39 protein-coding genes and 1 other RNA gene (1 of these 40 only partly in view) are annotated in these 46939 nt (G+C 63.0%); 26 read left to right on the top strand and 14 right to left on the bottom strand.

The features are described 5' to 3' along the window. Positions 1-191: 191 nt before the first annotated feature. From ACTJKM_RS05280 to ACTJKM_RS05270, 3 genes are all read left to right on the top strand, one after another. Positions 192-938 carry an AAA family ATPase gene (locus ACTJKM_RS05280; protein ID WP_440659999.1) on the top strand — a complete coding sequence of 249 codons (747 nt, stop codon included), beginning with the start codon at positions 192-194 and terminating at the stop codon, positions 936-938. A gap of 188 nt (positions 939-1126) precedes the next feature. Next, positions 1127-1846: an AAA family ATPase gene (locus ACTJKM_RS05275; protein ID WP_440659997.1), complete on the top strand. Its 720-nt coding sequence runs from the start codon at positions 1127-1129 to the stop codon at positions 1844-1846. Positions 1847-2312: 466 nt separating this feature from the next. Next, complete coding sequence (locus ACTJKM_RS05270) at positions 2313-3833, top strand: methyl-accepting chemotaxis protein (protein WP_440659996.1); 1521 nt, start codon at positions 2313-2315, stop codon at positions 3831-3833. Between the two features lie 75 nt (positions 3834-3908). On the opposite strand, the gene ACTJKM_RS05265 is transcribed toward ACTJKM_RS05270, so the two are convergent. The 3 genes from ACTJKM_RS05265 to ACTJKM_RS05255 form a co-directional block, all read right to left on the bottom strand. Further along, entirely contained in the window at positions 3909-4439 is a 531-nt protein-coding gene (locus ACTJKM_RS05265) for a dihydrofolate reductase family protein (RefSeq protein ID WP_440659995.1), read from the bottom strand. Between the two features lie 405 nt (positions 4440-4844). After that, positions 4845-6134, bottom strand: coding sequence for an NAD(P)/FAD-dependent oxidoreductase (locus tag ACTJKM_RS05260; protein WP_440659994.1), 1290 nt, complete (start codon positions 6132-6134; stop codon positions 4845-4847). 497 nt (positions 6135-6631) lie between these two features. After that, on the bottom strand, positions 6632-8059 hold the full coding sequence (locus ACTJKM_RS05255; protein WP_057253407.1) for a L,D-transpeptidase family protein: 1428 nt from the start codon (positions 8057-8059) through the stop codon (positions 6632-6634). 167 nt (positions 8060-8226) lie between these two features. Between ACTJKM_RS05255 and ACTJKM_RS05250 the strand changes: the two genes are divergently transcribed. From ACTJKM_RS05250 to ACTJKM_RS05240, 3 genes are all read left to right on the top strand, one after another. Then, positions 8227-9069 carry a DUF4432 family protein gene (locus tag ACTJKM_RS05250; RefSeq protein WP_440660030.1) on the top strand — a complete coding sequence of 281 codons (843 nt, stop codon included), beginning with the start codon at positions 8227-8229 and terminating at the stop codon, positions 9067-9069. Between the two features lie 90 nt (positions 9070-9159). Continuing rightward, the gene (locus tag ACTJKM_RS05245) at positions 9160-9498 is read left to right on the top strand and encodes a TIGR01244 family sulfur transferase (RefSeq protein WP_057253408.1); all 339 of its coding nucleotides are present in this window, start codon (positions 9160-9162) and stop codon (positions 9496-9498) included. Positions 9499-9563: 65 nt separating this feature from the next. Next, on the top strand, positions 9564-9914 hold the full coding sequence (locus ACTJKM_RS05240) for a cupin domain-containing protein (protein ID WP_058321860.1): 351 nt from the start codon (positions 9564-9566) through the stop codon (positions 9912-9914). A gap of 264 nt (positions 9915-10178) precedes the next feature. Here ACTJKM_RS05240 and ACTJKM_RS05235 read toward each other — a convergent pair whose 3' ends face one another. Genes ACTJKM_RS05235 through ACTJKM_RS05225 form a run of 3 tightly spaced genes read right to left on the bottom strand, consistent with a single transcriptional unit; the run spans position 10179 to position 13771 of the window. Then, positions 10179-11825 (bottom strand): thiamine pyrophosphate-binding protein, encoded by a 1647-nt coding sequence (locus tag ACTJKM_RS05235; RefSeq protein WP_440659993.1) that lies wholly within the window; start codon positions 11823-11825, stop codon positions 10179-10181. Positions 11826-11870: 45 nt separating this feature from the next. Beyond that, positions 11871-12824, bottom strand: coding sequence for a DMT family transporter (locus tag ACTJKM_RS05230; protein WP_113514468.1), 954 nt, complete (start codon positions 12822-12824; stop codon positions 11871-11873). Between the two features lie 11 nt (positions 12825-12835). Continuing rightward, positions 12836-13771, bottom strand: coding sequence for an alpha/beta fold hydrolase (locus ACTJKM_RS05225; RefSeq protein WP_058326764.1), 936 nt, complete (start codon positions 13769-13771; stop codon positions 12836-12838). A 185-nt stretch (positions 13772-13956) separates the two neighbouring features. Here ACTJKM_RS05225 and ACTJKM_RS05220 point away from each other — a divergent pair, with 185 nt between their 5' ends. The 4 genes from ACTJKM_RS05220 to metF all read left to right on the top strand — a co-directional run bounded on the left by ACTJKM_RS05220 (position 13957) and on the right by metF (position 18758). Beyond that, positions 13957-14739 carry a ribonuclease T2 gene (locus tag ACTJKM_RS05220; RefSeq protein WP_440659992.1) on the top strand — a complete coding sequence of 261 codons (783 nt, stop codon included), beginning with the start codon at positions 13957-13959 and terminating at the stop codon, positions 14737-14739. 167 nt (positions 14740-14906) lie between these two features. Then, the gene (ettA, locus tag ACTJKM_RS05215; RefSeq protein WP_057253423.1) at positions 14907-16556 is read left to right on the top strand and encodes an energy-dependent translational throttle protein EttA; all 1650 of its coding nucleotides are present in this window, start codon (positions 14907-14909) and stop codon (positions 16554-16556) included. Positions 16557-16785: 229 nt separating this feature from the next. Next, positions 16786-17805, top strand: a complete 1020-nt coding sequence (locus ACTJKM_RS05210; RefSeq protein ID WP_058321869.1) for an ArsR/SmtB family transcription factor — start codon at positions 16786-16788, stop codon at positions 17803-17805. 2 nt (positions 17806-17807) lie between these two features. After that, a complete protein-coding gene (gene metF / locus ACTJKM_RS05205; RefSeq protein ID WP_440659991.1) occupies positions 17808-18758 on the top strand; it encodes a methylenetetrahydrofolate reductase [NAD(P)H] in 951 nt (316 codons plus the stop codon). Positions 18759-19283: 525 nt separating this feature from the next. Here metF and ACTJKM_RS05200 read toward each other — a convergent pair. The 5 genes from ACTJKM_RS05200 to ACTJKM_RS05180 all read right to left on the bottom strand — a co-directional run bounded on the left by ACTJKM_RS05200 (position 19284) and on the right by ACTJKM_RS05180 (position 25183). Beyond that, entirely contained in the window at positions 19284-20222 is a 939-nt protein-coding gene (locus tag ACTJKM_RS05200; protein ID WP_058321864.1) for a DMT family transporter, read from the bottom strand. Between the two features lie 515 nt (positions 20223-20737). Further along, the gene (locus tag ACTJKM_RS05195) at positions 20738-21967 is read right to left on the bottom strand and encodes a lytic murein transglycosylase (protein ID WP_440659990.1); all 1230 of its coding nucleotides are present in this window, start codon (positions 21965-21967) and stop codon (positions 20738-20740) included. 254 nt (positions 21968-22221) lie between these two features. Continuing rightward, complete coding sequence (locus ACTJKM_RS05190) at positions 22222-23007, bottom strand: glycoside hydrolase family 25 protein (RefSeq protein WP_058321232.1); 786 nt, start codon at positions 23005-23007, stop codon at positions 22222-22224. Between the two features lie 252 nt (positions 23008-23259). Continuing rightward, positions 23260-23928, bottom strand: coding sequence for a class I SAM-dependent methyltransferase (locus ACTJKM_RS05185; protein WP_058321233.1), 669 nt, complete (start codon positions 23926-23928; stop codon positions 23260-23262). A 4-nt stretch (positions 23929-23932) separates the two neighbouring features. Then, a complete protein-coding gene (locus ACTJKM_RS05180; protein WP_057253435.1) occupies positions 23933-25183 on the bottom strand; it encodes a DUF3419 family protein in 1251 nt (416 codons plus the stop codon). Between the two features lie 176 nt (positions 25184-25359). On the opposite strand from ACTJKM_RS05180, the gene ACTJKM_RS05175 reads away from it, so the two are divergent. Both ACTJKM_RS05175 and ACTJKM_RS05170 read left to right on the top strand, forming a co-directional pair. Next, complete coding sequence (locus tag ACTJKM_RS05175) at positions 25360-26910, top strand: putative bifunctional diguanylate cyclase/phosphodiesterase (protein WP_440659989.1); 1551 nt, start codon at positions 25360-25362, stop codon at positions 26908-26910. A gap of 214 nt (positions 26911-27124) precedes the next feature. Beyond that, complete coding sequence (locus ACTJKM_RS05170; RefSeq protein ID WP_058321235.1) at positions 27125-28477, top strand: serine hydrolase domain-containing protein; 1353 nt, start codon at positions 27125-27127, stop codon at positions 28475-28477. Positions 28478-28519: 42 nt separating this feature from the next. Here ACTJKM_RS05170 and ACTJKM_RS05165 read toward each other — a convergent pair whose 3' ends face one another. From ACTJKM_RS05165 to ACTJKM_RS05155, 3 genes are all read right to left on the bottom strand, one after another. Continuing rightward, positions 28520-29566 carry a transglycosylase SLT domain-containing protein gene (locus ACTJKM_RS05165; RefSeq protein ID WP_440659988.1) on the bottom strand — a complete coding sequence of 349 codons (1047 nt, stop codon included), beginning with the start codon at positions 29564-29566 and terminating at the stop codon, positions 28520-28522. 116 nt (positions 29567-29682) lie between these two features. Beyond that, complete coding sequence (locus tag ACTJKM_RS05160; RefSeq protein WP_058326759.1) at positions 29683-30318, bottom strand: LysE family translocator; 636 nt, start codon at positions 30316-30318, stop codon at positions 29683-29685. 130 nt (positions 30319-30448) lie between these two features. After that, a complete protein-coding gene (locus tag ACTJKM_RS05155) occupies positions 30449-31666 on the bottom strand; it encodes a pyrophosphate--fructose-6-phosphate 1-phosphotransferase (protein WP_057253446.1) in 1218 nt (405 codons plus the stop codon). A gap of 429 nt (positions 31667-32095) precedes the next feature. Here ACTJKM_RS05155 and ACTJKM_RS05150 point away from each other — a divergent pair, with 429 nt between their 5' ends. From ACTJKM_RS05150 to ftsW, 14 genes are all read left to right on the top strand, one after another. After that, positions 32096-32803: a J domain-containing protein gene (locus tag ACTJKM_RS05150; protein WP_058321238.1), complete on the top strand. Its 708-nt coding sequence runs from the start codon at positions 32096-32098 to the stop codon at positions 32801-32803. Then, positions 32800-33564 (top strand): N-acetylmuramoyl-L-alanine amidase, encoded by a 765-nt coding sequence (locus ACTJKM_RS05145; RefSeq protein ID WP_113478170.1) that lies wholly within the window; start codon positions 32800-32802, stop codon positions 33562-33564. The genes ACTJKM_RS05150 and ACTJKM_RS05145 overlap by 4 nt, the downstream gene beginning before the upstream one ends. A 224-nt stretch (positions 33565-33788) precedes the next feature. Next, positions 33789-34316: a lytic transglycosylase domain-containing protein gene (locus tag ACTJKM_RS05140; RefSeq protein ID WP_057253452.1), complete on the top strand. Its 528-nt coding sequence runs from the start codon at positions 33789-33791 to the stop codon at positions 34314-34316. A 301-nt stretch (positions 34317-34617) separates the two neighbouring features. After that, positions 34618-35808, top strand: coding sequence for an NAD(P)/FAD-dependent oxidoreductase (locus tag ACTJKM_RS05135; RefSeq protein ID WP_440659987.1), 1191 nt, complete (start codon positions 34618-34620; stop codon positions 35806-35808). Between the two features lie 105 nt (positions 35809-35913). Further along, an RNA gene (rnpB, locus tag ACTJKM_RS05130) (RNase P RNA component class A) lies at positions 35914-36314 on the top strand. Positions 36315-36898: 584 nt separating this feature from the next. Next, on the top strand, positions 36899-37339 hold the full coding sequence (mraZ, locus tag ACTJKM_RS05125; RefSeq protein ID WP_057253455.1) for a division/cell wall cluster transcriptional repressor MraZ: 441 nt from the start codon (positions 36899-36901) through the stop codon (positions 37337-37339). Between the two features lie 14 nt (positions 37340-37353). Next, positions 37354-38379: a 16S rRNA (cytosine(1402)-N(4))-methyltransferase RsmH gene (rsmH, locus tag ACTJKM_RS05120; RefSeq protein WP_057253457.1), complete on the top strand. Its 1026-nt coding sequence runs from the start codon at positions 37354-37356 to the stop codon at positions 38377-38379. Positions 38380-38385: 6 nt separating this feature from the next. Beyond that, a complete protein-coding gene (gene ftsL, locus ACTJKM_RS05115; protein WP_057253459.1) occupies positions 38386-38769 on the top strand; it encodes a cell division protein FtsL in 384 nt (127 codons plus the stop codon). Next, a complete protein-coding gene (locus tag ACTJKM_RS05110) occupies positions 38769-40517 on the top strand; it encodes a peptidoglycan D,D-transpeptidase FtsI family protein (RefSeq protein ID WP_057253461.1) in 1749 nt (582 codons plus the stop codon). Before ftsL ends, ACTJKM_RS05110 begins: the two co-directional genes overlap by 1 nt. Positions 40518-40583: 66 nt before the next feature. Continuing rightward, positions 40584-42047, top strand: a complete 1464-nt coding sequence (locus ACTJKM_RS05105) for a UDP-N-acetylmuramoyl-L-alanyl-D-glutamate--2,6-diaminopimelate ligase (RefSeq protein WP_093233726.1) — start codon at positions 40584-40586, stop codon at positions 42045-42047. 1 nt (position 42048) lies between these two features. After that, entirely contained in the window at positions 42049-43488 is a 1440-nt protein-coding gene (locus tag ACTJKM_RS05100; protein ID WP_440659986.1) for a UDP-N-acetylmuramoylalanyl-D-glutamyl-2,6-diaminopimelate--D-alanyl-D-alanine ligase, read from the top strand. Between the two features lie 251 nt (positions 43489-43739). Beyond that, entirely contained in the window at positions 43740-44840 is a 1101-nt protein-coding gene (gene mraY / locus ACTJKM_RS05095) for a phospho-N-acetylmuramoyl-pentapeptide-transferase (RefSeq protein ID WP_057253465.1), read from the top strand. Between the two features lie 7 nt (positions 44841-44847). After that, entirely contained in the window at positions 44848-46239 is a 1392-nt protein-coding gene (murD, locus tag ACTJKM_RS05090; RefSeq protein ID WP_093233713.1) for a UDP-N-acetylmuramoyl-L-alanine--D-glutamate ligase, read from the top strand. A 103-nt stretch (positions 46240-46342) separates the two neighbouring features. Beyond that, positions 46343-46939, top strand: partial view of a putative lipid II flippase FtsW gene (gene ftsW / locus ACTJKM_RS05085; protein ID WP_057253468.1) — the 5' portion only. Its footprint extends 558 nt past the window's final position; 597 of the gene's 1155 nt are visible here — the first part of the coding sequence; it begins with the start codon at positions 46343-46345; its stop codon lies beyond the right edge, outside the window.

Here is a 46939-nt window from a genome sequence, read left to right as displayed (position 1 = left end):
TTTAGAGGAGTCGAAAATACCACTTGCCATTGCAGCTGATTTGTCACCTAATTGTCACGGAACTGTCACGATTTGGTTCCCTGGAAGCGCGTCCTTTACAGTTCGTTTACCGCGATCTGAAACGCTTCCATTAGAGTGTGCGTATGTTTCGGCCCGGAACCAGAGGGCCGTGGGTGAGTTAGGGTCGAGCAATGGCGATTGTGTCCCTCGCGAATGCGAAGGGGGGAGCTGGCAAGACGACGGCGGCGTTGCTGCTCGCCAGCGAGCTTGTCCGGCGCGGCGACCGGGTTGCGGTTCTCGATTGCGACCAGCTCGCCTGCATGGCCGACTGGTTTAGGCACGGTCGAAGCGACAGCAATCTCTCCGTCATCTCCGGTGTCACCACGACGACCCTTAGCGACCACCTCAGACGGCTGCGAGGTTGCGTCGAGCATGTGGTCATCGACCTCTCGGGAGCGGCCGACGTGCTGGTTGCGCTTGCGATCGGTCTTTCAGACCTGACGCTGATCCCGGTTCAGGGCTGCGTCATGGATGCGCGCGGTGCCACGCAGGTGCTCGAGCTGATCCGCTATATCGAGAACAATGCGCACGCCAATATCAACCATGCGGTGCTGTTGACGCGGGTCAATGCCATCGTGACGACGCGGGCGATGCGCAAGGTCAAGCTGATGCTGGCCGAATGCAAGATCCGCCTCGTCGATACGCCGCTGGTAGAACGCACGGCTTTCCGCGAACTGTTCGAGCAGGGCGATACGCTCTATTCGCTCGATGCTGCCAGGGTCAGCAATCTGGCAAAGGCCCAGGCCAATGCCCGCGCCTTTGCCGATGACGTGCTGAGGCTGCTCAACCCGGCCGGAGAAGCAATGCGGCACGGTCCGTTCTCGTCGATGTGCTACCGCTCGGAGCGGACGGCGGACCCGGTCGTACTGCCGGCCTGAGAGCCGGAACCTCTGCTGTTTTGATCTTCATTGCAGCGTGCCGCCGGTCTTCCGGCCGCGTGACTGTCAGGTTTCACGTTCGTGCGTTACCAATTCGTTAACCATGTTCTGAAAGGTTTCGTTAAGAAGCGAACCACCGGCCGTGGCCGTCGGGTTCAGCGCGGAACACGCACAGAATGAGGAATATCATGGCGGTCATCACTTTCGCCAATGCAAAGGGCGGCGCGGGCAAGACGACGGCGGCGCTGATCCTGTCGACGGAGCTGGCAAGGCAAGGACATCGTGTCGTAGTTCTCGATGCCGATCCGCAGCGCTGGATCACGAGCTGGGCCGAAGTTTCCGGCCACATCGCCAACCTCACGGTCATCTCGCATATCACGCCCGGCTCGCTCGAATGTCATATTCGCGAGATGAAGGATGAGGCGGATTACATCGTCATCGATCTCGCGGGCGCGAAAGACCAAATTGTCGCACTGGCGCTGGCCATTTCCGATCAGGTGCTGATCCCGGTGCAGGGCTGCGCCATGGACGCGCGCGGCGCTGCGCAGATCCTCGAACTCATCCGCCAGATCGAGGATCGGTCCAAGCAACGCATCAACCATTCGGTCGTGCTCACCCGCGTCAATTCGCTCGTCACCACGCGCGCGCTGCAGACGATCAAAGCCATGCTCGCCGAACGCGGCGTCTCGGTGCTCGACATGCCGATCGTCGAGCGCGCCGCCTATCGCGAGATTTTCGACTGCGGCGGCACGCTGCAGACGATGGATCCGGCCCGTGTCAGCAACCTCGACAAGGCGCGCGAAAACGCCTTCGCATTGGCAAAAGAAGTGCAGGCGCTGTTGCCGGTCAAGGCGCGCCGTTCCTGGGCCGCACGCATGCCGTCCTGGGCGTCGCGCAACGCCGCCTGATCTTTTCCTCGAATTGTTCCCTTTCAACCGGAATTGACGTTCGTCAGTTCCGGTTGAATCCTGTTTCAGCACTCGCGAAATAGCTGTCGCCCGTAAGGCTTCCTTTACCCTAGGCTTCTAACAGTGGCCAAGGACACAGCTTGCCCGTCGCGATCACCGCAAGCGGGCAATCGGCCGCCATGACTGCGGCGAAGATCTCAGACGCCTACTGCGCCGCGCGTCTTATCAGACGCGCAAAGGTCGCTGTAGCACTTTGAAGTGCTGCATGTTTTTGTCCTTTAATCGAATACGATTAAAGGAAACATGCAGTGCGCCGTCGATCCTGTTTCCATGATCCACAACAGCGCCGCGCGCTCAACCAAACGCGCAAAGGTCGTTGTATCACTTCGAACTGCTGCGTGTTTTCGTCCTTAAATCGAATGCGATTTACGGGGACGTGCAGTAGAGCATGCAAGGAAGCTCGCGCATGAAAACGGAACACACCGCTGCCGGTACGCAGGATGTTGCCGGTCGTCTGAATTTCATGGCGCTCGACGATGCCGCCAGAACGAGCCTCAAGGCGCTGAAGCCGATCCTTGAAAAGGAGCTGAAGCCGGCGCTCGACAAGTTCTATGGCAAGGTGAAGGCGACGCCCGAGACGAAACGGTTCTTTTGGTCCGACAGCCATATCGACCGCGCCAAGGGCGCGCAGGTCGGCCACTGGGCAAACATCGCCGACGCCAATTTCAATGAAGAGTACAGTGCCAAGGTCCGCACCATCGGCCAGGTCCACGCGCGCATCGGCCTTGAGCCGCGCTGGTACATCGGCGGCTATGCGCTGATCGCCGAACATCTGATTACCGAAATCGTTAGGGCGTACTGGCCGAAGGCCGGTCTGTTTTCGCGCCAGACCACCTCGGCCGAAGACATGGGCGCGATGCTGTCGAGCCTCGTCAAGGGCGTCTTCCTCGATATGGATCTGTCGATCTCCGTCTACATGGATGCGTCCGATGTCACCAAGCAGCGCGCCGTCCAGGAAGAAGTGCTGGCGGCCGAGCGCGCGCTGATCAGCAAGACATTCGGCGCCGCCTTGAAGAAGATCGCCGACGGCGATCTGACAGCGCGCATCGGCGCCGATCTGCCGGTCGCCTATCAGGAGCTTGGCGAAAACTTCAACCACGCGATCGGCGAACTCTCTCGTGCCATCGGCGGCATCGAGGCCGGCGCCAGCCAGATCCATACGAGTGCCAAGGAAATCGCCGCGGCCGCCGACGATCTGGCCAAGCGCACGGAGCGGCAGGCCGCCAATCTCGAGGAGACGGCGGCAGCCGTCGAGCAGGTGACGCGCACCGTCAAGCAGACGGCCGAAGGCGCCAACCAGGCGAACTCGACCGTCATTGCCGCGCGCGCCAATGCCGAACAGAGCGGCGAGATCGTCAGCCACGCGATCGAGGTGATGCAGGAGATCCAGACGTCGTCGGCCAGCATCGCCCGGATCGTCGACGTGATCGACGAGATCGCCTTCCAGACCAACCTCCTGGCGCTGAATGCCGGCATTGAGGCGGCGCGGGCCGGCGAGGCGGGCAGGGGCTTTGCCGTTGTCGCGTCCGAAGTCCGCGCGCTTGCTCAGCGTTGCGCTGACGCTGCGAAGGATATTCAGGGACTGATCGCCAAGTCGCGCGGCCAAGTGGATGACGGGGTGAACTCGGTCAACCAGGTGGCCCAGTCGCTGCAGCAGATCGTGGCGCAGGTGGTGGAAGTCAGCTCCGTCTTCGGCGCGATCCGCGCCAGCACCGCCGAACAGGCAACCGGCCTGCAGGAGGTCAACACTGCGATCACCCAGATGGACCAGATCACCCAGCAGAATGCCGCCATGGTCGAGCAGGCCAATGCCGCAAGCCAGGCGCTGACGGGCGAGGCCGAGCACATCGCCATGCGCCTGCGCGCCTTCCGGACCTCTGGGCAGGTACAGGTCAGTGCCGGTTCGGGCTACCGCGCGGCGGCGTGATCGTATTGAGAGACGACGCCTCGGGTCAGGGATGATCCGGGGCGTTTTGGTTTGTCGGACTGGCAGACTAGCAAATTAAGCAGGAACGTAGGTCAACCTCACCACGTCCTCGCCAATCCGATCATGAGACACCAGACGGAGCGGCGGTCGGGGGCCGGCGAAATAGGGGTTGCCGTGACCCAGCACGACCGGGTGCAGGTAGATCCGGTATTCGTCGATCAGGCCAAGTTGGGTGAGGCTGTGCGCCAAGACCGGGCCAGCCACTTCGATCTCGCCGTCGTGCTCAGCCTTCAACGTGCGGATTGCGCCTTCGAGATCACCCTCGACAAGCCGGGCATTGGAGCCGACAGCCTTCAGCGAACGCGAAACGACATATTTCGGCTGCTTCCGCCACGCCGCCGCGAAAGCACGCTCGTCCGCACCCCATTCCGAATGCTCGTCGTCCCAGTAACGCATGATCTCATAGATGCGGCGACCGTACAGGCTGCCCGCCTGCTGTTCGGCCTCCTCGATGAAGTGGCGGAAGAGCGTGGGGCTTGGCGCAAACGCCATGTGATCGACGTAGCCATCCAGGGACTGGTTCATTCCGAACACGAGTTTTGCCATAGCCGCTTCCTTCCCTACATGGAATACCGCACGGATCTGATTGTGAATTGCAATCGGTGTAGGATAGGTCGACTGCTTTTGTAACGCAATCGGTTTTTGGGGGATGCTTGAACACCCGCGTTCGGGCTGTCCGATCAATCTTTCTCTCGAATGGCCGGGCGTCGCTGGAGCTTGATCGTCATCTCGCGATCCGATGTGCCTCGTGGCTGCAACTTCCGCGAGTTGTTGACCCGGCCAGAGGTGCGGATAGCCGCACACATTCTGGTCGGCCGGCCGGTGGTCTGAAGAAGGCCGGTGTGCCGGGACCGACCCAGAATGGTCGTGGAGCTTTCCATCGGGATGACAGAAGTTGCCGTCGAGGTAGCGGACCGGCACGACCGGTCCAGTGCATCCTCTGGGAGCTGCTCAAAACCGCCGGTCGATGAAATGTTTGGCCTGGGCGCCGGCGTGGTAGAAGGCTGACTTCACGGTGCGCCAGGTGTCTGGGGTCACGGGCGTTTCGGCAAGCGGGATCGCCGAGGTCTCGCCGGTGACGTGGTTCGCCAGAGCCCGGCCGAAGACGGTGCCCGGCGCAATGCCGCGGCCGTTGTAGCCGCTGACGGAAACCACGTTGGGGGCGAGCGTGTGCATGGCCGGCAGGTTGTTGGTGGTCATGCCGATGCGGCCGTCCCACCAGTATTCAAAGCGGAAGTCGCCGATATAGGGGAAGAGCTTGCGCAGCGAGCGGGCGGCAAACGCACGATGCGTGCCTTCGGCGATCGCGTCGAGCCGGCCGATCGAGCCGAAGATCAGCCGGTTCTGCTGGTCCATGCGGAACGACGTCATGACGAGGCCGGTGTCCCAGGTGCCCTGGCGTTCCGGCAGGATGCGGCTTGCAACCGCATCGGGCAGCGGATTGGTGGCGAACTGGAAATAGGGCAGGATCGTCAGTTCCTGCGTATGCGCCTGCCACGGGCTTTCGGCGAAGAGGCCGCCATAGGCGTTGGTGGCAAGGATCACCTGCTTGGCGCGGATGACGCCATTGCCGGCCTTCAGCACCCAGGTCTCGCCCTGGCGTTCGGCGCCTGTCAGCGGCGTGTCGGTGTAGATCTCGGCACCGGCGGCAAGGGCTGCGCGTGCCAAGCCGCGGGCATAGGCGAGCGGCTGGATGGTGCCGGCGCGGCGATCGAGCAGGGCGCCGGAAAAGCCTTCGGCGCCGGTGAGCGCATGCGCCCGCTCGGCGGAGAGCGCCTCTACCGGGGCGCCGCGCTTCTGCCATTGCGCTTCGCGATCCCTGATTTCCGTGACACCTTCGCTACCGACGGCCATGTGCAGCGTGCCGTTGCGCACCGCCTCGCAGGCGATGCCGTGTTTTTCGACCAGGGCATAGACCATCGACGGGCCATCGCCGAGCTCGGTGAGCAGGCGGTTGCCGGCGGCCGGACCGAGGGTCGAGATGAGATCGTCGGGCTTCACCCACATGCCGGCATTGACCAGGCCAACATTGCGGCCGGAGCCGCCGAAGCCGATCATCTTCGCCTCGATCACCGTTGCCTTGATCCCTTTTTCGGCGAGGTGCAGGGCTGCCGATAGGCCGGTGAAGCCGCCGCCGACGATCGCGACATCGGTCGTCAGGTCGCGGCTGAGCGGCCTGGTTTCGGGCGCGGCCGGTGCCGTCGCATGCCAGAGGTTGGGCAGGGTGCGCTCCGTCGCCATCGCGGCAATCCTTCAAGTGCGGCCGGACGTCCGGCTATAGGTCAGGGTTCTCTCGGTGATAGCCGATTGCGGGGAAAATTCTCATGACAATGTTTCATGAAGTCATGATGCAAGGCCGGCCGGAGGCATCGGGGCGCTGCGCGGTGGGGCGATGGAGAAAAACCGCAGCTGGGTCGTCGGCAGCTGCGGTCTTGTAAATGTATACGTCTGAAAAATCTTTGCCGAAACGTCGTCAAGCTTCGGCGATACATCTTTAAAAACGTGCCTGTCGTGGATGGTCAATCAGGCAATGCCATCTTCTATGCCGTTTGGCCGAAGTCACTCACCCAATTGGGGGAAATGGTGCAAAAAAGCTTTCGGCAGCGTTGGTTGGCCTACAGCGCCGCGCGTCTTATCAAGACGCGCAAAGGTCGCTGTAGCGCTTTGAAGTGCTGCATGTTTTTGTCCTTCAATCGGCTACGATTAAAGGAAACATGCAGTAGCCGAACGCAATGGCGTCAATCGACGAATTCGACGGTAACGCCGGGGCTGACCATCTTGGCGAGCTCGGTCGCATCCCAGTTGGTCAGGCGCACGCAGCCGTGGCTCTGGGTCTTGCCGATTTTCGAAGGCTCTGGCGTGCCGTGAATGCCGTAGGTCGGCTTCGAGAGCGCGATCCAGACGGTGCCGACCGGGCCGTTCGGGCCGGGCTGCAACGTGAGGATCTTGTCGTTGTTGCCCTGCCTGAAGTTGATCTTCGGGTTGTAGGTGTAGCCCGGATTGAGCGCGATGCGCTCGACATTGACCGTGCCCGAAGGCGATGGCGTGTCGGACGAGCCGATCGTTGCCGGATAGGCGGCGATCAGCTTGCCGGTGTCGTCATAGGCGAGCACCTGCTTGCGCGCCTTGTCGGCGAGGATGCGGGCAACCTTGCCGGCCTTGTTCGCTCCCGGATTGATCACCTTGATGATGGTGCCCGGGATGGTGAAGTCGACGCCCGGGTTCAGCTCGCGCAGATAGGCTTCGTCCATGTGGAACTTTTCGCCGAGCATTTCTGTCGTCGAGGTGAAGGACATATGCGGCAGCATAGCCTTGTGCGCGTAGTCCTCCGGGATCGACGCGACATAGGGGCCGGCAGCGTCGGCCGCCGTGATCGTATAGCTGGTGATCGGCATGCCGCCGCTCATGCGCAGCCGCTCGAGGATGTCCTCGGTATTGTTGGGGTCGAGCGTCTCGCCGGTCGACTGCTGCCAGGCCTCGATCGCCTTGGTCACGTTCGAGCCCATCTTGCCGTCGATCACGCCGGGCGAAAAACCTTCTCGGTCGAGGAAGACCTGCAGGGCGGTGATCTCGGCGCGCGACTTGCTCTTGACCGTCATTGCCGGCGGCATCGACTGGCGCATGGGCTGGGTGTCGTTCGGATCGATCGCGGCCTCTTCAGTGCCGTCGATCAGGCCCGGAAGGCTGTTCGGCAGCTCGTTGCCATCGGTGGATGGCGGTACCACGTCACGATAGTCGGGGATGGAGCCGGTGACTTCGCCAGGCTCGGAATAGCCGTAGCCGCGCTCGGTGTCGCGGTTGCGGCGGTTCGAATAGATGTCGACGTCGCCCTCGCGGCGATAGCCGCCATAGCCATCCTGGCGGCCGCGATTGGGCACGACGGTCGCCACCACATTGCCCCAGCTATCGATCAGCAGCGTGCGCCCGCGGCTGTCGCGCATGGTCTGCACCTCATCGGCGCGCGGCACGTAGTCGAGAATTTCGCCATCGGGCGTGACCAGCATGACGTCGTCGCCATAGCGATTTCTGCCGCGATAATCCTGCGCGAAAGCGGCCGTCAAATCCACGGCGAGAAAGCCGGCTGCGGCGAGAAGCGAGAGGCCGATGCGGGTCGCTGACGTCACGTGAGAACCTGTTTTCATTGTAGCGAATGTGGCGCGGTACATTTGGATTTCGACGTTAATGTGAAAAAAATGAATTCATCATGAACAAGCGGTTAAATTCTATCTAGGCGGAGCAGACTTCGGCTTCAACCAATGAAATGTGGCTCTCCTCAGATATCATCGCTTTGTGATTGCAGTGATTCTACGGCCGATTAGAGGAAGAGGACATGCTGAGAACGCTCGAAGAACCTGCGGACGGCCCAGAGAATCATGTGCTGTTCGATCGTCTTTCCGCGCTCGACATCGCCGCCTTCGTCGTCGATGGCGTCGACCTGTCGCCGGGTGCCGCGATCCCCTCCGATGGCGATATCAGGATCGACCGGGCGCTTGCCGGCTTTCTCTTCACCTGCGGCCCCGACCATATCCGCCATCCTGAGCCGATCGAGGGCGGAGCGGGAGGGGCGCACTACCCGCTGCATGGGTCGCTTGCCGGGACTGCGGTCAGCCACACGCAGATGGCGAGCGATGGAGCCGAGTGCACGGCGACGATCGAGGTGGCGCTCGCCGATGGAGGGCAGGCCCGGATCGAGCGGCGGTGGCGGATCGATCCCGGGCGGCACGAAGTCGTGCTCGAGGATCGCGTCGTCAACGTGGGGACCTCGGCCTTTCCGCCGATGATGATGTATCACGTCAACATCGCCGGCAGGCTGCTCGGGCCGGACACCCGTATCCTCAGCGCGTCGCTTGCAGACGGGGAGAGCATCTGGCGCTTCGGCAATGGCGAGAGTGCGCATTTTTGCCTGCCAGCGGCCATCGGTCTCGACGGCTGGTCGGATGTCACCCTCGCAGGCCTTGCCGGGCTCGGTGGGCGCAATCTCCAGGTGCGGTTCCGCATCGACACGCTGCCCTTCCTGCAGATGTGGCGCTGTCAGCGCGGCGAGGCGGATGTGATCAGCATCGAGCCGGTGTCGCACCGCATCGCCAAGCGTCCGGAGCTGGCGGCGGCCGGAGAGTTGATCCCGCTCCTGCCGGGTGAGGCACGGAGCTACGCGATCGCCTTCTCAGTTGCCTGATCTGGCATCTGGAACACGCGGCTTTTGAATTGACGCGGGGAAGGGCTGCGCCTACATCAGAGGCCACCACATTTCCTGAGGAAGACGACCATGGACATCCGCCAGATCAACGACGAATACTCGGTCTCCGGCCAGATCACCGTCGAGGATCTCGACCAGATCAAAGCGCTCGGCTTCAAGTCCATCGTCTGCCACCGCCCGGATTTCGAGGCGCCGGATCAGCCGACCTTCGATTCGATCGCTGCCCGCGCCGAAGAGCTCGGCATCGAAACCAAACACATTCCCGTCGGCCCGATGGGTGTGACGGCAGACGCGGTAACGAGCATGGTCGATGCGCTCGACGAGTTCCAGCGCCCGATGCTCGGCTATTGCCGCTCCGGCGCGCGCTCGACGGCCGTTTACCAGCAGACCCAGCATATTCGCGGCTGAGCCAGACGCCAGTTTTGTAGATCGCGCTCGGTCGCGTTCGTTTGAACGAACGACGGAGGATCGGCATGGCCGAAGCGCATCTCATCACGCGCGAGCAATGGGCGGATGAGCCCGAGGTCTGGAAGGGCGAGTTTGAGGGCGGTCCCTATGGCGCGGGCCTCTCGGTGATTTTCTTTTGCACTGACCGCGTCGGCGATGGGCCGAAACTGCACCGCCATCCCTATCCCGAGACCTTCATCGTGCGCGTCGGCCGGGCGCGCTTTACCGTCGGCGACCGCACCATCGATGCTGAAGCCGGCGAGATCGTCGTGGCGCCGGCCAATGTGCCGCACAAGTTCGAGAATCTCGGGCCCGGCCGGCTGGAGACGACCGACCTGCATGCGGCCGGCGCGTTTTCGACGGAGTGGCTCGAGTAGGCGGCTCGGGTCGCAGGATAGGGTCGGTTGCAGGCGTGGCTATTTCCCGCGCCGCCGACGCGGCGCTGCTGGATTCCTGTGACAAGCACAGGAATGAGGGAATGCCAGGAGATGCTGCCGCATAGTTATGCCTGGTTTCCACGGAGGCTGACTACGTCGGATGACCGGGGTGCTAGGTCCCAACGCCCTCTTTCCTGTGCTTGTCACAGGAATCCAGCCACGGCGCGTCCGCGCCGTGATTGAACCTTCGCCAACAAGACCTGCTCAGCCGTTCCTGATCTCGCTCAGCGTACGCGTCGGCGTAATCGCCTCCGGATCGAGCTTGATCTCGATGACCGACGGTTTGCCGCTGGCGCGCGCCCTGAGGAACGCGTCGGCAAATTCTTCCGTCTTCTCGACCGTTTCGCCGTGTCCGCCATAGGCGCGGGCGAGCGCCGCGAAATCCGGATTGGTGAGGTCGGTGGCGCTGACACGGCCGGGATATTCGCGTTCCTGGTGCATGCGGATGGTGCCGTAGATGCCGTTGTTGACGACGACGGTGATGATCGGCAGGCGGTAGCGCACGGCGGTCGCGAATTCCTGTCCATGCATCAGGAAGCAGCCATCGCCGGCAAAGCAGATGACCTCGCGATCCGGATGAAGCTGCTTGGCGGCAACGGCGGCCGGCAGGCCGTAACCCATCGAGCCGGAGGCGGGTGCGGCCTGCGTCGCAAAGCGGCGGAAGCGGTGGAAGCGGTGCACCCAGGTGGCATAGTTGCCGGCGCCGTTGGTGAAGATGGTATCCTGAGGCGTGTTCGCCTCGATCCAGTTCATGATCGGGCCCATTTGCACCGCACCTGGACCGGTCTCCGGCGGCGTAGACCATTTGAGATAGGCTGCGTGCATGATTTCGGTGCGCTCGGACCAGACGGATTCGCCTGCGGGCGCAAGGCCCTCGAGGGCGGCGACGAAGTCGTTCGGGCTTGCGGCGATTGCCAGCTCCGGCCGGTAGACGCGGCCGAGCTCGGAACTATCGGGATACACATGCACCAGCGTCTGGCGCGGGTAGGGGCTATCCATCAGCGTGTAGCCGGAGGACGGCATTTCCGAGAAGCGGCCGCCGAGAAGCAGCACGAGATCCGCTTCCTTGATCTCCTTGGCGAGTGCCGGGTTGATGCCGATGCCGACATCGCCGGCATACATCGGATGCAGGTGATCGAAGAGCATCTGGCGGCGGAAGGAGCAGCCGACGGGCAGCTTCCAGCGCTCGGCGAAGCGCTGGAAATCCGCCACGCTTTCCGAGGTCCAGCGGGTGCCGCCGATAATGGCGATCGGCCGCTTGGCGGCGGCAAGCATTTCGCCGAGCCGCTTTACCTGCGCCGGGCCCGGATGGCCTTCGACCGGCTGGTAGGGCTTGGCGGCCGGCGCCTCGGCGCTGCGGGTCAGCATGTCTTCGGGCAGCGTCAGCACGACGGGGCCGGGGCGGCCGGACGTGGCGACGGCGAAGGCGCGGGTGATGAACTCCGGAATGCGGGCGGGATCGTCGATCTCGCCCACCCATTTGGCCACTTCGGTGAAGGCGCGGCGGTACTCGATCTCCTGGAAGGCTTCGCGCTCGCGCGCCTCGCTCTGCACCTGGCCGATGAAGAGGATCATCGGAATCGAGTCCTGCCGTGCGACATGGAGACCCGCCGAAGCGTTGGTCGCGCCGGGGCCGCGGGTCACCATGCAGATGCCGGGCTCACCGGTCAGCCGGCCCCAGGCATCCGCCATCATTGCGGCGCCGCCTTCCTGGCGGCAGACGAGCACGTCGATGTCGGTGTCATAGAGCGCATCCAGCACGGCCAGGTAGCTTTCCCCCGGCACGCAGGCGATGCGTTTCACGCCATTGGCGACGAGTGCGTCGACGACGAGCTGGCCTCCAGTTTTCATGATCTTCCTCCCGATGGTCTTTCTTTTGTAGTCTGATTGTTGTTGTCAGATGGCTGGCGACACCGGAGCGACGCTCGTGTCCTTGTGTATGCGGCGCTCGCGCCAGATGATGTAGAGGCCGGAGCCGATGATGATGGCGATGCCGAGCCACTTCAGTGCATCAGGCAGATCGCCGAAAACGAGCCAGCCGAAGATCGTCGCCGAGACGATTTCGAGATATTGCAGCGGCGCCAGCACTGAAGCCGGGGCGGCGCGATAGGCATAGACGCCGAGCACGCCGGAGATGGTGGCGGTGACGCCGACGCCGAGCAGATAGTACCAGGTGTAGTCCTGCGGCCAGACCGGATCGAAGATGCCGGAACCCGTGCCTTCGCCGAAATAGAGCAGCACGAGGCAGAAGAGCCCGCCCCAGATGCCGGCATGAAATTGCATCGACCAGGGGTCCTCGTTCTGCGCGACCATGCGGGTGACGAGCAGGAACACGGCAAGGCCGAAGGCGGCGACAACAGGCAGAAGCGCGATCCAGCCGACCTCCTGCATGCTCGGCTGGATGACGAGCAGCGCACCGAAGAAGCCGACGCCGCAGGCGGTGTAACGCCGCCAGCCGATGGTCTCTTTCAGGAAGATGCTGCCGAGGATCGTCAGGATGATCGGCTCGACGAAGAAGATCGCAATTGCGTCGGCAACCTCCATCACCTTCAGCGTGGTGATGAAGGAGAGCATCGTCACGACCAGGAGGCCGCCGCGCAACGCATGGAGCCCGGTCTTGCGCCAGGTGAGATCAAAGAGGCTGCCGCGGAAGAGCACGATCGGCAGGATGAAGACGACCTGAAGCAGGAACCGGACGGCGGTGATTTCGGCCGAGGGGACGGTCGCGATCGCCAGCTTGGCGAAGATGTCGATCAGCGGCGACAGGAGCACCGAGATCACCATCAGCGTCAGCCCGAAGGAGATGCGGTTGTGGTCCGTGGCGATCTTTTGAAGAGACATGTCGGCCATGATATTTCCGGTCAGCGCCTGCCTGCGATGGCGCCCAAGCACCAGGCGGCGAAGTCCGCCGTCGCCTGTTCCCGGCCGAGTTCGTTGAGGGTCTCGTGGCGCATGCCGTCATAAACGGTGACGGTAACGTTGGTCAGACCGGCCGCTTTCATCTTGGCGCCGAGCCAGCGAATGGCATTGCCCATCTCGGTTGACGGGTCGGCGCTGCCGCCGACGAGATGAATGGGCAGGTCCTTGCGGAGCCGCGTCAGCCGGTCGGGCCGGGCGCCGCCGAAGGATAGCCGGAAAAGGTCGAGCCAGAGCGAGACGGTCGCATCGAAACCGCAGAGCGGGTCGGCCGCGTATTTCGCGACCTCGGCATCGTCGCGCGAGAGCCAGTCGAGATCGGTCTTGCGATCCTTGATCGCGCCGCCCCACATGCCGAAGGTAAGCTTGGTCAGGAGCGGGCTCGGCACATCCGAACCCTTCAGCGCCTTCTCGATTTTCAGGATCATCTGGCCGCCGCGGCCGGCGAGGCCGGGACGGAAATTGGAGTTCCAGACGGCGAGCGCATCATAGAGGCCGGGATCAGCCTCGGCTGCGTTCAGCGCAATCAGCCCGCCCATGGAATGGCCGAAGAGGATGACGGGAAGACCCGGATGGGCGGCGGTCGCGATTTCGCGCACAGCCCGGATATCGGCGAAGATCTTGTCGAGGCCGTCGCGGCTCGAGAACATGCCGAGCGGGGCGTCGGGCGCGCGCGTCTCGCCATGGCCGCGATGGTCGTGGGCATAGACCTGGAAGCCATGCGCGGCCATCGCTTCGGCAAAGCGGGCGTAGCGGCCGGAATGTTCGGCAAGGCCGTGGCTGATGAGGAGGATGCCGCGCGCATGAGCGGTCGCGGGGAAATGGCGCCAGCTCAAGGTGGCTCCGGTCGGGCTCTGATGTGTCTTCACCTGCCCGAACACGATTTCCCCCGGCAACAACGACAGACCAATTCGATATCAAATCGATTTGCAAGGCAAAGGCAATCGCCGCTTGTTGCTCGTTGCGCATGAGGTCACACGCGAATGTGCGCTCATCTTAATTAAGAGTTGCAATTTTCCCGTTTTGAGCGATATTCGTTCCTGTTTTGTTTCCGCAGGAGGATATCATGGTTAGTTTCTGTAAGGCGATATCGGGTCCGATGGCAGGACTGCTGGCGGCGTTGGCGCTGTTCCTTGCGCCGGCCGCCTTTGCTGCCGGCGAGGAAATGTCGGAACAAGGGGGTTCCGAAGGCGCGACCAGCCGCACGGAATATGTGCTGGCGGTGAGCTGGCAGCCGGGCTTCTGCGAAACGCGGCCGCAACGCAAGGAATGCGAAAGCCAGACCGCAGAGCGTTTCGACGCCATCAATCTCTCGCTGCATGGCCTCTGGCCCCTGCGCAAAAGCTATTGCGGGGTAACGGCCGAGGTGCGTGCGCAGGATCGCAAGGGCAGCTGGCTTGAACTGCCGAAACTCGCAATGGCAGACGACACGGCGGCGCGGCTGCTGATCGCCATGCCCGGCGTGCAATCCGGCCTCGACCGGCACCAGTGGCTGCGCAGCGGCACCTGCCAGAGCGGCTCGGTCGACGACTATTTCTCGGCGCAGCTGCGCATGCTGGAGGAGCTCAACCGCTCGGCGGTCGGCGCGCTCTTTCGCCAGCGCATCGGCTCCGAACTCGACGAGGCGACGATCAAGCAGGCCTTCGACCAGAGTTTTGGCACTGGCGCCGGCGACCGGGTGCGCATGCGCTGCCAGACGGTTCAGGGGCGCAGCATCATCACCGGGTTGACGATCGGGCTGACCGGCGACGTCATGAAGGCGTCCAGCCTTGCACCGCTGATCCAGGCGGCGGGACCGACCGAATTCAAATGCGCCAAGGGTATTGCCGATACGGCCGGGCGAAGCTGACCGGCTTCGCGGGCACTGTTCTTCGGCAGCGAAAGCGCTGGAGGCGCAGGGTTGCCGCATGGGATAGGTGGGGGGACAAGCCGGGGCGAATGCCTTTGCTCATTGCCCCCTTCCTATAATTCGCCTACATAGCGGGCAAATTTCCTTTCCCTGCGGAGCATTCCCTTATGGCACGTCAGTTCATCTATCATATGGCCGGACTTAATAAGTCCTACGGCGCGAAGAAGGTTCTCGAGAACGTTCATCTGTCGTTCTACCCGGACGCCAAGATCGGTATCCTCGGCCCGAACGGCGCCGGTAAGTCGACGGTTCTGCGCATCATGGCCGGCCTCGACAAGGAATTCACCGGCGAAGCCTGGGTAGCCGAGGGTGCCACCGTCGGCTATCTGCCGCAGGAGCCGCAGCTCGATCCGACGAAGACGGTGCTTGAGAACGCGATGGAAGGCGTTGCCAAGAAGACCGCGATCGTCGAGCGCTACAACGAACTGATGATGAACTATTCCGACGAGACGGCGGAAGAGGGCGCGAAGCTCCAGGACATCATCGACAGCCAGAACCTCTGGGATCTCGAAAGCCAGGTCGAGATGGCCATGGAAGCGCTGCGCTGCCCGCCGGGTGATGCCGACGTCACCAGCCTTTCCGGCGGTGAAAAGCGCCGTGTCGCGCTCTGCAAGCTGCTGCTCTCGCAGCCGGACCTCCTGCTGCTCGACGAACCGACCAACCACCTTGACGCCGAGACCATCGCCTGGCTCGAAAAGCACCTGCGCGAATATCCGGGCGCCGTTCTGATGATCACCCACGACCGCTACTTCCTCGACAACGTCACCGGCTGGATCCTCGAGCTCGACCGTGGCCGCAGCATTCCCTACGAAGGCAACTACTCGGCCTATCTCGTCGCCAAGGCCAAGCGCATGCAGCAGGAGGGCCGTGAAGAGGCCTCCCGCCAGAAGGCGATTGCCCGCGAACAGGAGTGGATCGCATCGAGCCCCAAGGCCCGCCAAGCCAAGTCCAAGGCACGTATCCGCTCCTATGACGAACTGGTCAACGCGGCGGAAAACCAGCGTCCGGGCGACGCGCAGATCATCATCCCGGTCGGCGAACGTCTCGGCCAGGTGGTCATCGAGATGGAGGGCGTTACCAAGGGCTACGGCGATCGCCTGCTGATCGACGGCCTGTCGCTCAAGCTGCCGCCGGGCGGCATCGTCGGCATCATCGGCGCGAACGGCGCCGGTAAGACGACGCTTTTCCGCATGATCACAGGCCAGGAGCAGGTCGATAGCGGCTCGATCCGCATCGGCGACACTGTGCATCTCGGTTATGTCGACCAGAGCCGCGATGCGCTCGACGGCAACAAGACCGTGTGGGAAGAAATCTCCGGCGGTGCCGAAGTCATCAAGCTCGGCAAGTACGAGATGAACTCGCGCGCCTATTGCTCGACCTTCAACTTCAAGGGCGGCGACCAGCAGCAGAAGGTCGGCAACCTCTCAGGTGGTCAGCGCAACCGCGTTCACCTCGCCAAGATGCTGAAGGCCGGCGGCAACGTGCTGCTGCTCGACGAACCGACCAACGACCTCGACACCGAGACGCTCGCAGCACTCGAAGTCGCGCTGGAAAACTTCGCCGGCTGCGCCGTTATCATCAGCCACGACCGCATGTTCCTCGACCGCCTGGCAACGCACATCCTCGCCTTTGAAGGCGACAGCCAGGTCGAATGGTTCGAAGGCAACTTCGAAGACTACGAGAAGGACAAGATCCGCCGCCTCGGCCCGGACTCGGTCAACCCGAAGCGCGTCACCTACAAGCGCCTGACGCGCTGATCAGAGCCAAGGCGCCGCATTTCCTTGCGGCGCCCAGCGCACCGCGGCAGCGCCGCGAACGCTGGAACTGAAAGTCTATTGTACGGGAACGGGCGAAGCGCAGGCTCCGCCCGTTTTCCTTTGCATGCCCTGTTCCGCAAGCGTCATTGTTCGGCCTTTCCGCGCAAATCCGCTTGCACCGACCTCGCAAATCACATAAACATATCTTTATGTGTTGATGGGGATCGCGATGGCTGTTCAGAAAGAACTGGGTCTGGATGCGCTGGTGGACGTGCTGAAGGCGGCAGGAGAGCCGACCCGCATGCGTCTCGTCGCCTTGCTTGCCGCCGGCGACCTCACCGTTACCGATCTTACCGAAATTCTCGGGCAATCGCAGCCGCGTATTTCGCGGCACCTGAAGCTGCTTGCCGAAGTCGAACTCATTGATCGTTATCAGGAAGGCGCCTGGGCCTATTTCCGTCTCAGGCAGGATGGCGCCCGCGTCGGGCTCGTGCGGGCCATGCTGGCGTCGGCGTCTGCTGACGACGCGGTGCTTTCGCGCGATGCGGCGCGGCTGACCACGCTGAAGAAGGCGAGGGCCGAGAAGGCGCAGGCCTATTTCAGCCGCAACGCTGCTGGCTGGGACGAGCTTCGCCGCCTGCATGTCAGCGAGCGCGACGTCGAGGCGAAGCTGCGCGAGATGGTCGGCGACGAACCGGTCGAGAGCCTGCTCGATCTCGGAACCGGCACCGGGCGCATCCTGCAGCTCTTCGAAGGGCTCTACCGTCGCGGCGTCGGCGTCGATGCCAGCCGCGACATGCTGGCCGTTGCGCGCTCCAATCTCGAACGCGCCGGCATCACCAAGGCGTCGATCCGGCATGGCGATATCTTCAACCTGCCGCTCGACGGGCACGCCTTCGATCTCGTCACCATTCACCAGGTGCTGCATTTCCTCGACGAGCCGGAGGCGGCGATTGCGGAAGCTGCACGCATGCTGATGCCGGGCGGTCGTCTTGTCATCATCGACTTTGCGCCGCACGGGCTCGAGCATCTGCGCGACGAACACGCCCATGCGCGCCTTGGCTTCTCGCATCAGGTAATCTCCGATTGGCTCGCCAAGGCCGGCCTGGTGCTCGAAAAGACCACGGACCTTTCGCCGGAAGGGGCCGAGGAAGAAAAGCTGACGGTGACGATCTGGCTGGCGCGCGACCGGCGCGCCGTGAATGAGAATGAAACGCCGCGGCCGCGCGTCCATGCAGGGGGAGTTTGAGAATGACGGCACAGACGCTTTATCCGGCCGAGCGTGGCAATCTGAGGCTCTCCTTCGAGTACTTCCCCCCCAAGACCGACGAAATGGAAGTGCAACTCTTCCAGACGGCGGGAGATCTTTCCATCTTCGGTCCTGCCTTCGTGACGGTTACCTACGGCGCAGGCGGCTCGACCAAGGCGCGCTCGCTGACGACCGTGCGGCGGATGGTCGAGGAGAAGGGCTTTGCCAATACGGCCGCGCACCTGACCTGCGTCGGCGCACCGAAGGCGGAAGTCGATGCGGTCATCGATGAGTACATCGATTATGGCGTCCGCCATTTCGTGGCGCTGCGCGGCGACCCGCAGGGCGGCATCGGCACCGCCTATCAGCCGCATCCGGACGGCTATGCGAGCAGCACCGACCTGGTGCGGGCGATCCGCGCGCGGGGCGACGATATCGAGATTTCCGTCTCCTCCTATCCGGAGAAGCATCCGGAGAGCCCTGACGTGGCCGCCGATATCGACATGCTGAAGCGCAAGGTCGATGCCGGAGCCAACCGGGCACTGACCCAGTTCTTTTTCGACAACAACGATTTCGAGCGCTATCTCGAACGGGTGCGCCGCGCCGGTATCAACATTCCGATCGTGCCGGGCATCCTGCCGATCAACAATCTGGCGCAGGTGCAGAAGTTTGCCGGCCTCTGTGGCGCGAGCGTGCCGGAGGCGATCGTCACCCGGCTCGTGCATCTGGAAGACCAGCCGGTCGAGCGTTTCAAGGAGGCGACCCATATCGCTGCCGAGCAGATCGTCGATCTCGCCCGACGCGGTGTTCGCGACTTCCACCTCTACACAATGAACCGTTCGCCGCTGGTGACCGCGGTCCTGGATCTCGTCGGTTTCGAGCAGGTGGCGCTCGAGGCGAACGATGCTCTCGACGAAGCGCCACGGACGAGGGCGGCGGGCGCCGCCGCCTGAACCCAGGATCCGAACCCGATTTCCCGGGCGGAAATACCATCAAAAAGAAAGCGCCTGAAGATCGATCTTCAGGCGCTTTCTTGTTTGTCGCAGCGATTAGACCCTTTGCTCTCTTGGCGGTCTAGTTTGCTTGGTGCTGCAAAATGGATTTCCGGAAATTTAAGTCCCTATTCGGTTTGGACTCTCAGCAGCCGCTCATCAGATGAAGAGCATCGTGGCCACGAATACGAACGCTGCACTGATCATGAGGACATTCAGCGAATGTGTAAGGCCCATGGATGACCCTCCCTGCGTTAACGCGTTAAAACATAGGGCGAAATCACGATGTGTTAAAGCGAAACTTGTGCTGCAGTGCGAAATCCGTGAGGGGGAGCGGCCTTATTCACAGGGCTATAATATTGAGATATTTATCTTTTTCAGGCTGCCACATTTTTTTCACAATCGCTTCCGCAAGGTTAATATAAACGTTTGTAACCGTGCGTGAGCGCTTCAGAAGGGCACGAATTCGGCGGTTCGATTCCCCGTTCAGACGGCACGTTTGAGCCGCAGAATGCGGCCGTCGAGCACGGCGAGCCCAAGGGCGATCAGCGCCATTCCGCCGACATCGGCCGGCTGCAGGGTTTCGCCGAGGAAGAGATAGCCGAGCAGGATCGCGCTTGGCGGTACCAGCAGGGTGACGAGCGAAGCGTTGGTGGCGCCGGCCTCCGCCATGATCCGGAAAAAGAGAATGTATCCATAGGCGGTCGAGACGAGCGCGAGGCCGAGGATGGCAAGCGTTGCTTCCATTGGCGGCATCGGCAAGGTCCAGGGCGCATCCGTGAAGGCCGCAACGGGCAGCATCATCAGCGTCGAAGCGGTGAGCTGGCCGGCGGCCGTCACCGGCGGTGCAAGATTTCGGAAGCGCTTGCCGTAGGTTGCCGCAAGGCCATAGCTGACGGCGGCCAGCACCGGAAGGACGAGCGCCCAGAGCGGAACGCCGCTCGTCGTACCGAACAGGCCGGCAACCGCACTCGGCCCGATCAGCACCACGGTACCGGCAAGGCCGAGCAGGCAGCCGGCGATCTTGGCAGAACTCAGCTTCTCGTCCTCGGTCGCCATGTTGGCGATAATGACGGTCCAGACCGGCGTCGTGGCGTTGAGGATCGCCGCCAGGCCGGCGCCGATCTGGGTCTGGCCGAGGAAAATGAAGGCGTGCGGAATGGCGTTGTTGATCAGTCCCATCAGCGCAAATTCACGCCAGCGTCCGGAAAGTGCCTGATACATGCCGAAGCGGCCGCGGATATAGAGATGCAGCGCAAGTGCCGCCAGGCCCAGACGCAGCACCACCAGCGTGAATGGCGGCACATGGGCAACGGCCACGCGGGCGAAGAAGAAGGACCCGCCCCAGATGAGACCGAGCAGGGCGAGCAGCGCCCAGGTTCTGACGCTCATCTGATGGCCGTCGACTGTGGCTCGCGCATTCATGGGTGTGCCTGTCCGTGCTGATTGCATCGTCCGTCAGCCTCGCCCAGGCGGAGAATCGTGATCGTGGCGCAAAAGCTGCGCCCGACATTCCCGGACCGGTTGCGATCTGACGATTATTTCATAGCCCGGCGCCTTCGCCGGGACCACCCGGTTCTTGTCGTATTCGTGAGCAAGGGGGCGTTCGGGCATGGGCGGTCCCATCTGCGGTCGTGGCGCCTGGACCGCAGATACAAGAAACCCCGGAGATCGGTTCCGATCCCCGGGGTGATGCATCCTGCGCACGAGCCACATCGGTGGCCCGAGGTTCACCTAAAGCGCGTCGCGATTTTTCAGATTTGCTCCGTGCGCTTTAAGTTCTTGATATTTCGCATGTCGTTGTCGCAAAACCGCTGCGCACTTTTGCGCGACAGGCTTTAGAGCATTTCACTGTTTCATTGAAACGGCGAATTGCTCCAACTGTTTGAAATTGCGCAATTCCGGACGGAAAACCGTTTCACCCTTTTCCTGGAATTGCTCTAGAGCGCGTTCAAAAGTTCCAACGTGGCCCAGCCGTCGGCGGGACGTCCGAGGCGGAGCTGCTCCTTCTGGAGTGCGGCGCGGGTGCCGGAGCCGAGGATGCCGTCGACCTTGCCGACGTCGTGGCCGAGCGTCTGGAGCTTGGTTTGCAGCGCCTTCATGGCGACATCGTCGAGGCCCGGTTCCGGGTTGCCGCCTTCATAGGTCGGCGCGCCGGCGAGGCGGGTTGCGAAGTAGGCGGCCGAGGTCGTGTAGATGAACGACTGGTTCCACTCGAGATAGACGTTGAAGTTCGGGTAGGTCAGGAAGGCCACACCCTTGCGGCCCTGCGGCAGCACCAGCGAGGCTTCGAGATTGCCGTTGGCGGTGTTGCCGTCGCGTGGGCTGACGCCGAGCGCGAACCAGTCCGAAGCCTTCATGCCCGTCTGCAGGCCGGTCTTTTCCCAGGGGAGTTCTTCGGGAACGCTGACTTCCTGGATCCAGGGCTGGCCAGCCTTGAAGCCGAGGCTCTGGATGAACTTGGCCGCGGTCAGGATCGCGTCAGGCGAGCTCTTTTTCAGGTTGACGTGGCCATCGCCGTCGCCATCGACGCCATAGGCGATAATGTCTTCCGGCAGCATCTGCACCTGGCCGATCTCGCCGGCCCAGGCGCCGGTGGTCGTTGCCGGGTCAAGATCGCCGTGCTGGACCATCTCGATGGCCGCGATCAGCTGCGGTCGGAACATTTCCGGGCGGCGGCAGTCGTGCGAGAGCGTCACCAAAGCATTGCGGGTGTTGAAGTCGCCCTGCACGGCACCAAAGTCGGTTTCCATCGCCCAGAAGGCGGTGATGACGGGGGCCGGCACGCCGAATTCCTTCTCGGCGCGGGCGAAGATGTCGGCATATTCCTTCATCTTCTGCTGGCCGATATCGAGGCGCGACTTGCTGACCGTGCGCTTGGAGAACTCGGTGAAGGTCTGCTTGAAGACGCCCTGGGTGCGGTCGCGGCTCAGCACCTTCTGGTCGATCACGGCGCCTGCGAGCGCACGATCGGCGACATCGGCCGGAACACCCTTGGCGACAGCTTCGGCCTTCACGCCCTGAAGAAACGCGCCGAGGTCGCCGCCGCAGGCAGCAGCCGGAGCGGCGCTCTGCGTGCCCGTCTGGGGCGCGGTCTGGGCGAAGGCGGTGGAGGCGGTAAGCGCCAGGAGGGCGACGGAGGCCAGGGCGTGCCGGGTAGTCCGGATCATCATAATTCCTTTCTTTGGCCGCGGGGTGCGGGAGACACCACCACGGGCAGCAAATTGCTGGATGACCTGCATAACGCCTTAAATCGTCACCGATTTAGGGACAAATCATGCAGCGGTTCAAAAATGTTACAGCGACCTTTGCGCGTCCTTGGAGATGTGCGGGCGCTGTAAATCTGCCTTTGCTCTTCCAGAGCATTATGACCGAAAGAAGAAAATGGGGTGCCTTGCCGCGGTTGCCGGCAAGAATGCCGGTCTTACTTCGGCTGTGAGACTGCTGCGACCCAGTTCTTCCAGTTTTTCGCCGAGCCGGCGAAGGCATTGATATCGGTACTGCCGTCGATGCCCGGGATAACGCCGGTGCTGGTGTACTGCCAGAAGGCCCAGCGGCGCTCGACATAGACGTCTTTCGGGTGCTTGGCGGTCGAGCGCACCCAGAAGTGATAGTCCTTGAACTGGTCGACGAGATTGTCCCGGTGGAAGTCGACCGAGGTGTAGATGATCGGGCGTTTGCCGTAATGGGCTTCGAGGCGATCCATGAAGTGCTTCATCTCGGCGCGGACTTCGCCTGGCGTCGGGCGGTGGCGGCAGGTCTTCGATTCGCCGTTCCATTCGACGTCGAGCACCGGAGGCAGATAGACCGCGCTTTTCGGCACATTGGCGATGAACCAGTCGGCCTGATCGTCGGCGGTCGAGCAGAAATAGTAGAAGTGATAGGGCGCGTAGGGGATGCCGGCGGCACGCGCCCGCTGCCAATATTCGTTGAAGCGCGTGTCGACCCTGTCCTTGCCTTCCGTCGCCTTGATGAAGGCGAAGGAGACGCCCGAATTCTTCACCTTCATCCAGTCGATATCACCATTCCATTTGGAGACGTCGATGCCGTGGATGTTGTGGTGCTGCGGGGTGCGGTCGCCGAAGTTCTGCGGGTCCGTATCCTGGAAGCGCGGCGGGATCGATGCCGTCTGCATCAGGTCGTAATCGGTCGACGAACAGGCGGAAAGGAGGGTGGCAATGGGCAGTAGAGCCAGAAGAAGCCGGCGCATGAGGTACCTGTCTAGAGACGAGCGACGATCCTGCCTCACACGATGGCTTTCATATCGGTGATTTCCCCCGCGAGGCGTGAACCTCATCTTCACCATATCATCGTAAAAATTGGGTTAGCTCAAGCGGGAATTGCAGGTGGGCGGGAGTTCGCCGATTTCTACTCCAACGCGAAATCCCCTTGGTGATTTCGGTGCTCTCGGGCGACGTGAGATAGGGGCGATCCCTGCCGACCGCGCGACGGGTTCCCGGTTTCAGGCGGCGATTGCGACGGCCGGGCGGTGATAGACCGCAAGCCAGGCGTAGCCGCGACCGATCGCGCGGCGTTCGAGATCGGCGCCGTTTACTCTCGCCTTCTCGCGCAGAACCTCGAAGAGGTTTGCGCGTGGCGTGACATGGAAGCGATCGAGCCAGCCGTGCAGCGCGCGGCGGAAGCTCGCCGGCAGGCGCTCCTGCTGGCCGAAATCGGCGATGTGCAGCGAGCCGCCTGGATTGAGCGCGGCGATGGCCGCTTCGATCGCCTTCTGCCAATCGGGGATCATCGACAGCGAATAGGAGATGACGATGCGATCGAAGCCGCGCTCGCCGAAGATGGCGGGGTCGAAATCCGTGGCGTCGGCGACCTGAAGTTCGGCACGGCGCTTGCCGCTACGGTTGAGCTTTGCATCGGCGGAGGTCAGCATTTCCGAGGAAATGTCCAGGCCGAAGAGACGGGCCGAAGGGAAGCAGCGGCCGATCAGCGCCAGATTGCGCCCGGTGCCGCAGCCGACTTCGAGCACAGAGGCACCGGGGGCCGGGTTCATCTCCCGGATCAGCGTGTCGCGGCCGAAGAGATAGTACTTCCGCGTCAGATCGTAGAAATGCCGCTGGTAGCGGTACATGTGGTCCATGCGCCGCGCGTGCGAAATCCCGGCCTCACGCATCGGCTCAAGCCTTCTTCCGATAGATGTGGAAACCACCATAGATGGCGGAGCGGTCTTCGGCGCCGAGCTTGACCGATGCTTCGGCATCGTAGTGCCACTGGTCGAGCAGGGCCGAGGAGACACGGCCGGGCAGGATGCTGTCTTCTGCCGCCGTGCGGAAGATGACGATCGCGCCGGTATCGGCCGTGCGGGTGATCTCGGTCCAGAGATCGTTGAGCTGCTGGTCGGTCATCCAGTCCTGGGCATCGAGCAGGATGTAGCGGTCGACGGAAGCCGCCGGCTTGCTCGCCAGGAGCTCGGTGTAGCTTGCGTGGTGGACCTCGACACGCTCGGCATTGTTGCGGATCGCCTCGTAGGCGCGGGCATTGAGGTAGGGCGGTAGCTCGCCTTCGTGCGGCAGCGGATAGCGGCGCCCAAAGGCCTGCCAGGCGAAGTAGTTTTCCCGCAGCGGAAAGTGACAGGTGAGCTTTTCAAGCCGATGGCGCAGCACGGCGGCGAGCGACTTCTCGCTGCTGAGGCTTGCCAGCTCGTCGAACTGCTGCGGCGGGATGCCAAGCCCGAATAGCGAGCTCTTGCGGCCGGTAATCCAGCGGATGACGGGGCGATCGAAAAGCGGTGCCAGGCGCTCGTCGAAGAATTGCCGCTGCTCGCGCATCGAGCCGGCCTGGACGAATTCTTCCGGGTTGACGCCGTGTAGACGGGCGAGCAGGTGGCTTGCGGCAATGAAGCGGCCGAGCAGGCCGGTGCGATAGATGTTGCGGCCGAAGACGCCGATGCGGCGGCGGCCGGTCAGGTCGCGGCCGTTCCAGTAGCTGCGCGTCGCGGTGTCGAGCTTCGGCGCAATGAAGAGGTCGAAGGCCTGGACGTTGGTGGCCGTGCCCTGGGTCGCCAGGAAACGCGTGACATCCTTGTGGCTCGGCAGATGGCGGAAGGCCGCGAGCTTGAGGCGGTTCAGCGCGATGTGGTGCGGGTTGAGGTCGACGACGTCGATCTTGCGCGGGCCGGCCGACAGATAGGTCAGCATATTGCAGCCGCCGGAGCCGATAGTGACGATCCGGTGCTCCGGGCCGAGCTGCATCGCTTCCATGTCGACGATCGGATCTTCCCAGATCTGCGGGTAGACAAGACCGGAAAAAAGCAGGCCGAAGAGACGCTCCGAGAGGCCGGCAAGGGAAAAGGTCTTGTGCTGGAGCAGGGCGTTTTTCAGCTTCGGATTTTTTCTGCCAAAGCCGACGTCGGGGGCTAGTTCGGTCATCTCTGCCGGTCATCCAGTTGAAACTTAGCCGCTTCTAAAGTGACTCCGCTACACTTTGATGACGAGGTTTCCACAGCCCCCAGAGCGCGCTCGAACGGCCGCCATACTATTTTTCACCCATAAGAAATCATTAAACCCTGGCGTGCTAGCACCGGCTCATATTCGGGGGCGTCGACATGATGTTAAGAACGTTTCTGCCGAAGCCCGAGCAGCGATTTGCGGTTGCCGGCGCGGCATTGGGGGCTCTGGTTTCCGCGGCGTGGCTGGCGACGGAAACCGTGCTCGCAAAACAATCGAATTGGGATGTTCCGACAATGCTTGCGGCTGGCGCCATGCCGTTCCTCCTCGGCGGGTCCTTCTATCGCTGGCGTTACTCGCGCCGCCTCGAACACGAGTTGCATGCAGCGCGCCGCGCCGAGCGGCGCTTGCGCCACGAGGTCCACCGCGACAAGCTCACAGGTCTCGCAAATCGCGCGGCGCTGGAAGCGGACATTCGTCAGGCGCTTTGTGCCGAAGGGCCGGCCTTCGAGCGCAATGCCCTGCTCCTACTTGATCTCGACCGGTTCAAGGCGATCAACGATACGATGGGTCACGATGCCGGCGACCGGCTGCTTGCACTCTTCGGTGCCCGGCTGAGGCGCGCCTTTTCCGGGGAGGCAACCGTCTACCGGCTCGGCGGAGATGAGTTCGTGCTTGCAGCGGCCGATGCCGCGTCACAGGTCGAAGCGGAAATACTCGCAATGCGGGTAAAGGCATTGTTCGAAGCGCCGTTCGATCTTGGCGATGCACGGGTCGCATCCGGCTGCAGCATAGGCATCGCCTTCGTCGAGCGAAGCGATACGGCAACGGGCGACGTGCTGAAGCGTGCGGACCTGGCGCTCTACGAGGCGAAGGCGATGAGCGGCAATAGCCACGCCTTCCACTCGGAAACGCTGACCCACGCCGCCCGGCAGCGGGCGGAGGCCGAGCGCGATGTGGCACGCGGGCTCGAGAACGACGAATTCTTCCTCGAATTCCTGCCGATTGCCGGGACGGCAAGCGGAGCCATCCGCGCTTTCGAGGCGCTGCTGCGCTGGCGGCACCCGCTTCGCGGCGTCATCGGCGCGGAAGCCTTCATAGAGCCGTCTGAGCAGAGCACGAGTGCGCTTTCGCTTGGCTATTGGACACTTCAGACGGCCTGCACGGAGGCTGCCCGCTGGGCTTCGCCGACCGGACTGACGGTCGCCCCCTTCGCCCCGCAACTCAAGGATCGAGACTTTGTTGCGCAGGTCAGGCAATGCCTCGCCGAGGCGAGCTTGCCGCCGGGACGCCTGACGATCGAGATCACCGGGGACTTTTCGACCGAAGATCTCGCCCTGATTTCCGAAAATCTCCAGGGGTTGCGCGCGCTTGGTGCGCGGATTGTGCTTGGCGGCGGCGCCGGTTCATCCTTGCCCTTGAACCTGATTGCCGAACTGCAGCCCGACCAGGTGACCATCGATCTTACCGCCATCCGGGCGACCCACGGCAGCGAGCGCAGCGTTGCGCTGCTCGCCTGCCTCATCAAGACCGGCCAGGTACTGCGCCTGCCGATCGCCGTGCGCGGCATCGAAAAGCAAAGCGAGATGGATTGCGCGCAGGCAAGCGGCGCCGCGGAAGTCCGCGGTCCGTGGATATCGCCGGCGCTCACGGATGTGGCGGCATTGCCTGAGACAGGCGAAGCGGCGGATTTGCGACGCTCGGCCTAACGCCGCGGGACCAGCACTCCAGGGTCCCCATTCCCCAGAAATTGGAAACTTGCAGTCTGCGGGCTTTTCCTGTCGGCGAAATGCTGGTTCTCTCTGCAACTCGACAGCGACCGCGCGTCCCATCGGACCAGTACCACCGCTGTTTGAATTGCTGCATCTTTCTGTCCTTGGTCGGCAAGACTCCAAGGATATTTGAGACGGCCGGAGGGAACGCATGAGACGCATGTTGAGGATATCAGGTGCGGCGCTGGTGTTGGGTGTCGTCGCGCTGTTCGGTTGGCTCGCGCTCGCGCCGCCGGAATTGCTCAAGGTCGGCGATGGGTACGCCGCGAAGATCGTCTGCTCCAATGTCTTCATTGCGCGACGCGATGCCCAGTCGGTGCTGGCCGATGATGTCCAGGCGCCGGGACACCCCTTGCTGAAGCTGGTGAAGGTTGCCGTCGAACCGGAAAAACAGATGGTGACCGCACGGATCCTCGGCTTTGCAGCGGCGGGCTACGCCGCCTACCGGCCGGGCGCAGGATGCACGAGCCTGCCGGATGGCGGCGGAACGAGCCTGCCGCCGATCACGACCGCGGCGGCTGTGGCGGCGCCGGCTTCCGAAGCGCCTTGGCCGGAAGGCGAGGGAGCCGCGATCGATCCCGCCCTGCAGAGACTTATCGAAGATGCCGATCTCGCCGGTCCGGGCGCGCGGGCGATTGCCGTCATTCGCGATGGCCGCCTGGTCGCCGAGAGCTATGGTCGGGGCTTTGACCGCTCGACGCCGTTGCTCGGCTGGTCGATGACGAAATCGGTCACGGCGGCGCTGATCGGACTGCGTGTGGCCGAGGGCCGAATGGAAGTGGCGCGTGCCGGGCTCCTGCCGGAGTGGGCGAGCGACGAACGGGCCAGCATCACGCTTGCCGATCTGATGGGCATGCAGAGCGGTCTCGAATTCAACGAGAACTATGGCGACGTCACCGACGTGACGCGCATGCTCTATCTTGAGAAGGACATGGCGGGTTATGCGGCCACCAAGCCGCTGACGTCCGATCCCGGCGCGACGTTCAGCTATTCCAGCGGCACGAGCACGTTGCTGTCGCGCATCTGGATGCGGACCTTCGAGGATCCGGCGGCGGCACTTGCCTTCCCGCATGACGCCCTGTTTGCGCCCTTGGGCATGAGCAGCGCCGTGCTCGAAACCGATGCGAGCGGCACCTTCGTCGGCTCGTCCTATATGTATGCCACCGCGCAGGACTGGGCGCGCTTCGCGCAGTTCCTGCTGCAGGATGGCGTCTGGAAGGGGAGGGCGATGCTGCCGAAGGACTACGTCGCCTTCATGCGCGCACCGGCCAAGGCTTCAGGCGGCAAATACGGCCAGGGCCAGGTGTGGCTGGAAGAAAACGGCGTGCGCGCCGGTTCCGGCAGTTTCCCGGCGGACGCCTTCTGGATGCTCGGCCATGACGGCCAGGCGATCATGCTGGTGCCTTCGCTGAAGCTCGCGGTGGTCCGGCTGGGGCTCACGCCTTCGAGGCTCGGCTACGACGTACAGAAGCTCAATGCCAAAATAATAGAGGCGCTCGATTGAGCGCCTCATAAAACGGTTCGAATATCAGTAAGCGGGCTTCGCTCACTTCATGCCGAGTTCTTCGAGCAGGCCCTTGCGCTTGGCGTGGTAGTAGTAGCCGCTGGCATAGAGCTTGACCGCGCCGTCGTGCTTGTTGTCGGCCACCATCCAGGCGCCGTGCAGATACTTCGTCGCGTATTTGAGGTTGGTTTCGGCGTCGAACAGGCCTTCCGCCGGACCGTCATAGCCGAGGCCCTTGGCGGTGTTGTAGCGGATCTGCATCAGGCCGTAATTGCCCTTGCTGTAGGCGCGCGGATTGTAGTTGCTCTCGCGCTTGACGACGCGGTGAACCAGCTCGACCGGAATGTCGTTCAGATCGGCATAATACTTGATCAGCTTGTCGAGGTCGGGACGTGAGCTGGTCGGCGCCTTGGTGAGCTTCATCGAATCCGGAATGACGCTGGCAACGGCTGCGACCGTCGAGCCGATGACACCGGTCTTCGGACGCTCGGTCGGCACGATCATGCGGTTGGCGACCAGCGTTTCGAGACCGACGGGCTCGCCGGTGTCGAAGTCCGATTCCATCGCGGCGGCAACTGCGAGCGTCGAAACCGGAAGATCCTGGACGCGGGCCGTCTTGGTCGCGGCGGGCGAAGCGGCTGCTTCCGCCAGCTGCGTCGCGTCGCCCGACAGCGGGGTTCCGGCGGCGGCTATGGCAGCGGTCGCATTCGTTTGCGTTGTCGGAGCGACCATGGCAAGCGCCATGGAGTCGCCCGGCTTGGCGGCGGGGACCGCGACCATCGAGGGGGCGGCTTCGGCGCCTTGTGCCAGGTCAGCCGCGACCGGATAGGTGACCGCGATGCCCGATGCCTGGGCTGCCGTCTGTGCCATAAGCACAGCGCTCGTTGCGGTGGCCACACCATCAGGCGTGGGCAGCGCGTAGGCCGTCATTTCAGTTCCGGGCTTTGCGAGCGGGGTGACCGTCTGCACGGCCGTCAGTTCTTCGAGCGACGTGTGCTCTACCGTTGAGCATCCCGAGACGATGGTCGCCGACAGTATAGCTGCCACGCCAAACGTCTGTTTGGTAAGGGAAATACGGTACTTCGCCATTCTGTCACTTTCGTGCTTCTGGGCCCCGTAGCCCCTGCAAATCAGCGGTTGCCAGCCGCCAAGAGTGAATCTCCATTAACCTATGAGGCTGGCGGCGGCAAGCGCGGGCGACATTTTCACGCCGAGGCGCGCTTCATCGTCGCCGTCAGAAGCCCTGCGCCGATGAGCATGGAGCCGCCGGCGCGGTTGACGATGCGGCGAATATTAGGCCGCGAGATCGTGCTGCGCGCCGCGGTCGCAAGGGCCGCGTAGAGGCTGGCATTGACGATCGCGAGCGTCAGGAAAGTGAGCTCGAAAATCGCCATCTGCGTGAAGAGCGGCTGGCTGAGATCGAGGAACTGCGGCAGGAAGGCGACGAAGAAGACGATGCTCTTCGGATTGAGCGCGGTGACCGCATAGGTGTGAAAGAAGATGCGCAGCGGGCGCTCGGTGGGGGTGGTTTCGACGTCGGCATCGCCGCCGGTTGCGACCGGCGTGCGCCAGAGTTTGATGCCGAGCCAGATGAGATAGGCCGCTCCCACCCATTTCAGCACGGTGAAGATCGCCGCCGAGGTCGCCAGCAGCGCACCGAGGCCGAGCATGGAGGCGGTCATCGCGGTGAAGTCGCCGAGCGCGACGCCGGCGACGGTGGCGCCTGCCGTCTTGCGGCCGTGGCCGAGCGCATAGGAAATGACGAGAAGAATGGTGGGGCCGGGAATGGCGAGCAGCACGGCAGAGGCTGCGGCAAAGGCAAACCAATGTTCAAAGGACATGAAAAAGCTCCGCGTTTAACTAGATCTCGGCAATGAATTGGCCGAGCCAGCCATGGAAACGCGGAGCCGTCAATCTTTTAAATCAGGCGTTGTCGGCGGGCGGCATACGCACCCGCCGGGGTTCGCATGGTCAGTGCTTCTGCGCCTGCCACTTCTGGCCGATGACGTCCATCACGTCGCCGAACCACTTGACCGAGGTGTCGAACTGCTTGCCGCCCTTGATGCGCGGGAACTCGATCGTGCGCAGCTTGCCGCCCTGGTCCTCGTCGTGACCGGTGACGCCGGAGACCTTGTTGAGCGCGCTTTCGACGGCGAGGTCGACCATGCTCTGGATCAGGCGCAGGTCGTCGCCGTTGGCAGGGGCCGAGCGGGCGTAGTAGCCGGACTTCTGCACCATTGCGCGCTCGGCGCCGAGCAGTGCTGCGAACTGCTTCGAGAACCAGTTGCCGACATTGATCGTGTCGATCTTCACGTGGCCGAAGGCATCGCGCTTGATCGTTTCGCCGGCCGCTTCCCGCTCAGTGACGATCGCATCGAGGCAGGCGCCTTCGCTGACGAACAGCGTCACGAAGCCGGTGCGGTCCATGATCTTACGCAGACGATCGGCCTCGCCCTGCAGATCGAACTTCATCTCCGGCAGGTAGAGACCGTCGATGTTTTTCATCTGCCGGTTCATCATGAAGCCGTCGACGAACTCCTTGTCGTCGATCGTCTGGATATAGGAGCGGGCGGTGGCCGCGGTCAGCCAGCCGCAGTGGCGGCCCATGACCTCATGGACGACCAGCGTGCGCGGTGCGGCGCTCTGCTCGTTGCTGACATTGTCGAAGAAGCGGGCACCGTATTCGGCGGCCGTCCAGGCGCCGAGCGTCTGGCGGATCGGCACGACGTCGTTGTCGACGGTCTTCGGCAGGCCAACCACGGTCAGGTTGTAGCCGTTGGCGCCGAGATAGGCGGCAAGGTCGGCCGCGGTCGTGTTGGTGTCGTCGCCACCGATCGTGTGGAGAATCGAGATGCCGTCATTGGCAAGCCGCTCTGCGGCGATGCGCAGCGGGTTCTCGCCATCCTTGACGAGGCCGCGCTTGACGCAGTCGGCCGCGTTGGTGAGCTTGACGCGGCTGTTGCCGATCGGCGAGCCGCCATGGCGGTGCAGGAGATGCGCCTTCTCGCGCATGTCGCGGGTGATCTCGATGCGGTCGCCTAAGAGCACGCCCTGGTAGCCGGAGCGATAGGCGACCAGCTCATATTCGGGCGCGACGTCGGTGTAGCGCTCGATCAGCCCCCCAACGGCAGATGACAGACAGGGCGCGAGCCCGCCGGCCGTCAGCATTGCGACTTTTTTCTTGGCCATGTTTCCTCCTCGGGACTTTGGCATGCGATGGGTGGGGCCTCCATAACGCAAATCGGATGGAAATTAAATGACGGGTCTGTGGATGTTGTATCGAGCTGCTGCCGCAAGGAGCCATTGAGCGCCGGAATGACGGGCAGGGCAGGTGCGCGCGGATTGTCGCAGGGGGCGCTGCCCGCGGGCGCGCAGGCTGGCTGTTGCGAACGGTGGAATTGCTGCCTTTTCGGGCCGCGATGACATCTCTTTTTTATTTAATGGCTGTTCCCGCGGGAACAGCTTTCCATCGGCTGACTGTCGCAAGTTCCAATCGATGGATTGACAATAGTGAGGGGCCATCACAAATTCGTCATCCTCGTGGTCCGGGCCGTCCACCGCTTGCAATTTGCCACCACATCGGTCCATGCTATAGAGTGGAGAGACAGGGAACCTCGCATGTCATTTTGGGACAGCCTCCTCAAGATCGTTATCGCCACCGGCAATGCGCTTGCCGGCGTGGTCGAGGCCGTGCGCACCCTGTTCGAGGGCGATCCGGAAACACGGCGCAAGGTGGCCTTCTCCGTCGCCATGATCGCGCTTTCGGCCAAGATGGCCAAGGCCGACGGCATCGTGACCGAGGCCGAGGTCGACGCCTTCCGCGACATCTTCCAGTTTCCGCCGGATCAGGCGCAGAACGTCGCGCGTCTCTATAACCTGGCGCGCCAGGACGTCGCCGGTTACGAGGCCTATGCGGAGAAGATGGCGTCGCTGTGTTCGTCCTGCGAAAAGAATTGCCCGATCCTCGAGGATATCGTCGACGGCCTGTTCCACATCGCCAAGTCGGATGGCGCCGTGCATGAGCGCGAGCTCGCCTTCCTGTTGCGCGTGGCAGACATCTTCGGCATGGACGAGGGACATTTCGAGCGCATCATGGCCCGTCATGTCCATGGTGACGGCCGCGACCCCTATCAGGTGCTCGGTGTTTCGCGTAAGGATGACTTCGCCGATATCCGCAGGCGCTACCGGGTACTCGTTTCGGAGAACCATCCGGACATGCTGGTTGCGCGCGGCGTACCGCACGAATTCCACGCGATCGCCAATGATCGCATGGCGGCACTGAATGCCGCCTATGAGGCGATCGAGAAAGAACGCCGAGCCGCATGACCTCCAAATACTGCGACTATCCGGGTGCACGCTTCATGCCGTCGCCCAATTTCGGCGACCGCGTCGACCAGCGCGCCCCGGATATGATCGTTCTGCATTATACCGGCATGCCGACGGGCGCTTCGGCGCTCGAATGGCTTTGCCGCGAGGAAAGCCAGGTCTCCAGCCATTACTTCGTCCACGAGGATGGGCGCGTCGATCAACTCGTGCCGGAGGCGCGCCGCGCCTGGCATGCCGGCAAGAGCTATTGGAAGGGCGAGACCGATATCAATTCCTGTTCGATCGGAATAGAGATCGCCAACCCGGGTCACCCGGGCGGTCTGCCGGACTTTCCGGAAAAACAGATCGCGGCAGTTGTGGAATTGTGTCGGGACTGCGGCGACCGCTGGTCGATCGCGCCCGAGAGAGTGCTCGCACACAGCGATATCGCCCCCATTCGCAAGGTCGATCCGGGAGAAAAATTTCCCTGGCACATTCTTCATCGCGAAGGGGTCGGGCACTGGGTGGAACCGGCCCCGATCGGCGGCGGACGCTTTTTCCAGCGCGGTGACCAGGGCCAGCCGGTGGAGGCCATCCAGTCGATGCTGTCGCTCTACGGTTATGGCATTGATGTAACTGGCGAATTCTGTGAAAAGACCGAGGGCTCGGTCGCGGCGTTCCAGCGGCACTTCCGACAACAAAGGGTCGATGGCATCGCCGACATCTCAACCCTCGATACGCTCCACCGGCTGCTTTCCGGCCTGCCGCAATTCATCGCCTGACGCGGAAGATTTTTTCGTCAAAACGGCACTTCTGCAGATATTCCTGGCATGTTTTTTTAGCTTTGCCACATGTTTACCATGATGCGGCATTCATTTCCGGCCCCATTGGAACTGCAGGGGTATCAGGGCGCAACGCTCACTTCCTGTGAATGAAACGATCGGGAAGTGAGGTTCGAAGCGGGGTGCGCTTCGGTCCATTCCCCAGGCCGGAGAATTCAAACTAAATGAGAATATCGTCTGTTGCTGCGGTGGCGGCATGCCTTGGCATGTTCTTCGCCGGGATGGGTACGTCGTATGCGGGGAATGTCGATAAGACCATCAAGACCTCATCCATCCAGTCCGTCACCCGGACCACAGGCTATCCCAAGCCGGATCTCGTCTCGAACGTCCAGTACACGGGTCTGATCAAGTCCTACGCCAAGCAATACGGCGTTCCGGTCGATCTGGCGCATGCGATCGTCAAGGTCGAAAGCAATTTCAATCCCAAGGCACGCGGCAGCGCCGGCGAAATCGGCCTGATGCAGATCAAGCCTGCTACCGCTCGCATGATGGGCTATTCCGGTTCCTCCAAGGGTCTCTACGATCCGGAAACCAACATCAAATTCGGCATGAAGTACCTCGCCATGGCGCATGAGCTGTCCGGCGGTACGACGTGCGGCACGGTTCTCAAGTACAATGCCGGCCACGGCGCCAAGCGCATGAACCCGGTTTCCAAGCGCTACTGCGGCAAGGTGCAGAACATCATCGACTGATCGATTGCATGACGAGCGCCGGCGCGTTCTTTCGCTTGGCGAAAGCGCCGCGCGTCTTATCAGACGCGCAAAGGTCGCTGTAGCACTTTGATTTTCTGCATGCCTTTGTCCGTTAACCGGCTACGATCAATGGAAACATGCAGTCAACGAAGAGCTTCATCCGCCAGCCATATCCGGCGATGGCGGATGCTCTAGCCGGACAGGTCTCGCGTTCCGGCGCACAGGGAAAAACCCTACAACCATCGTGCCATACAGGCGCCGGCATGCTATCTCCCCTTGAGCAAAAGGGACGAGGACCGGCATGTCGGAAAGCTTTGATTTCATTGTCGTCGGCAAGGGCATGATGGGTGCTGCGGCCGCCCGCCACCTGGCGCTTTCGGGAGCCAAGGTCGCGCTGATCGGACCTGATGAGCCGACGGACTGGGCCAATCATACCGGCGTCTTTTCGAGCCACTACGACAATGCCCGCATCACTCGCACGATCGATGACGATCCAGTGTGGGCGTGGCTCGCCAGACGCTCGATCGAGCGTTACGGCGAAATCGAAGGCGAAAGCGGCATCGGCTTCTACCACGAAGTTGGCTGCCTGATCGCCGGCCCGGCGCCCGGATCTTCCTACGACTATATCGAGCAAGTCGAGAAGGCGCGCGACGCGCTTGGCGTCGGGGCGCCGCTCTACGATGGCGAGGCGCTGTCGCAGCGTTTTCCCTGGTTCCGTTTCGCCGATGGCACCGCCGGCGTTCACGAGAGGCGCGGAGCCGGCTACATCAACCCGCGGGCGCTGGTCGCGGCGCAAACGGTATGCGCCGAGAAGACGGGAGCCCGGATCGTGCGCAGCGAGGTCGCGACCGTATCGGAGGAGCGCGATCGTGTGGTCGTCGAGACCGTCGACGGAAAGCACTTCGCGGCGGGCCGGGTGATCGTTGCTGCCGGCGGGTTCTCGATTTCCGCAACGCTCCTGCCGCGGCCGATCGATCTCACCGTCAAGGCGCGAACCGTATTCTTTGCCGAAGTGGCAAACGGCGATCTGTCTGGTTTCGAGAGCATGCCGTCGCTGATCGGCGCGGCGCCGGAGCAGGAGAAAAGCTACTACCTGCTGCCGCCGGTCGGCTATGCGGACGGCAAGCATTACATCAAGATCGGCGGCGATCCGACCGACAGGATCCTCGAAGGCGAAGCGGCGTTGCGGCAATGGTTCCGCGGGCCGGGCAGCGCGACAACGGCGGAGCATTTGCGCGGGCTGCTGGCCGAGGTGATACCCGGCTTCCAGCCGGTCTCCACCCACTTTTCGCCCTGCGTCACCTCGTTCACCCGGCACGGACTGCCCTATATCGGCTTTGCCGAGGGGAGCCGTCTCGCCGTCGTCACCGGCGGCAATGGCCAGGCGGCGAAGAGCTCCGACGAGATCGGCCGGCTCGGCGCGGTCCTCGTGCTCAACGGCCGGATCGACGAGCCCGAATACGATGCGGATTTCTCGGTCGCGTTTCGCTAGATCGGGTGCGCCAAGACCGCACCGATCCAATCTGCCCTGTTGGCGGTTCAAAAACTCTGCCGTTTTTTCTGGCGCGCTGCGGCGGGCTGGTTTAAGGAGCGCGTGCCAGTTGGCCGGGCAGCCGCTCTCCGCAAGTGCCGAAAGGCCGCGGGGGGAGGAAAGTCCGGGCTCCACGGAAGTACGGTGCCGGATAACGTCCGGCGAGGGCGACCTCAGGGAAAGTGCCACAGAAAGCAAACCGCTCCGCTTGGCGGAGTAAGGGTGAAAGGGTGGGGTAAGAGCCCACCGCGGACATGGCGACATGGACGGCACGGCAAACCCCACCGGGAGCAAGACCGAATAGGGATGACGCGGGCGCGCAAGCGTCCAGCCTGTTTCCGGGCCAGTCATCCGGGTGGGTTGCAAGAGGCTGCGTGCAAGCGCAGTCCCAGATGAATGGCTGCCACGTTCCGTTGCCTTCGGGCTGCGGGGCCATACAGAACCCGGCTTACAGGCCAACTGGCGATTTCTCTCCGGCCGCAACTGCGTGCGGCACACGTTGATGGCGCGTTTCTTCCTGACGATTTCGCTGCGGGTGCTCTCCTTGATCTCACCGACCGGCCCTTGCAAATCGGCCCGAACCGCGCGTCGTTTTTCGCGCCAGCGACCGCTTCGGTGCAGGCGGGTTTTTCGTTGCCACTGCGCTTTCCCGTTCTGCTATGACGCGCAAACACCTCTGCACAGCCACATTGCTGCGCTCTTTCTCACATTCTGATTTTCCAACGATTTGAAGCCGTTCCGCTGTCGCATTCCCGGACGGTGGGGGTCTCTTCGTAACCCTTCGTTAAACTTAACAACCTATCAATATTTGATCAGCCCGACGGCTGTTTACGAGCTCATTCCCATTGACGCCCATATGGTCCCATGATATCCCATAATGGCACTGCGCAGGGGCTGCTTCGCGGCCCAACATCGCAAGAATCCAGTGCCTTCCGGCTTCGGAGGGTAGGCGGACATTCCGGTGTCCGGCAGGGGTGTCTTGTGTGTGCGGTTACGTGTTCTCGCGGGTCGATGATTGTGGCCCGTCAGTCTTGGGCGGCCGTTTCGCGTTATGAACCGCTTCTTGTCACATGCTGCCAATCGGATCGATGCGAAGGGGCGGGTTTCCGTTCCCTCGGCGTTTCGTTCCGTGCTGTCGGATGGGGGCGTCCGGGAGCTATACTGTTTTCAGGATTTCGTCTTCCCGGCGATCAGCGTCGGCGGGCCGGAGCTCCTGGATCGGTTCGAGAAGCAGATGGCGGCCGAGGATCCGTTTTCCTCGGAGGCCAACGAGATGTCGCTGCTCGTTCATGGGGGTGGCGTCTTCGTGAAGCTCGATCCGGAAGGCCGGTTGATGGTGACGGATTTCATCCGCGACTTCACCGGAATCTCGACCGACGTGATGTTCGTCGGGCGGGGCGATTATTTTCAGCTCTGGGAGCCGCAGGCCTTTGTCAAGGCGCAGGCGGTGGCCCGGGAAGGGCGCAAATCACGGGGGTTGCGTCCAGACTAGAATGGAGAGGCGGAATGGTGACGGAACAAGGCGGAGGTATTCCTGAAGCCGAAGGCGGACCGGTTCGTCACATTCCCGTCCTCCTGTCGGAGGTTCTCGCGGCGCTCGAGCCTGCGCCCGGCAAGGTCATCCTCGATGGCACCTTCGGTGCGGGCGGCTACAGCTCCGCAATCCTCAAGGCCGGCGCCGACGTCATCGCGCTCGACCGCGACCCGACGGCGATTGCCGCCGGCGAGAAGCAGGTCGCCGAGTGGGGCGGACGGCTGAAGCTTATTCATTCGCAGTTCTCCGAACTTGCCGCCTATGCGCCGGCCGAGGGGCTGGACGGCGTCGTGCTCGATATCGGCGTTTCCTCGATGCAGATCGATGAGGCAGAGCGCGGCTTCTCCTTCCAGAAGAAGGGGCCGCTCGACATGCGCATGTCGGCTTCGGGCGTTTCGGCCGCCGATGTCGTCAACCGTGCCAAGGTCTCCGATCTCATCCGCATCTTCGGTTTTCTCGGCGAAGAGAAGCAGGCGGGCCGCATTGCCCGCGCAATCGAGAAGCGCCGGGCCGAGCAGCCCTTCGAGACGACCCGCGACCTTGCGGGCCTGATCGAGGTGGTGACGCCGCGCAAGGCAAAAGACAAGATCCATCCGGCGACCCGCGTCTTCCAGGCGCTGCGCGTTTTCGTCAACGACGAACTCGGCGAGCTCGCTCAAGCGCTGTTTGCCGCCGAAAAGGCGCTGAAGCCAGGCGGCCGTCTTGTCGTTGTCACCTTCCATTCGCTCGAAGACCGCATCGTCAAGGCCTTCTTCCAGGATCGCTCCGGCAAGGCGAGCGGTTCGCGCCATCTGCCGATGGTTTCGGCGCGCGCGGCAACCTTCACGCCGGTTGGCAAGCCCATGGTGGCAGCCAGCGAGGAAGAAGCGTCCCTCAATCCGCGTGCCCGCTCTGCGAAGCTGCGCGCCGGCATCCGCACGCAAGCCGCGTCGCCGGGAAACGATCTATCCATTTTCAATCTGCCGGAACTGGCAAGCCTTGCACGGTTGGGGGGCTGACAAGACATGCTTCGAACGCTCGATATCGTTCTGATCGTCGTCATGACGGCCGCCGCGACGGTGACCTATACGATCAAGCATCGCGCCGAAAACAAGCTTGAGGAAGTCCGCAAGCTCGACGTGGCGATCAAGCTTGAAGAGGACACGATCGATCTGCTTCGCGCCGACTGGGCGCTCTTGACGCAGCCGAACCGGCTGGAGCGTCTGGTCGGTACCTTCGGTGCCGACCTGCAGCTTGCGCCGACGCCTTCCACACAGCTCGCCCAGCCGCAGGAACTGCCGATGCTGAAGGCGGATCTGCCGGTGCCGGAAGACAAGTCGGCGAAGGACGGTATCGCCTCGATCATCAACAAGACCGATAACATGGCAACTGGCTCGGTGGCGCGCTGATGTCGTTTCTCTCCCGCATCATGGTATTGAAGAGCAAGGCGCATTTCTCGGCAGGCGGCAACAACCGGCCGGCCGAAAGCGGCCTCAACGTCACCTTTCAAGGGACGCGCAAGAAGACCACCAATCAGGCGAAGAACCGCGTCGCCATCGTGATCGCGAGCTTCGGCATCGTCTATGCCGTCATCGGCGGGCGCCTGGTGCAATACGGCATGGCGCAGCCGGAAACGGTTTCCAGCATCGGCCGGGCCGACAACCTGATGGCCTCGCGTCCAGACATTCTCGACCGCAACGGCGAGATCCTCGCGACCGACATCCGCACCGTTTCGCTCTATGCCGAGCCGCACAAGATCGTCGATGCCGACGAGGCAGTCGAGCGCCTGTCGACGGTTCTGCCTGATATCAATGCGCGCGAAATCTACAACAAGCTGAAGTCGAAATCGCGCTTCCAGTGGCTGCGCCGCCAGTTGACCCCGAAGCAGCAGAGCGAGATCCTGGCGCTCGGCATTCCCGGCGTCGGCTTCCGTCCGGAAAAACGCCGCTTCTATCCCGGCGGCCACACCGCCGCGCATATTCTCGGCCACGTCAACATCGACAACCGCGGCGTTGCCGGCATGGAGCGCTACATCGACAGCCAGGGGCTCGCCGACCTTGCCGCGATCGGCATGACCAGCGACGCCAAGCTCGAGCCGGTGAAGCTCTCGATCGACGTGCGCGTGCAGAACATCGTGCGCGACGTTATCGACGCCGGTATGAAGAACTATCAGGCGCTGGCCGCCGGCGCCGTCGTGCTCGACGTCAACACCGGCGAAGTTCTGGCGATGGCGTCCGTTCCCGATTACGACCCGAACAAGCCGGCCGAAGGTGCGGAAGAGGGCTGGATGAACCGCATGTCGAACGGCACGTTCGAAATGGGCTCCACCTTCAAGACCTTCACCATCGCCATGGGGCTGGATTCCGGCAAGGTGACGCTCAACGACAGCTTCGACGCTTCGGCGCCGATCCGCATCGGCGGCTTCACCATCAAGGACTTCCACGGCAAGCGCCGCGTGCTGACCGTGCCTGAAATCTTCCAGTATTCGTCGAACATCGGCACGGCCAAGATCGCTGACCTCATCGGCATTCCCGGCCACAAGGAATTCCTGACGCGCATCGGTCTGCTTTCGAAGCTGCCGACCGAGCTGCCGGAGGTGAAAACCCCGACGCAGCCGCGCGAATGGAAGAAGATCAACTCGGTCACGATCTCCTTCGGCCACGGCGTCTCGACGACGCCGCTGCAGACGGCGGTTGCGGGTGCTGCACTCGTCAACGGCGGCAAGCTGATCGAGCCGACCTTCCTGCCGCGCACCGAGGAGCAGGCCAACGCAGTCGCCACGCCGGTGGTCAAGAAGAGCACTAGCGACGACATGCGCTTCCTCTTGCGCTGGAACGGCATTGCCGGCTCGGGCAAGCGTGCGCTGGTGCCGGGCTTCAACGTCGGTGGCAAGACCGGTACGGCCGACAAGGTGGTCAATGGCCGCTATGCCAGCGACCAGAACTTCAACGCCTTCCTCGCGGCCTTCCCGATCGACAACCCGAAATACATCGTGCTGACCTTCATCGACGCGCCGAAGACCGGCGAGGGTGGCGGGCGCACGGCAGGCTCGAACGCTGCTCCCATGGTTCGCGACATCATCAGCCGCTCCGCGCCGCTGCTCGGTGTCGAACCAAAGTTTGGAGAAGACGGTTCTGCCTTGCTTGTGTCTTATTAGACATGAAATGAGAAAGCGGACGATTCGCGATTCTTGCGGATCGAAATCGATGCGAGACGTGCGTTCATGAAGATCAAAGACCTGGCGGGATCGAACTTCCCGGAACTTTCGGCGCAACTGGGCGGCGCTGCCGCCGATATCGACGTTGCCGGACTGACGGCCGACAGTCGGCAGGTTCAGCCAGGGGATCTCTTCGTCGCAGTTACCGGCAGCAAGGCCAATGGCAGCACCTATATCGCCGACGCGCTGAAGCGCGGCGCGGTCGCCGTCGTCACCGAAGCGGGCTCGGATGTCGATGCCTCGTCGGCGCCGGTCCTGAAGCTCTCTGAACCCCGCGCTTTCCTGGCGCGCGCCGCTGCCGCCTTCTATGGCCGCCAGCCGGAAACCATGGTCGCCGTGACCGGCACCGCCGGCAAGACCTCGGTCGCCTCCTTCACCCGCCAGATCTGGGCGCATTCGGGCTTTGCGGCCGCGATGATCGGCACGACCGGTGTCGTGGCTCCCGGCCGCAACGATTACGGCTCGCTGACGACGCCCGATCCGGTGTCGCTGCACAAGCTCCTGGCCGAGCTTGCCGATACCGGCGTCACCCATGCGGCAATGGAAGCCTCCAGCCACGGCCTCGACCAGAGCCGTCTCGACGGCGTGCGCCTTTCGGCCGCCGCTTTCACCAATCTCGGCCGCGACCACATGGACTATCATCCGACGGTCGAGCACTACATGGCCTCCAAGATGCGGCTGTTCAATTCCCTGCTGCCGAAGGGTGCGCCGGCGGTGATCTTTGCCGACGACCAATGGTCGGAGCAGGCGATCGCCGCCGCCCGCAAGGCGAAGCTCGACGTGCGCACGGTCGGCCGCAAGGGCGATTTCATCTCGCTGAAGCGGGTCGAGCACTTCCGCCACAAGCAATCGGCCGAAGTGCATGTCGGCGACGACATCTTCGAAATCCACATTCCGCTCGCCGGCGATTTCCAGGTGGCGAACGCGCTGGTCGCGGCAGGCCTTGCGATGTCGACCGGCATCAGCGCCAAGGCTGCCTTCTCGGCGCTTGAGAAGCTGCAAGGCGCCTCCGGCCGCCTCGAGCTGGTCGGCCAGACCAAGGATGGCGCGCTCGCCTATGTCGACTATGCCCACAAGCCGGATGCGCTGGAAAACGTGCTGGCCTCGGTGCGTCCGTTCACGACCGGCCGCGTCGTCGTGGTCTTCGGCTGCGGCGGCGACCGCGACAAGGGCAAGCGCCCGATCATGGGCGAGATCGCGACAAGGCTTGCCGATGTGACGATCGTGACCGACGACAATCCGCGTTCGGAGATCCCCGAGGTGATCCGCGCCGAAATCATGACTGCTGCCAAGGGCGCAATCGAGATCGGCGACCGCGCCCAGGCGATCCGCACGGCGGTCGGCATGCTGAAGACCGGCGACACGCTGATCGTTGCCGGGAAGGGACATGAGGAGGGCCAGACGGTCGGCTCCGTGACGCTGCCCTTCTCGGATCATGCGGAGGTCCGCAAGGCATTGGGAGGCTTGTGATTTGAACTGGCTCTGGACAAGCAGCGATCTCCTGGCCGCGATGAACGGCCGGCCTGTCGGCAACCTGCCGGAAGGCATCAGCGGGATCTCGATTGACAGCCGCTCGATCGGCAAGGGCGAAGCTTTCTTTGCGATCAAGGGCGATCGCGTCGACGGCCACGACTATGCCGGCATTGCGCTCGCCAATGGCGCGGCAGTGCTGGTCGTCAGCGAAGGCAAGCTGCCGGCGCTCGGACGCCTCAATGCGCCGATGATCGTCGTCGACGACGTTCTCGAAGCGATGATCCGGCTGGGTTGCGCGGCGCGCGACCGCAGCGCCGCCAAGATCATCGCCGTCACCGGTTCGGTCGGCAAGACGACGACCAAGGAGATGCTGCGCCATGTGCTCAAGCCCCAGGGCCGCGTGCATGCTTCGGTCGCATCCTTCAATAATCACTGGGGCGTGCCGCTGACGCTCGCACGCATGCCCGAGGCAACCGACTTCGGCATCTTCGAGATCGGCATGAACCATCCGGGCGAGATCCGGCCGTTGACTGCCATGGTACGGCCGCACGTGGCCATGGTGACGAGCATCGCCGCCGCCCACCTCGGCAACTTCAAGAGCCTCGATGAGATCGCCGAGGCCAAGGCCGAGATCTTCGAAGGTGTCGTCAATGGCGGCCATGCGCTGATCATTCACGACAGCCCTCAATACAAGCTTCTGGAAAATGCCGCGGCTACGGCCGGCGTCAGCCACATCCATTCCTTCGGCGCCAATCCCAAGGCCGAATTCCGCCTGGTCGAATACAGTGGCGGTCCGGAAGGCTCCATTCTCTGGGCCGGCATCGGTGGTCGGACGCTGGAAGTGGCGATCGGCGCGCCCGGACGGCACATTGCCGAGAACTCGGTGGCCGTTCTGGCAGCGGTGAAGCTTGCCGGCGGCGATCTCGACTATGCGGCTTCGGCCCTTGCGACCATGCAGGCGGAAACGGGCAGGGGGCGACGCCATACGCTAGTGATCGGCACCGGCACGCTGAAGGTGATCGACGAGAGCTACAATGCCAATCCGAGCTCGATGCGGGCGGCGATCGCGCTCCTGCGCGACAGCGAACCGCCGGTCGGCGGCCGCCGCATCGCCGTGCTCGGCGACATGCTGGAAATGGGCGAACACGCCGTCGAGGTGCATGCCGCACTCGCCCGTCCGCTCGTCGAAGCCGGTATCACCGATGTCTGGCTTGCCGGACCTTTGATGGCGCATCTCCGTGATGCGCTACCTGCAGAAGTTTCGGTGATCTACCGCGAGAGCGTCGAGGACCTGAAGACGTATGCGTTGGCCGCCGTCGCGCCCGGCGATGTCATCATGATCAAGTCGTCGAAGGGGACCGGCTGCGCCAAGATCGTGCAGGCGCTGATCGAGACCTATCCGGCAGCGGATGCCGAGGGACCTGAAGCCGAGGAATAAGCCGGCGACACCACCCATGATGGGCGCGGTGGATATAGCCTGGGGTTAGGTGGGCGCGCCCGAACACTTTCGCATGCTGCTGCATAACTCCTTAAATCGGAATCGATTTGGGGGAAAAATTATGCAGCGGATCACAATGTTGCAGCGACCTTTGCGCGTCTAGTTAGACGCGCGGCGCTGTAATGCGTATCGTTTTTCAGATGATTCTGTTGGACGACGTCTATTACTAAACCTTTGGGGAAAGGTCCCTTATGCTCATTTGGCTCGTGGAACTGGCGGACCACTTTCAGTTTTTCAATCTTTTTCGCTACATCACCTTCCGCACCGGCGCGGCGCTCTTCACCTCGGCCATGATCGTCTTCCTGTTCGGCCCTGCAATGATCGCTTCGCTGCGCATCCGCCAGGGCAAGGGCCAGCCGATCCGCGCCGACGGGCCGCAGACGCATTTCAAGAAGGCCGGCACGCCGACCATGGGCGGCCTGATGATTCTGGCCGGCATCGTCGTCTCGTCGCTGCTCTGGGCCGATCTTTCCAGCGTCTACGTGGTCTCGACCCTGCTCGTCACCCTCGGTTTCGGCGCCATCGGCTTCTATGACGACTACCTCAAGGTCACCAAGCAGTCGGACAAGGGCTTTTCCGGCAAGGCGCGCCTCGGCTTCGAATTCATCATCGCAGCGATTGCGGTGTTCTTCATGATGCAGGCGTCGCTTTCGAGCGGTACCGCCGGCTCGACCTTCGGCTCCTCGGTCACGTTCCCCTTCTTCAAGGACCTGGTGATCAATCTCGGCTATTTCTTCGTGCTGTTCGGTGGCTTCGTTATCGTCGGCGCCGGCAATGCCGTGAACCTGACGGACGGTCTCGACGGCCTTGCGATCGTGCCGGTCATGATCGCCGCCGCTGCCTTCGGCCTGATCGCCTATCTCGCCGGTAACGCGGTCTTTGCCAACTACCTGCAGATCCATTTCGTGCCCGGCACCGGCGAGCTTGCCGTCATCCTCGGCGCCGTCATCGGCGCCGGCCTCGGCTTCCTCTGGTTCAACGCGCCGCCAGCCGCGATATTCATGGGCGACACCGGGTCGCTCGCGCTCGGCGGCCTGATCGGCACCGTTGCCGTTGCCGTCAAGCATGAGATCGTCATGGTCATCATCGGCGGCCTCTTCGTGATGGAAACCCTGTCGGTGATCATCCAGGTGTTCTGGTTCAAGCGCACCGGCCGCCGCGTCTTCCTGATGGCGCCGATCCACCACCACTTCGAAAAGAAGGGCTGGACGGAAAGCCAGGTCGTGATCCGTTTCTGGATCATCGCCGTCATCCTGGCGATGGTCGGCCTCTCCACCCTCAAGCTGCGGTGAGCGGACGATGATCCCGGTCACCACATTCAGCGGTGGGAAGGTCGCTCTTTTCGGGCTCGGCGGCTCGGGGCTTGCGACAGCGCAGGCGTTGGTCGCGGGTGGCGCGGACGTCACCGCGTGGGACGACAACCCGGACAGCGTCGCCAAGGCTTCCGCCGCGGGGGTGCCGACGGCGGACCTGCGCACGGTCGAGTGGTCCGGCTTTGCCGCCTTCGTGCTTTCGCCGGGCGTGCCGCTCACCCATCCGAAGCCGCACTGGACGGTGGATCTCGCCCATGCTTCGGGCGTCGAGATCATCGGCGACGTCGAGCTCTTCGTGCGCGAACGCCGCGCCCATGCGCCCGATTGCCCGTTCATCGCGATTACCGGCACCAACGGCAAGTCGACGACAACGGCGCTGATCGCGCATATCCTGAAGGAAAGCGGTCGCGACACCCAGCTCGGCGGCAATATCGGCACGGCGGTTCTGACGCTCGATCCGCCCAAGGCCGGCCGCTTCTACGTGGTCGAGTGCTCGTCCTACCAGATCGATCTGGCGCCGACTCTCAACCCGAGCGCCGGCATTCTCCTGAACCTCACGCCCGACCACCTCGATCGCCACGGCACGATGCAGCACTACGCCGACATCAAGGAGCGGCTGGTCGCCGGCAGCGGCACGGCCATCGTCGGCGTCGACGACAGCTTCTCGGCCCTGATCGCCGACCGGGTGGAGCGCGCGGGCACGAAGACGGTCCGAATCTCGCGCCGCCATGTGCTTGCCAATGGTCTTTATGCCGAAGGCTCGCGCATCCTGAAGGCAGAAGGCGGCACGTCCAGCCTGTTCGTCGATCTCGACGGTATTCAGACTTTGCGCGGCGGCCACAACGCCCAGAACGCGGCCGCTGCCATTGCCGCCTGCCTCGCAGTTGGCGTCAGCGCGGTGGAGATCCGCGACGGGCTGAAGAGCTTCCCCGGTCTCAAGCACCGCATGCAGCCGGTTGGGCGTAAGGGCGCGGTCGTGTTCGTCAACGATAGCAAGGCGACCAATGCCGACGCGGCAGCGCCGGCGCTTTCGAGCTATGAGCGCATCTACTGGATTGCCGGCGGTCTACCGAAGGAAGGGGGCATCACGACGCTTGCGCCCTTCTTCCCGAAGATCGTCAAGGCCTATCTGATCGGCGAGGCGGCGCCTGCCTTTGCGGCGACGCTCGGCGAGGCGGTTCCTTACGAAATTTCGGGCACGCTGGAGCAGGCGGTGGCGCATGCGGCCGCAGAGGCAGGCAAGGACGAAGCCGGCCCTTCGGCGGTGATGTTATCCCCGGCTTGCGCAAGCTTCGACCAGTATAAGAACTTCGAGGTGCGCGGCGATGCGTTTGTCGGCCATGTGCGCGCGATCGATGGCGTGACGATGCTGATTTAGTCCGTCACCGTCAGGCTGGTGCTGAAGGCACCGGTCGAAACGGAAGCGGGTGCAGGTATTCGGACGTGGGGCGCAAGAGGCGCCGGAGAAGGGGACTGACAAGATGGTAAGCCGAGCCGAACGTGGCCCCGTGGCCGACTGGTTCTGGACGATCGACAGGTTCTTTCTGGCGACCTTCATCCTGTTGATGGGCGTCGGCTTCATGCTGTCCTTCGCCGCAAGCCCCGCCGTCGCCGAGCGCATCGGCCTCGACAGCTTCCACTTCGTCAAGCGTCACGCGCTCTTCCTCTTGCCGTCACTGGTGGTGATGGTCGGTATCTCGTTCCTCTCGCCGCGCCAGGTCAGGCGCGCTGCGATCCTGCTTCTCGGCGGCTCGCTCGCGATGATGGTGCTGGTGCTCTTCATCGGCGAGGAGGTGAAGGGCTCGATGCGCTGGCTTTCCATCGCCGGCATCTCGATCCAGCCCTCGGAATTCATGAAGCCGGCCTTTGTCGTCGTCTGCGCCTGGCTCTTCTCCGAACATGCGCGCCAACCGGAAATCCCCGGCAATCTCTTTGCCATCCTGCTCTTCGGCATCGTCGCAGCGCTTCTCGTCGCCCAGCCCGACCTTGGCCAGACGATCCTGACGACCGCGGTCTGGGGCGGCATGTTCTTCATGGCCGGCATGCCCTGGCTGTGGATCATCCTGCTCGGCGGTGCT

This window comes from Ensifer sp. 22460, from assembly GCF_052044935.1.
In the GTDB taxonomy this organism is placed as follows: Bacteria; Pseudomonadota; Alphaproteobacteria; order Rhizobiales; family Rhizobiaceae; genus Ensifer.
The sequence above is the reverse complement of the archived record's forward strand: the minus strand, read 5'-3'. Positions and strand labels throughout refer to the sequence as shown.

What these genes read in the sequence shown, in the direction of transcription:
- ACTJKM_RS05280 (WP_440659999.1), top strand. Translation starts at nt 192, where the DNA reads ATGGCGATTGTGTCCCTCGCGAATGCGAAGGGGGGAGCTGGCAAGACG.
- ACTJKM_RS05275 (WP_440659997.1), top strand. Translation starts at nt 1,127, where the DNA reads ATGGCGGTCATCACTTTCGCCAATGCAAAGGGCGGCGCGGGCAAGACG.
- ACTJKM_RS05270 (WP_440659996.1), top strand. Translation starts at nt 2,313, where the DNA reads ATGAAAACGGAACACACCGCTGCCGGTACGCAGGATGTTGCCGGTCGT.
- ACTJKM_RS05265 (WP_440659995.1), bottom strand. Translation starts at nt 4,439, where the DNA reads ATGGCAAAACTCGTGTTCGGAATGAACCAGTCCCTGGATGGCTACGTC.
- ACTJKM_RS05260 (WP_440659994.1), bottom strand. Translation starts at nt 6,134, where the DNA reads ATGGCGACGGAGCGCACCCTGCCCAACCTCTGGCATGCGACGGCACCG.
- ACTJKM_RS05255 (WP_057253407.1), bottom strand. Translation starts at nt 8,059, where the DNA reads ATGTACCGCGCCACATTCGCTACAATGAAAACAGGTTCTCACGTGACG.
- ACTJKM_RS05245 (WP_057253408.1), top strand. Translation starts at nt 9,160, where the DNA reads ATGGACATCCGCCAGATCAACGACGAATACTCGGTCTCCGGCCAGATC.
- ACTJKM_RS05240 (WP_058321860.1), top strand. Translation starts at nt 9,564, where the DNA reads ATGGCCGAAGCGCATCTCATCACGCGCGAGCAATGGGCGGATGAGCCC.
- ACTJKM_RS05235 (WP_440659993.1), bottom strand. Translation starts at nt 11,825, where the DNA reads ATGAAAACTGGAGGCCAGCTCGTCGTCGACGCACTCGTCGCCAATGGC.
- ACTJKM_RS05230 (WP_113514468.1), bottom strand. Translation starts at nt 12,824, where the DNA reads ATGGCCGACATGTCTCTTCAAAAGATCGCCACGGACCACAACCGCATC.
- ACTJKM_RS05220 (WP_440659992.1), top strand. Translation starts at nt 13,957, where the DNA reads ATGGTTAGTTTCTGTAAGGCGATATCGGGTCCGATGGCAGGACTGCTG.
- ettA (WP_057253423.1), top strand. Translation starts at nt 14,907, where the DNA reads ATGGCACGTCAGTTCATCTATCATATGGCCGGACTTAATAAGTCCTAC.
- ACTJKM_RS05210 (WP_058321869.1), top strand. Translation starts at nt 16,786, where the DNA reads ATGGCTGTTCAGAAAGAACTGGGTCTGGATGCGCTGGTGGACGTGCTG.
- metF (WP_440659991.1), top strand. Translation starts at nt 17,808, where the DNA reads ATGACGGCACAGACGCTTTATCCGGCCGAGCGTGGCAATCTGAGGCTC.
- ACTJKM_RS05200 (WP_058321864.1), bottom strand. Translation starts at nt 20,222, where the DNA reads ATGAATGCGCGAGCCACAGTCGACGGCCATCAGATGAGCGTCAGAACC.
- ACTJKM_RS05195 (WP_440659990.1), bottom strand. Translation starts at nt 21,967, where the DNA reads ATGATCCGGACTACCCGGCACGCCCTGGCCTCCGTCGCCCTCCTGGCG.
- ACTJKM_RS05190 (WP_058321232.1), bottom strand. Translation starts at nt 23,007, where the DNA reads ATGCGCCGGCTTCTTCTGGCTCTACTGCCCATTGCCACCCTCCTTTCC.
- ACTJKM_RS05185 (WP_058321233.1), bottom strand. Translation starts at nt 23,928, where the DNA reads ATGCGTGAGGCCGGGATTTCGCACGCGCGGCGCATGGACCACATGTAC.
- ACTJKM_RS05180 (WP_057253435.1), bottom strand. Translation starts at nt 25,183, where the DNA reads ATGACCGAACTAGCCCCCGACGTCGGCTTTGGCAGAAAAAATCCGAAG.
- ACTJKM_RS05175 (WP_440659989.1), top strand. Translation starts at nt 25,360, where the DNA reads ATGATGTTAAGAACGTTTCTGCCGAAGCCCGAGCAGCGATTTGCGGTT.
- ACTJKM_RS05170 (WP_058321235.1), top strand. Translation starts at nt 27,125, where the DNA reads ATGAGACGCATGTTGAGGATATCAGGTGCGGCGCTGGTGTTGGGTGTC.
- ACTJKM_RS05165 (WP_440659988.1), bottom strand. Translation starts at nt 29,566, where the DNA reads ATGGCGAAGTACCGTATTTCCCTTACCAAACAGACGTTTGGCGTGGCA.
- ACTJKM_RS05160 (WP_058326759.1), bottom strand. Translation starts at nt 30,318, where the DNA reads ATGTCCTTTGAACATTGGTTTGCCTTTGCCGCAGCCTCTGCCGTGCTG.
- ACTJKM_RS05155 (WP_057253446.1), bottom strand. Translation starts at nt 31,666, where the DNA reads ATGGCCAAGAAAAAAGTCGCAATGCTGACGGCCGGCGGGCTCGCGCCC.
- ACTJKM_RS05150 (WP_058321238.1), top strand. Translation starts at nt 32,096, where the DNA reads ATGTCATTTTGGGACAGCCTCCTCAAGATCGTTATCGCCACCGGCAAT.
- ACTJKM_RS05145 (WP_113478170.1), top strand. Translation starts at nt 32,800, where the DNA reads ATGACCTCCAAATACTGCGACTATCCGGGTGCACGCTTCATGCCGTCG.
- ACTJKM_RS05140 (WP_057253452.1), top strand. Translation starts at nt 33,789, where the DNA reads ATGAGAATATCGTCTGTTGCTGCGGTGGCGGCATGCCTTGGCATGTTC.
- ACTJKM_RS05135 (WP_440659987.1), top strand. Translation starts at nt 34,618, where the DNA reads ATGTCGGAAAGCTTTGATTTCATTGTCGTCGGCAAGGGCATGATGGGT.
- mraZ (WP_057253455.1), top strand. Translation starts at nt 36,899, where the DNA reads ATGAACCGCTTCTTGTCACATGCTGCCAATCGGATCGATGCGAAGGGG.
- rsmH (WP_057253457.1), top strand. Translation starts at nt 37,354, where the DNA reads ATGGTGACGGAACAAGGCGGAGGTATTCCTGAAGCCGAAGGCGGACCG.
- ftsL (WP_057253459.1), top strand. Translation starts at nt 38,386, where the DNA reads ATGCTTCGAACGCTCGATATCGTTCTGATCGTCGTCATGACGGCCGCC.
- ACTJKM_RS05110 (WP_057253461.1), top strand. Translation starts at nt 38,769, where the DNA reads ATGTCGTTTCTCTCCCGCATCATGGTATTGAAGAGCAAGGCGCATTTC.
- ACTJKM_RS05105 (WP_093233726.1), top strand. Translation starts at nt 40,584, where the DNA reads ATGAAGATCAAAGACCTGGCGGGATCGAACTTCCCGGAACTTTCGGCG.
- mraY (WP_057253465.1), top strand. Translation starts at nt 43,740, where the DNA reads ATGCTCATTTGGCTCGTGGAACTGGCGGACCACTTTCAGTTTTTCAAT.
- murD (WP_093233713.1), top strand. Translation starts at nt 44,848, where the DNA reads ATGATCCCGGTCACCACATTCAGCGGTGGGAAGGTCGCTCTTTTCGGG.